The 57,671-nt window shown below is 39.5% G+C and carries 50 protein-coding genes (1 of these 50 running past the window's edge); 43 read left to right on the top strand and 7 right to left on the bottom strand.

Translation table 11 applies throughout. The features are described from left to right. Window positions 1-652 precede the first annotated feature (652 nt). Complete coding sequence (locus tag ACLIBG_RS04480) at window positions 653-2,446, bottom strand: DNA ligase D (RefSeq protein WP_439311634.1); 1,794 nt, start codon at window positions 2,444-2,446, stop codon at window positions 653-655. A gap of 113 nt (window positions 2,447-2,559) precedes the next feature. On the opposite strand from ACLIBG_RS04480, the gene ACLIBG_RS04485 reads away from it, so the two are divergent. From ACLIBG_RS04485 to ACLIBG_RS04495, 3 genes are all read left to right on the top strand, one after another. Further along, window positions 2,560-3,393 carry a non-homologous end joining protein Ku gene (locus tag ACLIBG_RS04485; RefSeq protein WP_439311527.1) on the top strand — a complete coding sequence of 278 codons (834 nt, stop codon included), beginning with the start codon at window positions 2,560-2,562 and terminating at the stop codon, window positions 3,391-3,393. Window positions 3,394-3,697: 304 nt separating this feature from the next. Next, window positions 3,698-4,699: an acyltransferase family protein gene (locus tag ACLIBG_RS04490; RefSeq protein WP_439311528.1), complete on the top strand. Its 1,002-nt coding sequence runs from the start codon at window positions 3,698-3,700 to the stop codon at window positions 4,697-4,699. Between the two features lie 39 nt (window positions 4,700-4,738). Continuing rightward, entirely contained in the window at window positions 4,739-5,545 is an 807-nt protein-coding gene (locus ACLIBG_RS04495) for a sugar nucleotide-binding protein (protein WP_439311529.1), read from the top strand. 350 nt (window positions 5,546-5,895) lie between these two features. Here the strand turns inward: ACLIBG_RS04495 and ACLIBG_RS04500 are convergent, their stop codons facing one another. Beyond that, the gene (locus ACLIBG_RS04500; protein ID WP_439311530.1) at window positions 5,896-7,251 is read right to left on the bottom strand and encodes a YjiH family protein; all 1,356 of its coding nucleotides are present in this window, start codon (window positions 7,249-7,251) and stop codon (window positions 5,896-5,898) included. Between the two features lie 743 nt (window positions 7,252-7,994). Between ACLIBG_RS04500 and aspA the strand changes: the two genes are divergently transcribed. From aspA to ACLIBG_RS04550, 10 genes are all read left to right on the top strand, one after another. Then, window positions 7,995-9,413: an aspartate ammonia-lyase gene (gene aspA / locus ACLIBG_RS04505; RefSeq protein WP_439311531.1), complete on the top strand. Its 1,419-nt coding sequence runs from the start codon at window positions 7,995-7,997 to the stop codon at window positions 9,411-9,413. 186 nt (window positions 9,414-9,599) lie between these two features. Then, window positions 9,600-10,610 carry a hydroxyectoine utilization dehydratase EutB gene (gene eutB, locus ACLIBG_RS04510; protein WP_439311532.1) on the top strand — a complete coding sequence of 337 codons (1,011 nt, stop codon included), beginning with the start codon at window positions 9,600-9,602 and terminating at the stop codon, window positions 10,608-10,610. A gap of 38 nt (window positions 10,611-10,648) precedes the next feature. Beyond that, window positions 10,649-12,304 (top strand): PucR family transcriptional regulator, encoded by a 1,656-nt coding sequence (locus ACLIBG_RS04515; RefSeq protein ID WP_439311533.1) that lies wholly within the window; start codon window positions 10,649-10,651, stop codon window positions 12,302-12,304. 250 nt (window positions 12,305-12,554) lie between these two features. Continuing rightward, window positions 12,555-13,751 (top strand): M24 family metallopeptidase, encoded by a 1,197-nt coding sequence (locus tag ACLIBG_RS04520; protein WP_439311534.1) that lies wholly within the window; start codon window positions 12,555-12,557, stop codon window positions 13,749-13,751. A gap of 18 nt (window positions 13,752-13,769) precedes the next feature. Further along, window positions 13,770-14,738: a cyclodeaminase gene (locus ACLIBG_RS04525; RefSeq protein WP_439311535.1), complete on the top strand. Its 969-nt coding sequence runs from the start codon at window positions 13,770-13,772 to the stop codon at window positions 14,736-14,738. 214 nt (window positions 14,739-14,952) lie between these two features. Continuing rightward, complete coding sequence (locus tag ACLIBG_RS04530) at window positions 14,953-16,386, top strand: aldehyde dehydrogenase family protein (RefSeq protein ID WP_439311536.1); 1,434 nt, start codon at window positions 14,953-14,955, stop codon at window positions 16,384-16,386. 456 nt (window positions 16,387-16,842) lie between these two features. Continuing rightward, entirely contained in the window at window positions 16,843-18,147 is a 1,305-nt protein-coding gene (locus ACLIBG_RS04535; RefSeq protein ID WP_439311537.1) for an aminotransferase family protein, read from the top strand. Between the two features lie 162 nt (window positions 18,148-18,309). Continuing rightward, the gene (locus tag ACLIBG_RS04540) at window positions 18,310-18,450 is read left to right on the top strand and encodes a hypothetical protein (RefSeq protein WP_439311538.1); all 141 of its coding nucleotides are present in this window, start codon (window positions 18,310-18,312) and stop codon (window positions 18,448-18,450) included. Between the two features lie 312 nt (window positions 18,451-18,762). Next, window positions 18,763-19,044 (top strand): DUF5327 family protein, encoded by a 282-nt coding sequence (locus ACLIBG_RS04545; RefSeq protein ID WP_439311539.1) that lies wholly within the window; start codon window positions 18,763-18,765, stop codon window positions 19,042-19,044. A 106-nt stretch (window positions 19,045-19,150) separates the two neighbouring features. Beyond that, window positions 19,151-19,519 carry a DUF423 domain-containing protein gene (locus ACLIBG_RS04550; protein ID WP_439311540.1) on the top strand — a complete coding sequence of 123 codons (369 nt, stop codon included), beginning with the start codon at window positions 19,151-19,153 and terminating at the stop codon, window positions 19,517-19,519. 11 nt (window positions 19,520-19,530) lie between these two features. Here the strand turns inward: ACLIBG_RS04550 and ACLIBG_RS04555 are convergent, their stop codons facing one another. The 3 genes from ACLIBG_RS04555 to hemQ form a co-directional block, all read right to left on the bottom strand. Then, entirely contained in the window at window positions 19,531-19,782 is a 252-nt protein-coding gene (locus tag ACLIBG_RS04555; RefSeq protein ID WP_439311541.1) for a hypothetical protein, read from the bottom strand. A 110-nt stretch (window positions 19,783-19,892) separates the two neighbouring features. Continuing rightward, on the bottom strand, window positions 19,893-20,330 hold the full coding sequence (gerQ, locus tag ACLIBG_RS04560; protein ID WP_439311542.1) for a spore coat protein GerQ: 438 nt from the start codon (window positions 20,328-20,330) through the stop codon (window positions 19,893-19,895). A gap of 531 nt (window positions 20,331-20,861) precedes the next feature. After that, window positions 20,862-21,611 (bottom strand): hydrogen peroxide-dependent heme synthase, encoded by a 750-nt coding sequence (gene hemQ, locus ACLIBG_RS04565; RefSeq protein WP_439311543.1) that lies wholly within the window; start codon window positions 21,609-21,611, stop codon window positions 20,862-20,864. A gap of 251 nt (window positions 21,612-21,862) precedes the next feature. Between hemQ and pta the strand changes: the two genes are divergently transcribed. Beyond that, entirely contained in the window at window positions 21,863-22,834 is a 972-nt protein-coding gene (gene pta, locus ACLIBG_RS04570; protein WP_439311544.1) for a phosphate acetyltransferase, read from the top strand. Between the two features lie 49 nt (window positions 22,835-22,883). Further along, complete coding sequence (locus tag ACLIBG_RS04575; RefSeq protein WP_439311636.1) at window positions 22,884-23,567, top strand: endonuclease III domain-containing protein; 684 nt, start codon at window positions 22,884-22,886, stop codon at window positions 23,565-23,567. A gap of 90 nt (window positions 23,568-23,657) precedes the next feature. Here ACLIBG_RS04575 and ACLIBG_RS04580 read toward each other — a convergent pair whose 3' ends face one another. Next, window positions 23,658-24,509, bottom strand: a complete 852-nt coding sequence (locus ACLIBG_RS04580) for a lipoate--protein ligase family protein (RefSeq protein ID WP_439311545.1) — start codon at window positions 24,507-24,509, stop codon at window positions 23,658-23,660. Between the two features lie 92 nt (window positions 24,510-24,601). Here ACLIBG_RS04580 and ACLIBG_RS04585 point away from each other — a divergent pair, with 92 nt between their 5' ends. Then, on the top strand, window positions 24,602-25,891 hold the full coding sequence (locus ACLIBG_RS04585) for an HD domain-containing protein (RefSeq protein ID WP_439311546.1): 1,290 nt from the start codon (window positions 24,602-24,604) through the stop codon (window positions 25,889-25,891). A gap of 108 nt (window positions 25,892-25,999) precedes the next feature. After that, window positions 26,000-26,521 (top strand): YwhD family protein, encoded by a 522-nt coding sequence (locus ACLIBG_RS04590; protein ID WP_439311547.1) that lies wholly within the window; start codon window positions 26,000-26,002, stop codon window positions 26,519-26,521. 479 nt (window positions 26,522-27,000) lie between these two features. Here ACLIBG_RS04590 and ACLIBG_RS04595 read toward each other — a convergent pair whose 3' ends face one another. Continuing rightward, the gene (locus tag ACLIBG_RS04595) at window positions 27,001-29,064 is read right to left on the bottom strand and encodes a transglycosylase domain-containing protein (protein WP_439311548.1); all 2,064 of its coding nucleotides are present in this window, start codon (window positions 29,062-29,064) and stop codon (window positions 27,001-27,003) included. Between the two features lie 329 nt (window positions 29,065-29,393). Here ACLIBG_RS04595 and ACLIBG_RS04600 point away from each other — a divergent pair, with 329 nt between their 5' ends. From ACLIBG_RS04600 to ACLIBG_RS04725, 26 genes are all read left to right on the top strand, one after another. Continuing rightward, on the top strand, window positions 29,394-29,834 hold the full coding sequence (locus tag ACLIBG_RS04600; RefSeq protein ID WP_439311549.1) for a DUF1934 domain-containing protein: 441 nt from the start codon (window positions 29,394-29,396) through the stop codon (window positions 29,832-29,834). Beyond that, window positions 29,831-31,501 carry an arginine--tRNA ligase gene (argS, locus tag ACLIBG_RS04605; protein WP_439311550.1) on the top strand — a complete coding sequence of 557 codons (1,671 nt, stop codon included), beginning with the start codon at window positions 29,831-29,833 and terminating at the stop codon, window positions 31,499-31,501. The genes ACLIBG_RS04600 and argS overlap by 4 nt, the downstream gene beginning before the upstream one ends. Before the next feature lie 346 nt (window positions 31,502-31,847). Then, window positions 31,848-33,956, top strand: coding sequence for a (Fe-S)-binding protein (locus ACLIBG_RS04610; protein ID WP_439311551.1), 2,109 nt, complete (start codon window positions 31,848-31,850; stop codon window positions 33,954-33,956). Window positions 33,957-34,387: 431 nt separating this feature from the next. After that, a complete protein-coding gene (locus ACLIBG_RS04615; RefSeq protein ID WP_439311552.1) occupies window positions 34,388-35,572 on the top strand; it encodes an acetyl-CoA C-acetyltransferase in 1,185 nt (394 codons plus the stop codon). Window positions 35,573-36,071: 499 nt separating this feature from the next. Continuing rightward, entirely contained in the window at window positions 36,072-36,926 is an 855-nt protein-coding gene (locus tag ACLIBG_RS04620; protein WP_439311553.1) for a 3-hydroxybutyryl-CoA dehydrogenase, read from the top strand. A 158-nt stretch (window positions 36,927-37,084) separates the two neighbouring features. After that, on the top strand, window positions 37,085-38,218 hold the full coding sequence (locus tag ACLIBG_RS04625) for an acyl-CoA dehydrogenase (protein ID WP_439311554.1): 1,134 nt from the start codon (window positions 37,085-37,087) through the stop codon (window positions 38,216-38,218). 78 nt (window positions 38,219-38,296) lie between these two features. Further along, window positions 38,297-39,436 (top strand): acyl-CoA dehydrogenase, encoded by a 1,140-nt coding sequence (locus tag ACLIBG_RS04630; protein ID WP_439311555.1) that lies wholly within the window; start codon window positions 38,297-38,299, stop codon window positions 39,434-39,436. Window positions 39,437-39,636: 200 nt separating this feature from the next. Beyond that, the gene (locus ACLIBG_RS04635) at window positions 39,637-40,287 is read left to right on the top strand and encodes a TetR/AcrR family transcriptional regulator (protein ID WP_439311556.1); all 651 of its coding nucleotides are present in this window, start codon (window positions 39,637-39,639) and stop codon (window positions 40,285-40,287) included. Window positions 40,288-40,469: 182 nt separating this feature from the next. Then, window positions 40,470-40,934 carry a DNA-directed RNA polymerase subunit delta gene (gene rpoE, locus ACLIBG_RS04640; protein ID WP_439311557.1) on the top strand — a complete coding sequence of 155 codons (465 nt, stop codon included), beginning with the start codon at window positions 40,470-40,472 and terminating at the stop codon, window positions 40,932-40,934. Window positions 40,935-41,353: 419 nt separating this feature from the next. Next, entirely contained in the window at window positions 41,354-42,943 is a 1,590-nt protein-coding gene (locus tag ACLIBG_RS04645) for a CTP synthase (protein ID WP_439311558.1), read from the top strand. Between the two features lie 302 nt (window positions 42,944-43,245). After that, window positions 43,246-43,623: a response regulator gene (locus ACLIBG_RS04650; RefSeq protein ID WP_439311638.1), complete on the top strand. Its 378-nt coding sequence runs from the start codon at window positions 43,246-43,248 to the stop codon at window positions 43,621-43,623. Between the two features lie 367 nt (window positions 43,624-43,990). Continuing rightward, window positions 43,991-44,632: a fructose-6-phosphate aldolase gene (fsa, locus tag ACLIBG_RS04655; RefSeq protein ID WP_439311559.1), complete on the top strand. Its 642-nt coding sequence runs from the start codon at window positions 43,991-43,993 to the stop codon at window positions 44,630-44,632. Between the two features lie 152 nt (window positions 44,633-44,784). Then, a complete protein-coding gene (locus ACLIBG_RS04660) occupies window positions 44,785-46,089 on the top strand; it encodes a UDP-N-acetylglucosamine 1-carboxyvinyltransferase (protein ID WP_439311560.1) in 1,305 nt (434 codons plus the stop codon). A 114-nt stretch (window positions 46,090-46,203) separates the two neighbouring features. Next, window positions 46,204-47,181: a class II fructose-bisphosphatase gene (gene glpX / locus ACLIBG_RS04665; RefSeq protein ID WP_439311561.1), complete on the top strand. Its 978-nt coding sequence runs from the start codon at window positions 46,204-46,206 to the stop codon at window positions 47,179-47,181. Window positions 47,182-47,734: 553 nt separating this feature from the next. Then, entirely contained in the window at window positions 47,735-49,015 is a 1,281-nt protein-coding gene (gene rho, locus ACLIBG_RS04670; RefSeq protein ID WP_439311562.1) for a transcription termination factor Rho, read from the top strand. Between the two features lie 204 nt (window positions 49,016-49,219). Then, window positions 49,220-49,465: a type B 50S ribosomal protein L31 gene (locus ACLIBG_RS04675; RefSeq protein WP_439311563.1), complete on the top strand. Its 246-nt coding sequence runs from the start codon at window positions 49,220-49,222 to the stop codon at window positions 49,463-49,465. A gap of 427 nt (window positions 49,466-49,892) precedes the next feature. Continuing rightward, window positions 49,893-50,510, top strand: a complete 618-nt coding sequence (locus ACLIBG_RS04680; protein ID WP_439311564.1) for a thymidine kinase — start codon at window positions 49,893-49,895, stop codon at window positions 50,508-50,510. A gap of 230 nt (window positions 50,511-50,740) precedes the next feature. Then, on the top strand, window positions 50,741-51,811 hold the full coding sequence (gene prfA / locus ACLIBG_RS04685) for a peptide chain release factor 1 (protein ID WP_439311565.1): 1,071 nt from the start codon (window positions 50,741-50,743) through the stop codon (window positions 51,809-51,811). Between the two features lies 1 nt (window position 51,812). Beyond that, complete coding sequence (prmC, locus tag ACLIBG_RS04690; RefSeq protein ID WP_439311566.1) at window positions 51,813-52,676, top strand: peptide chain release factor N(5)-glutamine methyltransferase; 864 nt, start codon at window positions 51,813-51,815, stop codon at window positions 52,674-52,676. Window positions 52,677-53,080: 404 nt separating this feature from the next. Next, window positions 53,081-53,764, top strand: coding sequence for a stage II sporulation protein R (spoIIR, locus tag ACLIBG_RS04695; protein ID WP_439311567.1), 684 nt, complete (start codon window positions 53,081-53,083; stop codon window positions 53,762-53,764). Window positions 53,765-53,836: 72 nt separating this feature from the next. Beyond that, entirely contained in the window at window positions 53,837-54,238 is a 402-nt protein-coding gene (locus ACLIBG_RS04700; protein WP_439311568.1) for a hypothetical protein, read from the top strand. A gap of 240 nt (window positions 54,239-54,478) precedes the next feature. Then, entirely contained in the window at window positions 54,479-55,504 is a 1,026-nt protein-coding gene (locus ACLIBG_RS04705; protein WP_439311569.1) for an L-threonylcarbamoyladenylate synthase, read from the top strand. Window positions 55,505-55,623: 119 nt separating this feature from the next. Then, window positions 55,624-55,791 carry a hypothetical protein gene (locus ACLIBG_RS04710; protein WP_439311570.1) on the top strand — a complete coding sequence of 56 codons (168 nt, stop codon included), beginning with the start codon at window positions 55,624-55,626 and terminating at the stop codon, window positions 55,789-55,791. Between the two features lie 65 nt (window positions 55,792-55,856). Further along, on the top strand, window positions 55,857-56,411 hold the full coding sequence (locus ACLIBG_RS04715; protein WP_439311571.1) for a manganese efflux pump MntP: 555 nt from the start codon (window positions 55,857-55,859) through the stop codon (window positions 56,409-56,411). 223 nt (window positions 56,412-56,634) lie between these two features. Further along, window positions 56,635-57,237 (top strand): low molecular weight protein arginine phosphatase, encoded by a 603-nt coding sequence (locus ACLIBG_RS04720; protein ID WP_439311572.1) that lies wholly within the window; start codon window positions 56,635-56,637, stop codon window positions 57,235-57,237. A gap of 14 nt (window positions 57,238-57,251) precedes the next feature. Then, window positions 57,252-57,671: the 5' portion of a methyl-accepting chemotaxis protein gene (locus tag ACLIBG_RS04725; RefSeq protein WP_439311573.1), read on the top strand. Its footprint extends 870 nt past the window's final position; the window shows 420 of its 1,290 coding nt (coding positions 1-420); its start codon is at window positions 57,252-57,254; the stop codon falls past the right edge of the window.

Here is a 57,671-nt window from a genome sequence, read left to right on the forward strand (position 1 = left end):
TTTGTCGCCATGAGTATTGTGGGAATGAAAGGTGCGATTATAACAACTAATATCCATTTTTTTCAAAAAGAGAAGGATGGCTTATTAAGTGCACCCTTCTACATTAAATTTCGTTCCTATACCATTTGAAATGTTATTGATAAATCATAAATAAAATGAAACTCTAAGAAAAACAAAGAAAACAGGCGAACAAGTTAGTATATAGAGGGAGTATAAATTTTTACGCATAGCTGTCTAGCTTAAGCGCCCAGAAACTAGCCGACTTCCTGCTGCGCCTTGCGATAAAGAAGACTTGCCGATGGCTTTAGACAGAGGCATAGTCGCCCTTATGCCCTTGGGTGAAAGTCATCATCGATTCGCACAGGTAAATGAGGGCCAACTAAATACGCCCTCCCGCGCCAACGTTGGCATACCCCTTTTGCAGGGGCATGATTCCTTTATCTTAGGGTATATGGGAATGTTCGATTAAAACCGCCACTTTGCGTGGCGACATCGAACCACCAGCTCCCGTCTGGCGTAGTCGCTACGTTTCTAGGTAGGGCGCTTGCGCTTTTCTTTATATTGTCTCTTACAATTAAAGAGAGTACGGGCTGATAGCAGCACTATAGAATAAAAAAGGATGCACAATAAAATTGCTGCAGGAATTTTGGAATTAGTGTTTAACGAGTTGAACGATATGCTTCATTTGTTGCTTTTCCCCGCAAGTGAAGAAGCCGTCAAATGGACAGCCTAGTTGGCGTATACGTTGTACGACATTTGTAATTGTAAACATATCCGGAGACAAATCATCATGCACTTCGTTCCAAAATAACGGCGTGGCGACTGTCGCTTCGGTCGTCATTCGTGGTGAATAAGGAGCGATAATTGTTTTGTCCTTTCCGTGCTGAACATAATCAATATATATTCGGTTTTTTCGATTTTTCTTTAAACGCTCTGTTGTAAACATGGATGGCTCCTCTTGTTCAACTGTCTTTGCTATAGCTTCGGTTAGTATTGCTGTTTCGTTATACGACAAACTTTCTTTTGGAATCGGGATATGGATTTGCAGCCCTTTATTTCCGGAAGTTTTTATAAAGGCTACAAGTTCTAGATCGTCAAGCAAACGTTTGATCAATAACGCTGCTCGAATAGCAAGTCCAAATTGCTTTCGGCTTGGCGGATCAAGATCAAAGACAATTTCCGTTGGATATGGGTCGTGAATCAATTGAAATGGGATATGATATTCGATGGAGCCATGATTGGCAAACCAAATAAGCGCATCCAGAGAGTCACATACGATCAGCCTTTTTTCCTTAACTGGCACGCTTCGTATAAAATTCGGTGCATAGTCAGGTAAGCTTTTTTGAAAAAAGGATTGTTCTTCCACCCCATCCGGAGAACGGATCACTGTTAAAGCTCGTTCTTGCAAAAATGGCAGGATATAGGGGCTCACTTCACGCATGTAAACGAGCAAATCTCCTTTTGTTGCACCTGTTTTTGGCCAGAAAACTTTTTCCTTATTGGTAACTTCCACTGCTTCTGGAAGCATCGCCAAATCCAACGTGAGCCTTTCCTTCGTGCAATTTTTAGGTAATTCGCTTGGTAATAACGCACAGAATTGTGGCTCACGTAATTCGCTTTTATGTAAGTCAAGGGTGTGGATTGATGCACATATCGCTGGTGGAAGTGTGTATACATTTCCTGTTTTCGTTCCCTCATTTAAAAATAGCTGTTTCAAAATGTGGAAGTCATCTTTTTCAAGCCCGTTTTTACATTTCCCGATTGTTTGTATTTTGCCTTCGTTATAAATAGCAGCAATGAAATAATCATTTTTCGGATCATATGCAGTGAGAAAACAACGAATGGTGCGCCAGTTCTTTTGCTTATACCAATCATGATGAGATTTTCCGTTTGTGTACTTGCTTTTAGTTCGTTTTGCAACGATACCTTCCGCCTTGTAGGAAAATACTGTTTTTTGGAGGGAATCAACATGCGGATGAGATGCAACAAATTGGATTCGTTTATGGGGGAAGAAGTCAGCATGAAGAATCTCGGCTAGCTTTTGCTTTCTTTTAATAAATGCCCATTTTCTAATGTTATTTCCTTGAAATTGTAATAGATCAAAAGCCATGAAGGTTGCTGGTCTTTCTTCTGCTGTTTTCCGAATAGTAGTTTTGTTTTTTAATCTGCCCCGTTTTTGCAGCAGGGTGAAATTTGACTGATAGTGATTGTTTAAAATGACAATTTCTCCGTCCAGTTGTAGTGGCAGTATTTCTGCTGCCATTGCTTGTATACTTTTTCCCACCTTGATTATTTCCGGGAATGAAAGACTTAAGTCTTTATTGTTTCTGCTCGTTAATTGAACGTTTGCTTGAGTAATGAAAAGCAGTGCGCGATAGCCGTCGTATTTCACTTCATAGTTAAATTCATCGCTGTTAGGAACTTCTATACTTCCAATTGGTTGCATTGTCTTCAAATCTTATCCACCTCCCTATTAACGTGCCTCAAAACTGGTTAAAATACACGATATTGGATAAAAAATATTGGAACCGGAAAACTAGAAAAAAAGGAGTGTTATTTATGCACACGACGTGGAAAGGAACAATTAGCTTCGGTCTCGTAAATATTCCGGTAAAGATGCATGCGGCAACTGAAAACAAAGATGTGCGCTTGAGACAGCTGCACAAGGAGTGCCAATCACCAATAAAATATGAAAAGGTCTGCCCGGTTTGTGACCGTGATATAGAGGAAGAAGAAATTGTAAAAGCATATGAATATGCGAAAAATAAGTTTGTAGTACTGGATGAGGAAGAATTAAAAGCATTAAAAAAAGAACAAGAAGATAAAGCGGTGGAAATTGTTGATTTTGTAAAGCTGGAAGAGATTGATCCAATTTATTTTGAAAAAAGTTATTACTTATCTCCAGATGAAAGCGGAAGTAAAGCATATAGCTTACTTCGAGCGGCATTGGAGGAAACGGGCAAAATCGGGATTGCAAAAATGATGATTCGTTCCAAGGAACAGCTCGCTGTAATACGCATTTATAGTAATACCATTGTCGTCGAAACGATTCACTATCCCGATGAAGTACGAGCCGTCCAGGATGTGCCGAATGTACCCGAACAAAAGGAAGTTGCAAAAAAAGAATTGGATACCGCTAAAATGTTAATAGATCAATTAACAACTTCGTTTGAACCGGAAAAATATACTGATGAATATCGGACGTCTTTGCTTCAACTTATTGAAGAAAAGAAAAACAACGAACAGACGGTTGCTGGAAAAGAGAAAGCAAAACCAGACAATGTTACGAATCTAATGGACGCATTGCAAGCTTCGTTGGATAAAGCGAAGCAGGATAAGCCGAAAACAAAACGAAAAAAAACAACAGCAGCTCAGAAAAAGGTTGCCAAATAACGAATGAGCTATTTTGCACGCAGCGCCAGCTGTGTGCAAAATCAAGTATTCCGCGTCACCCTTCAAGCATCGTGGTTCATCCATCAAAATCACCTATCCCTAAAATATTCCATTGCAGTTATATCTCATTTTTTCGTGCTAATTACAGTTCAATAACATTGCGATTAAATCGTTTTGAATGGGGCTATTACATGTTTAATTTAGGGTATAGCACTCATATAATGGAGTGTGATAAGCAAGTAATTACAGTAACTGCATGCTTATTTGTCTTATTTATGAAAATTCGGGAAAAGGTGGGCATGTCATGGAAAGGGAAGCGTACTTTGATAATGCGAAAGTTATATTGATATTTTTAGTTGTGTTTGGTCACGTTATTCAACCATTTACTGACGGTTCACACGCAATTAATACGTTATATACTTGGATTTATACATTTCATATGCCGGCTTTTATTTTTATTGCGGGTTTTTTTGCGAAAGGAATCGGGAACAAGAACTATGTATGGATGTTGGCAAAAAAGCTGCTTTTCCCTTATATTATTTTTCAGCTTGTTTATACGGCTTTTTATTTTTATATTGGAAAAGAAACGTGGTCGGCAAGTATTTTTCATCCTCATTGGTCGCTATGGTTTTTGATCAGTCTGTTCTGCTGGCATGCATTGTTGATAATGTTTAAGAAAATGCCAGCTACGACCGGGATTGGCCTGGCGGTATTGATTGGATTAACGATTGGCTACATTGGGGAAATTGGCCACTCATTCAGCTTATCGCGAACATTCGTATTTTTCCCATATTTCTTACTAGGTTATTGGCTGAAGAAAGAACATGTAATGATGTTAAAAAATAAATCTTTTAAGATAGTCTCTCTCGTGATTCTTGTAGGAGTTGCTCTCGTAATCTATTTCGCACCGGAAATTAACTCAGGATGGTTGCTCGCCTCAAAGTCATATATTGATTTAGGGCTTCCTACACTCGGAGCACCAGCTCGAATGCTCGTATATGCAACATCGTCGGTCATGGCGCTCTGTGTACTTGCTTGGGTACCGAAAAGAAGATTTATTATGACGGACCTTGGTACACGAACATTATATATTTATTTGTTGCACGGTTTCTTTATTCAATATTTCCGGCAAAACAATTTTTTTGAAGTGAATAATGTAATCGATTTTGCAGGCCTTCTCATTATTACCACTGCAATAATGATTTTTCTTTCAAGCAAATTAATGATCGGAATTTGGCAGCCGATTATTGAAGGGAAAACTACCATCTTAAAAAACACGTGGAATCAAAAAAGGAAAACAGCTTAATAAGAGAAATATTATCTATACGAAAGGAGTCGAGAGAACATGAAAGTATGTATTTTTGGAGCCAGTGGCTACGTCGGAGAATCTGTATATGAACGATTAAGTGAAAATAGATCAATTCAAACAGTTGGTACGTATTTAGAAAATGAAGGACAAAATAAACATGATCGACTGATTAAGCTTGATATCAATGATCCGGAATCATTTTCTAATTTCTATAAAAGGGAAAACCCGGATGTAGTTGTATGGTCTGTAATGGCAGGTGTCGGTGAGCATCAGCTGACAGATCAAGGATTGATGCATGTTATTACACATCTGACACCGGAAACAAAATTCATTTATATTTCTTCGGATCTCGTTTTTGCAGAAGGAAACGGTCCGTATCAAGTGAATGATCCAATCTCGACTTTTCCGGATGACCACTTTCTTAGTGAATATGCGAACGCAAAAGTAAAGGCGGAACGATTAATAGATAATGAAATATCCAATTATGCTATTCTGCGTACAGGGCCGATATACGGAAAAAATCGAGTTGGAATGTGGGATAGCCCTACAAATGATATGGTGATGCGCCTGAAAGACAATAAGGTAGTATCGTATCGGGACGATTTAATTCGTACATTCACACCGGTTAATGATTTAACGGAAAAAATCGTAGAACTTGTCCAAAATGACCAAACAGGTATATTTCATATTGGCGAAAAAAAAGGAAAAAGCTTTTATGAATTTAAGCGGGAGTTGGCAACGAAACTTGGCTACGATACAGACTTTATAAAAAAAGCTTCTGAAGATGAAGAGCCAGACCATAAACATCCACAAAATATCTCATTGAAAATAACCGAAGAGTAAAGTATTAAATCCCCGTTGTCGGAGAGTAAATCCGGCAAAGGGGATTCTTAAAAGAGGTCAGAAAGTATAAAGTTTTGCGCATATCTGTCTAGCTTCAGCGCCCAGAAACTAGGCGACTACCCACAGCGCCTTACGATAAAGAAGACTTGCCGATGGCTTTAGCCAGAGGCTTAGTCGCCCTTATGCCCTTGGGTGAAAGTCATCATCGATTCGCGGTGCTCATCGTGATTTCTTTATCTCAGTTGCTTTGGTCCACTCGCTACGTTTCTAGGCAGGGCGCTTGCGCTTTTCTTAAAGACAATGGATGCAAGCTTTGATACATTAAATAGAAAAACGCTGCTAGCCACTATTTAAAAAATAATGTGGGCAATCATAACAATGATCGGAAGGGTAATGATCGTTCGCAAAAGAAAGATAATCAATAAATCCTTAAAAGTTACAGGCACTCTGGAACCTAGCAAAACACCACCTACTTCGGACATATAAATCAACTGGGTAACTGATAAAACTGCTATAATAAATCGCGTAATCTCCGCTTCAATGGATGATCCGATAATGGCGGGTAAAAACATATCGGCAAAACCGATCAGTATGGTTTCAGATGCTTCATTAGCATTAGGGACTTGCATCAACTCAAGTAGTGGAACAAATGGCAAACCAAGAAATTGAAATAAAGGGGTATATTCGGCTAAAACAAGCGCAATCAGACCGAATCCCATGACAACAGGAGCAACGCCCATCCACATATCGAGCACATTTTGTGCTCCGGATTTAATAATACCAAATGCATTTGTGTCTTTTTTTGCCCGTTCCAATGACTTTTTATATCCGAAAGTCAACGCATTATAGCCCGAAGGAATCGTTTCTACCTCTTTGCCTGTACCGTGTTTATACGTATCCGCCATCCGAGAGAGTGGAGGAATGCGTGGCATAATAAGTGCAGCAACCACGCCAGCGATCATCACCGTTAAATAAAACGGAACAAACAAATGTCCCAAATTCACTTCAGAAATAACAACCAATGTAAATGTAATTGAAACGACAGAAAAGGTCGTTCCAATAACAACAGCTTCCCGTTTTGTATAGTATCCATCTTCATATTGCTTACTAGTCAAGAGGACCCCGATTGTACCATCGCCAACCCACGATGCAAGGGCATCAATGGATGAACGCCCAGGTAGTCGAAATAATGGACGCATTATTTTAGTCATTAACGTTCCGAATAATTCGAGCAGACCAAAGTCCATTAATAATGGCAGAAACAAGCCGGCAAATAAAAACACTGCAAACAACGTGTGCAACAATCCATCTAAAAGCATTTGTCCGGTATTTTCACCATGAATTGCTTCCGGTCCAAGTTGGAAATAGACCATTACTGCAAAAATGGCGGCAAGTACTCTCGTTATCGTCCAAAATAAACTGACATGAAACAATTGCTGGAAGAAAGGAGTGCGAGAAAAGCGCTCCCGTCCGATTAATCGGAATAAAACAGTAACGATAGCAGTAACAACAATAATGATCATCATGATCAAAGAAAGTTGATTAGCTAGTTTGACCTGAACCCAATCTGCTAAAATAGCGATCGGAATTGTAAAACCTTTATCAGCAGGGACAGGCATCATGAAGAAAAATATCCCGATTAATGATGGGATAATGAATGTTAAGTGATCTTTCAAATTATAATGATTGAAGTCATTTTTTAGCATGTGTAAGTACCTCCATGATGTCTAAAATCTTTACAGGTTAAATATTTAAAAGTTTTATCATAACCTCTAATCGATTATAAACTCATTTGTGGAAAAAAACACGTATTTTCAAGTATATTATATGGGAATTTTTTGTAAATACATGGGCTGTTTTCAATGAATGAAACAGAATAAATGTTCTGTTCCCGTGTAAGAAATCCAGCATAAAGATGATAAAGTTATTGTTCTTGGTTCTGTGCGTTGTTGAACAGCTTTCATCCAAGACTATACTTGACAAAAGTGATTGCAATCCGTCGGGGCGGCTGATATGCTTAAGTTGAAAGCGACTACTCATCGGTGGTTCTTTTTTAACTTGTTGTATTTTGTATTTAGTTCACAAACTAAGGCGTATTCAACGTAGAGAGATTTCGCAGTCGTTACAGTAAGACAGGTTTCTTATAACCGTCGATGAGTCTTAGAAAAACACGCTAAATTAATACGCGTTAACTTACCTTTCCAGAAAGGCATTTATTTTAAAATGACTTTTCTAAAAAAATAAATAATTAAATTCATACGTATAAAGTTTTAACAAATTATTTAGAGCGGATGAAGTTCTCATTATTTAAACACATTGCAGGAAACTTCACTGCTTTTTACAAATTATGAAATAGAATAACACAATTCAATCCACATGCTTGATTAAACGAGTCCTAATTGAAGGGCTCTCTAAGTTATGCGGTAAAAAAACTGGGGGAAGTAATCACATGACTAATCACAACAGCAGAGTAGAAACGGATTTACTCGGAGTTAAAAATGTGCCTCAAGATGCATATTATGGAATACAGACATGCCGTGCAAAAGAAAATTTCACCATAACGGGCAATGCGATTGACGAGGAATTGATCGTTGGCTTAGCGCTTGTTAAAAAGGCAGCAGCACTAGCCAACATGGAAGTAGGGCAGCTTGATCGCACTTTAGGAAACGCGATTGTTTCTGCTGCAACTGAAGTTGTTGAAGGCAAGCTCCATGACCAGTTTATCGTTGATCCGATCCAAGGTGGCGCAGGAACTTCGATTAATATGAATGCAAATGAAGTAATAGCGAACCGCGCATTGGAAATACTTGATAAAAATAAAGGTGATTATCATATATTGAGTCCGAACAACCACGTAAATATGGCCCAGTCGACGAATGATGCATTTCCTACAGCGATCCATCTAGCTGCAATTTCCTTGACGGAAAAGCTGGAAATGACACTGGAAAAGTTGGAAGAAGCCTTTCACAAAAAAGCGAAAGAATTTGATGCAATCATCAAAATGGGACGAACACATTTGCAAGATGCTGTACCGATCCGGCTAGGACAAGAATTTGAAGCATATGCACGTGCACTTGCACGTGATCGAAAAAGAATTAGCAATGTCCACGAAAATTTGTATGATATTAACTTAGGTGCAACCGCCGTTGGAACAGGGTTAAATGCTGATCCGGCATACATGGAAATTGTTGTCCGGGAATTGCGTCAACTTAGTGGTATGCCATTGCGCAATGCAAGTCATCTTGTAGATGCTACACAAAATACAGATGCTTATACGGAAGTATCGGCTGCGCTAAAGATTTGCATGCTTAATATGTCGAAAGTTGCCAACGATTTGCGTCTAATGGCTTCAGGCCCAAGAGCAGGATTTGCCGAAATAAGTTTGCCAGCACGTCAGCCAGGATCCTCTATTATGCCCGGGAAAGTAAATCCTGTTATGTGTGAAGTGGTAAATCAAGTCGCTTTTCAAGTAGTGGGTAATGACCAGACAATCGCCATGGCATCTGAAGCAGGTCAATTTGAATTGAACGTGATGGAACCAGTATTAATCTATAACTTACTTCAATCACTAAGAATGATGGACCGAGTCTTAACGTCATTCCGGGAATTTTGCATTGAGGGGATCACAGCGAATGCTGAAATGTGCAAAAGTAATGTAGAAGGAAGTATTGGCATCATTACTGCGCTGAATCCGCATATCGGCTATGAAGCAGCTACACAAATTGCAAAAGAAGCGTTGGAAACCGGAAAATCGGTACGGGAAATTTGCTTAAATAAAAACATCTTATCAGAGACAGCCTTGCAGCAAATTTTGGATCCATTTGAAATGACACATCCGGGCATTGCAGGTGAACTCGTAATAAAATAAACATTGCTATGTAACGATCCCCACCCCGTATTGCTGTAAAATATGCTCATTTTCATACAACTACACGAATGACAACAATAATGATCAATCTTTCTTTCGCCAAGTGGTAATCACTGGTAAAATGGAAATAAAAAAATCGTTTAATTCATGTAATAACTTTAAAAAATCGGAAAAGGAGTGTTGTCCATGTGTTCAAGGAGTGCCAAGAATGGTGTAACGATGCAAGAAATATGGGAAGCTAAAAGCCGGATTAAGCCGATCGTAAAAGAAACACCACTCATCCAATCATCCATATTGAAAGAGAAAATGGATGCATCGGTTTATTTAAAACTGGAAAACTTACATGAAATTGGTGCTTTTAAAGTAAGAGGAGCAGCAAATAAAATGAGTAGCTTAACCGATGAAGAAAAGGCGCATGGCGTAACAACTTTTTCAACCGGTAACCATGGACTTGCAGTAGCATATGTAGCAAAGCAGTTAGGAATACGTGCTGTTATTTGCATATCAAATCGCGTTCCCGATGCGAAAGTTCACGCTATAGAGCAGCTGGAAGCAGAGGTAGTTAAGGTCGGAGAAAGTCAGGATGAGGCAGAAAAATATTGTCAAAAGCTTGAAAAAACAGAAAAACTTACAATTATTAAACCTTTTGATGATCCATTCGTAATCGCTGGTCAAGGAACAATAGGTATTGAACTGATTGAAAAGGTGCCAGCTATCGATGCGGCGATTATCCCCTTATCAGGAGGTGGCCTTTTCGCCGGAATTGGTCTCGCCCTAAAAGCGTATAATCCGGATGTTAAACTAATCGGTGTTTCCATGGAAAAGTCAGCCGTCATGGCAGAGAGCTTGAAGGCAGGAAAGCCAGTTATTTTACCAGAATCAGATACGTTGGCAGATAGTCTGCTTGGGGGTATTGGGTTAAATAATGAATACACCTTCTCACTAGTAAGAGACCTGATTGATGAGATGATTCATGTTTCCGAAGCAGAAATTGCTGCTGGAATGGCATTTATACTTGATCAGCATCGAATGGTTGTTGAAGGGGCTGCAGCTGCAGGCGTTGCTGCCATGCTAAGTAATAAATGCAATATTAATGCACAACATATAGCTACAATCGTTACAGGCAATAATGTCAATACATCCGTTGTTTCTGACGTACTTTATAACCAGTTGAATAATCCCGTTATCCGCTGGTAATTGCTCCTGAGAAAAAAATAAATAAGGGAGGGATAGTAATGGCTATAGTGGTCCGGGAAATTATGGAACTACCCATTTTCGATACCGCACAAATAAAGACAGGAAAAGACTTGTTGGATCAATTTTCCGTCGAGTGGGTTTCATCGATTGAAGGTCCGGTTGAAAATTTTGTCCGGGAAAATGAATTCATTCTGACTACAGGTATGGAATGCGCACAAAATCCTGATCTGCTTCTGGATTTTGTGCAGGATGTATATGAATCAGGAGCATCTGCCTTAGGAATTGCTACTGGAAGATACATATTTGATATCCCTGAAGACGTAATCAACTTTGCAGAAGAGAAGGGCTTTATTTTACTAGAACTTCCCTGGGAACTCCGGTTTGCTGACATTCAACGAGAAGCGATGAATAAAATTAATGAGTGGCAGGAAGATGTTTCCGAACGGTCAAGAAACATCCAAAAGCAATTGATTGACTTTGTCATTCAGGGCGAAGATTTAGCCGACATCATTAAATATGTAGAAAACAAGCTCGGTTGGAGAATTGTATTTACAGATAGTAAAGGGAGAGTGAAATCTGGGCAAGCTAATCCGGAAGAAATGGTCCAACTATGGGAGGAACTGGATCAAAATAAAGCAATACAAATGGATGAATCATTAGCACGCCACATTCGGAAGGTGAACTATAATGGAAGGTGTTTACTGAAAAAGGAAATTTCCGCAGGCCAAGGTAAGATGGCTCAAGGAAGCTTTCTCGTTCTGTTTCCAAAAGACGCCCGCATAACGAAAAGTGTTCTTCATACCCTCGAAAATTTGTCAGCAGCAGTGGCGCTGTGGATATCACGCGAAGATGCTATAGTTAAAACGGAAATTCGATTGCGTAATGAATTTATTTGGAGTCTTGCCAAAAACGGTAAAATGGAAATTGATGAAGGGATTTATGCCCGAGCTAAATTGTTTGGCTATGATCTGAATCTTCCTTATGTTTGTATTATTGGATTTTCCGAAAATGTTGATTCCTTATCGGAAGACCGGTATGAGAACAGCGATTTTGGATTAAAAAGTATCGTTTATTATATTGAAGAAGAAATCCGCTATGCCGCTCGGGTTGTACAAAAACAAGCTGCATTTACATTTGATGAAGACCAATTAATTATTTTTCTGGAATCAAAAGACGAGGATCAAGTAACTGCAAACCACTTTTTGGATCTTGTCGAGAAGCGATTGAATGCGCTTATGCCCGGTGCGAGCTTTTCCTGGGGGATTGGTAAACATGGCGATGGCGTGTTGCAGTTTCATGAAAGCTATAAAAAGGCAAAATCGGCACTGGATATGGGACGCCAGCAAAAAGGACCCGGTCAGCGTGTTAATTTTGAAGATACGCAGTTGAGCCGCCTATTGTTGAATCTTGCCGCAGATCCAGAAATTCGAGATATCACGTTAGCGACGATTGCTCCGCTGATCGAATATGATAAAAAACGGGAAATGGATTTAATCGAAACATTTATTGCCTATGATAATCAAAATGGGAATGTAAGCCAAGCTGCACGAGTACTAAATTTGCATCGACAATCTTTATTATACCGTCTAAGGAAGATTGAAAGCCTGACAAACTTATCATTAATGAACCCCGATGATGTTTTTTTATTAAATATAAGTGTAAAAGTATGGTTAACTGGGGTATTAAAAGAATAAGAGGAAAATAAAACCAGAATGGATGAATCCGTACTGGTTTTTTATGTTTTACAAATAAAAAGAATCTGTATCATACAATTTGTATAAAAACGTTAACGGAAAGTTCATACAAAGTTGCGATTGCTGTAACAAGTCTGGAAGCGGTATAATAGATTGACAGCATATTTATACTTTGGATAACTATGCAGGAAGGGTTAATCCCTTAAAAGATAAAGAGGGCCCCGCCCTAGGAAGAAGAGGAGGAATGGCCGTGTTATTTAGCCATAATGAGTATAAAGAAAGACTTGCAAAGACAAAAAAACGCATGGAGCAAGCTGGTATTGACGTACTGCTCATAACGAATCCGGCGAACATGAACTATTTATCAGGATATGATGGCTGGTCATTTTATGTTGATCAAATGCTCGTAGTAATTATTGATGAAGAGCAACCTCTTTGGATTGGACGATTTCAGGATGCAAATGGTGCCAAGGCAACTACTTGGTTGGACCATATGAATATTATTCCGTATCCGGATGATTATGTCCAATCGGAAATAAAGCATCCAATGGAATTTGTAGGGGATATTTTAACCCAGATCGGACAAACAAAAAGAAATATAGGTATTGAAATGGAATCGTATTATTTCACAGCATTGGCCTATGAAAAATTAAGATCTAGCATGCCAAATGCGAAATTTATAGATGCAAGTTTACTCGTAAACTATGTTCGCATTATCAAATCGGACAGCGAAATAGAATTTATTAAAAAAGCAGCAAGAATTGTAGAAAAAGGTATGGCTACAGCGACAAATGCGATTCAATCAGGAACGAGACAATGTGACGCTGCAGCTATTATCTACCATGACTTAATTGCAGGAACAAAAGAATTTGGTGGTGATTATCCGTCGATTGTCCCGTTGTTGCCAACAGGTGAAAATACGTCAACTCCCCACTTAACCTGGACAGATAAACCGTTTAAAAACGGGGAAATGACGATTATTGAAATTGCCGGATGTTATAACCGCTATCACGCTCCGATGGCACGTACAGTGTCACTCGGAAAGCCTAGTGAACAAGCGTACGATGTAGGGAATATTGTCGTGGAAGGCTTGAATGCTGCACTTGATGTCGTAAAACCGGGTGCATTATGTGAAGACATTGAAGAAGCATGGCGCAACGTCATTGCCAAACATGGGATTGTCAAAGAATCACGACTCGGATATTCAATGGGGCTCAACTACCCACCGGATTGGGGCGAGCATACGGCAAGTATCCGTAGCGGAGATAAAACAGTCTTGAAGCCAAATATGACATTCCACCTCATCCCAGGTTTATGGTTTGATGATTATGGCATTGAAATAAGTGAATCATTCCGAGTTACGGAAACAGGTGTTGAATTGCTAACAAATTTCCCAAGAGAGTTAATCGTAAAGGAAGATCAAGATATCGCTCAGGAAATACGGTAAAAGAGGTGGTTGGGACACATGTTAATTTTTAATGAAGAAGAAATTAGAAAATATGTAGACATCAATCAAGAAGCAATTAAAGTGGTCGAAGGAGCATTCACGGATTTAGAAACGAAAGAAGTGGAGATGCCACCAATCATCCACGTGAATATTCCGGAGAATAATGGAGAAGTAGACGTCAAAACAGCTTATATTCCGGGACATGACATGTTTGCTTTGAAGGTTGCTTCGGGATTTTTCAACAACTACGAACTAGGCCTTCCAAGCGCAAGTGGTTTAATGCTGTTAATTAGCGCAAAAACGGGACAACCGAAAGCATTACTTCAAGACAATGGTTATTTAACCGATGTTCGAACGGCAGCAGCTGGAGCTGTAGCGGCTAAATATATGGCTAAAGAAACGATTCGAACAGCGGGAGTAATTGGGGCGGGAGCACAAGCGAGATACCAGCTGAAAGCTTTACGTCAAGTAAGAGATTTCAATCATGTGATCGTATATGGACCAACGGAAAAAAGAGTACTTGAATTTAAAGAAGAACTGGAAGAAGCACTTGATATAACTGTTGAAATTGCCAACAGTCCGGAACAGGTTGTTCGTAACAGCGAAATCGTTATTACAACAACGCCAGCAAAAGAACCAGTAATAAAAGCCGAATGGCTCCACCCAGGCCTGCACATTACAGCGATGGGCTCTGATGCTAAGCAGAAGCAAGAACTAGAAGCAGAGATCCTAACGAAAGCAGACTTGTTTGTTTGCGATGTGAAGGCACAATGCATCGCGCTCGGTGAATTGCGCTCAGCTGTGGAAGAAGGTTTGATTGCACCCGAGGAAAACATTATCGAACTTGGTCAATTAACAGCAGGCAAAACATCTGGAAGAATGGATGATGATGCAATAACGATTGCCGATTTGACGGGAACAGGGGCACAAGATACAGCCATTGCATTATATGCATTTGAAAAGTTGACCGCTCATCAGGCAAAATAAGAATTGAGTTAGGACACTTGCGATCAAGCTGAGCGCGCTAGATAGTGCACTCAGTTATGATATTTGTCATCGATGTTCATTAAGGCATGTTGATATGGGATAATCGACATACGTTAAGTTGTCCGTGATGGTCAACAGCCTATTTAGACAAATTACAACGTAGATGATCAACACCATGAAAACCAAGCATTTTAAAGAAAGGTGTGTGATGTTAATGATGACAAAGGTAACTGGTAAGAAGATGTTAATAGGCGGTAAATGGGTTGACCGCGAAAAGACAATGGAAGTTCATGACCCCCAAGATGGAACGCTTATTACAACAGTGCCTCGTGCCAATGTAGACGATGCCCTCTATGCCATTGAACAGGCGAAGGAAGGGGCAGCTGTAGCTGCAAAAATGCCGGTTCATGAGCGGATTGCTATCTTGAATAGAGTGGCTGATTACATCGAGGAAAATAAAGAAAAGTTCGCACAAATGATTGCTAGTGAAGGAAGTAAAACGATTAATGAAGCACGGGGCGAGGCGGCTAGAGCAACACAAACAATAAGAATCTCTGCTGAGGAAGCAAGAAGAATTAACGGTGAGACGATACCTTTCGATCAAATGCAAGGTAGTGAAAATCGTGTCGGTTACTACTATCGTTTTCCGATCGGCATTGTAGCTGCTATTACACCGTTTAATGATCCATTGAATTTGGTTGCTCATAAAGTTGGTCCAGCCATCGCATCCGGGAATGCCATTATAGTTAAACCCGCAACAATGACACCACTTAGTGCACTATTGCTTGCAGAAGCTTTTGAAGAAGCCGGATTACCGGATAAGGTGCTCTCTGTCATTACAGGCAGTGGAGGTGAAATTGGCGATACACTTGTTACACACCCTGCGATTCGTATGGTTTCATTTACCGGTGGCTTGGAAACAGGAGAAGAGATTGCTCGTAAAGCAGGCGTGAAAAAAGTAGGTATGGAGCTTGGATCCAACTCTCCTGTTATCGTGCTAAAAGATGCTGACTTGGCAGATGCAGTGGAGTCTTCTGTTTCTGGATCGTTTGGCGCAGTCGGACAGAATTGTATCGGTGTTCAAAGAGTTTATATACAGGAATCAGTATATGAACAATTCAAAGATGAATTCGTCGCCAAAACAAAACAAATTAAAGTTGGTAACAAAAAAGATGCCTCTACAGATATGGGGCCGTTAATCAGTGAAAAAGAAGCCATTCGAATCGAAGAATGGGTGCAAGAAGCTGTAGACAAAGGTGCAACGCTATTAACTGGCGGAAAGCGCGAGGGAGCTTTTTATCATCCAACCGTTCTAACAAATGTTCCATCCAACTGCCAAATAGCACATGAAGAAATTTTTGGCCCAGTTGTTTTGTTGTACACTGTAGAAGATTTGGATGAAGCTATTGAACGTTCCAATAATGTTAACTATGGATTGCAGGCAGGTATTTTCACCAAAAATATTGATCATGCATTTGCAGCAATTCAGCAGCTAGACGTTGGAGGAATTATGGTTAATGACAGCAGTGACTACCGGATTGATGGAATGCCGTTTGGCGGTGTAAAAGGTTCCGGTCTTGGACGTGAAGGTATTAAATTTGCCATTCAGGAAATGACAGAACCAAAAGTAGTTCAGTTTAAGCTTTAATTAAAAGAGCTCATGACAAGCGTCAGTGTTGACGGAAACGAATGAAATATGTCAATAAGCTCAAAAACAGTACGGCAAATAAAAAAAGAAAGTTTCCATTTATATAGGGGTCAATATGTGGACGGAAGCATAAATAAAGATAAATATAAAATATAAGCTTATCCTGCTGAAAATCGCTAATCGCCAGTAAATATTCAATCACTTGTAAAGTATTTAGTGGAAATAGTGAAAAGGAATTGAATTTACTAATTACAAGCGTTACAATTGTAATAGAATAGTATTTCAATCAATTTTGCTTAGCCTTCCAATCTTAGTAAATAAGTGATAAATTCAATTAATGAAAACAACCACTTAGGGAAGGCTAATTGCAGATTTGAAAATAACGGCAATATTTAGCCGACAATCGACAATGAGATTGCGCATAAAAATTGTGCAATACTTAAGGAGGAGAAAAACATGTCAACAGTAACAAACAAAAGTTTAAAAGAAGAATTGGTGGAGCTGGATAAGAAGCACTTTATTCACCCAAGTACAAATATGAAGCAATTGGAAGAAGAAGGCCCAGCTTTCGTTTTTACAGAAGGTGAAGGCATTTATTTAAAAACTGTAGAAGGTAAGAAGTTAATGGACACTTTATCTTCTCTATGGAACGTAAACATTGGTCATGGCAGAGAAGATATTGGTGAAGTTGCAAAAGAACAAATTACTAAGCTTGCTTTTACTTCTACTTTCAGTGGATGGAGCCATGAGCCAGTAATCCGTCTTGGTAAAGAAATTGCTAAGTGGGCACCAGAGGGTATGAATGCAACATTCTTTACTTCAGGTGGTTCAGAATCAAATGACACAGCATTTAAAACAGTACGTCACTACTGGAAAGTTAAAGGACAGCCGCAGAAAAACAAAATAGTCTCAAGAAGTCTTTCATACCACGGGGTAGCAATGGGTGCAACAAGTGCAACAGGAATTAAACCATTCCGTGACTTTACAACATCACTTGCACCGGATTTCTTGCATGTAGAAAGCTCTGTAGAAGCTTTAAAAGAACTTATTGAAAAAGAAGGTGCAGACACAATTGCTGCATTTATTTCCGAGCCTATCCAAGGTTCAGGTGGAGTTAACATGCCGCCAGAAGGATACTTCCAGGAAGTTCGCAAAATTTGTGATGAAAACGACATCCTATTCATTGCAGATGAAGTTATTTGTGGATTCGGTCGTACTGGTAAAAACTTCGGTATGGAACATTTTGGAGTAACTCCTGACATTATTACAATGGCAAAAGGTGTTACAAGTGGTTATGCAGCTCTTGGTGGCATGATCCTTTCAGATAAAATTCATAACGAACTAAAAGAGAAAACAAACGGTAACTTCTATCACGGCTACACGTACAGTGGTCATCCAGTTGCAGCAGTAGTTGCTATGAAAAACCTCGAAATTATCAAAAATGAAAACTTAATTGATAATGTAAATAAAATGGGTGAAAAAATGCTTGAAGGATTCAACTGGATTAAAGAACAAAACGATGATGTTGTAACAGAAGTTCGTGGTATAGGTCTACTAGGTGCAATCAAAATTGAAGCAAAAGACGGAGAATCTATTGGAGCAAAAGTTGTTGCGGAAGCATTGGATAGAGGAGCAATTTGTCGTTCAATAGTATATGAAGGGCAAGATACACTTGCATTCGCTCCACCGTTTATTATTAATGAAGAACAAATGGATGACATGATCAACATTATTAACGAATCCATTAAAGCAGTAAAATAAATAGTTAATCATTCGACAAGGTGTGAAATAAACGCCTTGTCGAATTTTCTTCCAATAATTATCAGTAAATTCAATAAATATACTTGCATTTCCATACAACTATCGATATAATATACTTAATTATCAGATAAGTTATCATCCTATCTTAAGGAGAAATGGTGTATGGACATGTTTACTGATTTTAAAATATTTGAATTACAATTAAACAGACATTTGGATGAAAGAGAAGAACAATTTTTACAATGGATTAATGGGCGTTATTTAGAAGAAATAAATGATCCGTGCGATCAGAAAGTTGTTTGATTTATAACTAACGTATGAAATAATCTTTATAAAGCTTGAATGACTTATAAAAATCCGGTAACAAAAATGTGGTATTAATATGAAACTAGAAGTGAAAAAATTGATATGTATGGAAAAGTGTATGAAGGAAGAATCGTAAGAGCCAGTCTTGGATGTCCAAGGCTTTTTTAATTGGAATGAGATTTGACTGGATAGCCTGACCTTCATGTTCACTCATTGGTCACTATCATAGAAGAAATTACCCTCATATTGCTTTTGTATGGTTTTTTAATTCGATATAATGTTATACAGGACAAATGATGTAAAGGGGTGATGACGATCGCTGTCTCTGAAGATGCTATTTTGAAAAAAATACAAAAAGAACTTACACAAGCGAATGAAAAGTTACAGCAGCCGACAGACTTACGCAGGCATATCTCCAATATACATGTGTTGTGTGAATTGTTTTTGGACAATAACACGTCTAAAGATAGTGCTCCATCTATAGGGCAAACAATGCGTACAAAATCACATTCCTCCTTTTCAGATAAAGAGAAAAACATGCTGGAAAGTAAAGACCTCCCCCCGAGTGGAGACTCCATTTTCGATTTTTGAACAAATGAACTTTTAAAAAACAGAAGTGCACACTCAACACTAGATATGGTGTGAAGAAAATATATGATCTGTAACCGTCTTCGAGAAAAAAGAAGGAGTTTTTGAAATGAAGCTTTTTTTATTAGCAGGAGTTATTAATGGATTTATCGCAGTCGCCCTTGGAGCCTTCGGAGCGCACGGTCTTGAAGGTAAGATTACGGAAAAGGCGATAAGCACGTGGGAAAAAGCGGTTTTATATCAAATGTTTCATACAGTGGCGCTGCTCATAACCGGGCTCATTATTTCCAAAATACAAGGGAGCGGCATATATTGGGCCGGTTGGATGTTCCTATTTGGAATCATTTTATTTTCTGGAAGCTTGTACATTTATTCCACAACAGGTGTGAAATGGCTTGCAATGATTACCCCATTCGGCGGTGTTCTATTTTTAATTGGATGGATTTTATTTGGTTATGCTATCGTTAAATATTTGTAAATCTGCGTTTATTAAAGGTTTAGAAAAAGATAAGTTATAAAAAGAAACAGCATAATAGCACGTAAAAATTGTAAACTTGCTTCCGCTCTGCGAAAGGTCGTATACAAAATAATTGCTTCAAACAGTAGACTTACCATTAATAAATACAAGCCCAAAAAGATAAGCAGGAGATATCCTTTAATTATCGCAACTACACCGAAAATTAAGGAAAAGAATATGGAGATTAAGACAATACGAATAAGTTTTTCATAGGGGTGGTTCATTTGATTGCCTCCTTAAACAGAGAAAGGATGATACGAAACAAAGGTCGCCCCGCATTCCGGGTTCTTTGTAAGCATCATCCTTATCTTAATCGCCGCTTCACCGTTTTCTGTTACCTTGGTGATTGATTTGCAAGATCCGGAGAACTTCCGTATGGATACGAGTAATTTATTTCCTCATCAAAAGTGACATAATCGAGATAAACCATTAGCAACAAATAGCGCTTGTTTGTTTCCGGATCACTTAATATGATATGATCCCTGCCAGCGGCCTCAATAATCCCTTTAAAAATTCGGCTGTTCCATTCACTGCTTTCATCAAAGCTCATGTATACGGTTACGTGTTTTCCTTTATTCAATCGTAAAATATTTTCAATGTATGATTGCTGTGGCGGGAGCATACCTTGGACATTAAAGCCGGTTTGCGTTGGTGAAACTGGTTGTTGCCGCGTATACATTGGGTAGTAGGCCGGTGATGCCTGTGGTTGGTAATAATATGGATGCGCTTGTTGATAAGGGCCGCTAAAAGACTGATTTTGATTCTCACTCATTTGTAAACCTCCTAGATAATGGTATATACAGTCCAGCTAGTAAAAAACAGGACATTCGGACAGAGACGCTGAACAGAAACAATATGCTTTAAAACTTCCAGTGTGTTCCATTGCCCAACCAATTTGGCTAGACATCCTCCTTTGGAAATAAAAAACCAAAGCAAGTTTGTTGCGGGATGAAAATGTTCACCCCAATGACTCAGCGCGCAAGCCGGCTACCCTCTTTTCTTGCTCCATAACCACTGGGATATAGAAAAGCGATAGAATAGGTCAACTACTCAAATATATGCAATGATTGATGGAATGATGACAGAGGAATGGAAAAAAACAGGCAAGTATTTAATGAAGGATGGTTTTACATTTATCGGATTTTAAGTACAGTTAGAAATATACTATCCGTTAGTAGTCTGATTAAAATAAGTTAAGTAGGTGAGGGGTATACGTTTTCTATCCTCGGGAAAAGTGGATGGTAATGAAAACATACAAAAAACACTTTCGTCGTGAAAGTGTTTTTAATAGAAGTATTCTTTTTTATACGTGCAAATAAGCGGCAAATTCTTCTTTTTCTATTTTGTTACCAATAAAAAAGTAACCGAACTCACCATAACGGGAGCTTACTTCATCGAATCGCATTTCATACACAATTTTTTTCAATTCTAACACATCATGGGCAAACAACGTTACGCCCCATTCCCAGTCATCAAACCCAATGGACCCGGTTATGATCTGTTTTATTTTACCTGCATATTGTCGTCCTGTTTTACTATGCTCGTACAATAATTTTCCACGAACATTCTTTTCCAATGTATACCAGTTTTCATCCGCTTGTCGGCGACGATTCATCGGATAAAATGAAATGTAATCCCACTTCGGCAAGATTGGATAAAGACGTTCTTGAATTCTTGGAAGATTTTCATAGTCAACGCCTTCTTTTTCCGGTTGATATCTGGATATTTCAACGACGGATAAATAAGAATGTGCTGGGATTAGAAAGTCAGCGAGCAATGTTTTGTTAAATTCGGTTTCTAAATCCGATAGTTCGTCTACCGTAGGACGGAGAAAGATAAACATTAAATCTGCCTTTTGTCCTATTATTTTATAATGAGCGTGGCTGCCTTTGTTTGCTGCTTCAACCTGTTCCCATTTCTCAAGCATCTGCTGAAATTCCATTCTAGCTGCATGCCGTTCGGATTCTGATGCTAGTTTCCAAGCCGTCCAATCCATCGTACGCATATCGTGTAAACAATACCAACCATCAAATGTTTTTACTGCTTCAACCATTAAGACCTCTCCTTTATCAAAAATGACCTCTTTTTTTAATATAACACAATTAAGCAACCTGTAACCTTTTATACAAGAAGTTGTCATAAAGTAAAGGTATATAATGATAGAGTAGATACCGATTAAATTTCCTGATCCGGGTGTCTTTTTGAATAACTTAACAAGGAAACATGTGATTGCTATAATAATATTAATAGTTAAATGCAAGGAGAAGGTTGAAACATCTCTTGCACATCAATGGAGGTAAATTCATGGCGGAGTTTTTTGCACAAATAAAATCTAGATTACAGCATACAAAGAAAAGGATTGTGTTTCCGGAGGCGTTGGATGACCGGATATTATGTGCGGCAAGCAAATTAAGCGAAGAAAACATTTTAACACCTGTTTTGCTAGGTAATAAGAAAAAAATTAACGAAAAGGCTCGTGAACTCGATGTAGATATTGCTTCATGCGACGTGATCGATCCAGCCAACTATGATTTATTCGATACAATGGTCGATGCGTTTGTAGAACGACGCAAAGGTAAAGTGACAAAAGATCAGGCACTAAGTATGTTGATGGATGGGAACTACTTCGGCACGATGCTCGTCTATTTACATAAAGCAGATGGTTTAGTGAGCGGGGCAGTGCACTCAACGACCGAAACAGTACGACCCGCATTGCAAATTATTAAAACAAAGTCGGGAATTAATAAAACTTCCGGTCTATTTATGATGATACGAGGGGAGGAAACATATGTTTTTGCAGACTGTGCCATTAATATTGCCCCATCAAGTGAGGATTTAGCGGAAATTGCCGGCGCGAGCGCAGAGACTGCTCGGATTTTTGGGATCGATCCGCGTGTGGCCATGCTCAGTTTCTCAACTAAAGGATCGGCCAAATCGGAAGAAACAAAAAAAGTAACAAACGCTTTACAATTAGCCAAAGAAGCGAATCCGGATATATTGATTGATGGAGAATTTCAATTTGATGCGGCATTTGTACCAAGTGTTGCAGCTAAAAAAGCGCCTGCTTCACCGATTAAAGGGGATGCGAACGTATTTATTTTTCCGAATTTGGATGCAGGAAATATCGGTTATAAAATCGCTCAGCGTTTGGGGGGATTTGAAGCTGTTGGTCCGATTTTACAAGGTTTGAATCGACCGGTGAACGACTTGTCCAGAGGTTGCAATAAAGAGGATGTATATAAGTTGGCGATCATTACCGCAGCACAGGCAGAATAGCTGATGTATAGCGATGAAATCATTCTTTGGATGCGGGAAATTGCTGGAAATGAAATACCGTTTGTTTGATGGAGATGAGCATACGCATATGAATAAAAATGCTTATGATATTTATACATATCTATTTAATGCTTACGGGCCTCAAGGGTGGTGGCCGGCATCATCCGATTTTGAAATAATGATGGGAGCCATTCTTGTCCAAAACACAAAATGGCTTCAAGTGGAAAGGGCAATGACTCGTTTACGCCCTTATTTGACGCCTGTACAAATTGACAGGCTTCCTATGGAGGAACTTGCCCGGTTGATTCGTCCTTCCGGGTTTTATAATATGAAAGCAAAACGAATCAAAAATTTTATGGTCTGGTATAAAAGGTATCATTTTAGTGTAGCAGAAGTGAAAAAAAGAGACCGTCAGCTGCTAAGAGAAGAACTGCTTGCGATAAATGGTATTGGGAAAGAGACAGCGGACGTCTTATTATTATACGTATTTGGTATTCCTGTATTTATCGTAGACGCCTATGCACGAAGGATATTTGAACGGCTTGGCTTTGATATGCCCAAACAGTATGACACTTTTCGAATGGACGTTGAGCGACAACTTCCTAAGGATGCCACCGTACACAATGAATTTCATGCTTTATTGGTTGAACATGCAAAAGATGTTTGCACTTCCGTTCCGCGCTGCCACAAATGCCCGTTATTGTCCATTTGTGAGCAGCGAATCCGGACTTGAATGATTTACACTGCCTCCGGTTGTCTCAAGCGGTTGCCTCAGGATGTGATATATCACTTTACGAGCTACTTTGTTCACGTAGACCTTATTTTAAATGATGCTTGCAATCTTTTCATTCCGCTTCACCATCTGTTCGTAGCGTTTGTGAAATTGTTCTTGTTCAGAAGCAGTAAGTGACGTATGAACAAGTGATTTATCTAAAATTTTCATCGTGGAATAGAAACAAGATTGCACATTTTTCACTGTAAGTTTTTTACCTAGTAATGTAGATAAAGAGCCCATTTTGAGCGGGTTGACTGTTGGATATGTAAATGTTGTTTGTTCTCCTTTACGGCCAATCGTATAGAATGATTTAATATTCCGCGCGCGTTCATGGCTATTTCCTTCGATATCTAAGTAGACCTGAATCGCGACGCCGTTTTTTACTCGTCGCTGAGAGATCCCGGCAAACTTAACTCCGTCAATGCTTAAATCATAATCGCCAGGACAGTACGAGCCGACTATTTCGTATGCCTTTATTTCATCCGTTAAATCACGGAATAGCGATTGAATAAACTGATACATTGCATCATACCCATTATGAATGGAGATGGCTTTAACATCAGGCAATATAAGTGACACATTCAAGACCCCTTCATCGAGTGCGACCGCTAATCCCCCTGAATTACGGATGACTACCTGAAAACCATTCGAGCGTAAATAACGGATTCCCTCATCTATATAAGGCAGGCGAGCGTCTGGTATGCCAAGAACGACCGTTTTCGGATGAGCCCATAACCGAATGATAGGTGGTGATTGACGAGAACCGACGGATAGCGCTAGCGCATCATCAATCGCAAAAGAAGTTAAAGCACTATAAGGTTTACGGTAAAATGTATTTAACTTTGTATGATCAAAATAGCGAATTGTTGATTGATTCATTATCATTTTCAATTTTTCCACGGTTATCTCCTTTGAAAACGCATTCCTTTGTTACTAAGCATATCTATTATATAATAAATCCAAAAGGGATAAAAAGAAACGGGCTGAATACGATGAACTATAAAAATGAACAAATGGAAGAAGAAAAAGTATTTAAAGATACGGTTCACCGTTATGTACGTGTGAAAGATCGGGTTATTTGGGATTTGATTGCTACTCCCGAGTTTCAACGGCTCCGTAGAATTAAACAGCTTGGAACAACTTATCTAACGTTTCATGGTGCGGAACATAGTCGTTTTAATCATTCGCTCGGCGTTTATGAAATTGTACGTCGTATGATCCAAAAAATTGAAAACAATCCGAAATGGAACAAAGAGGAACGTCTGTTGGCTTTAAGTGCTGCATTGTTGCATGATTTAGGTCATGGTCCTTTTTCTCATTCCTTTGAAAAGGTATTTCAGTTGGATCACGAAGTATATACGAGGGAGATTATACTCGGAGACACGAGTGTTAATCAAATTTTAAGTCGAGTGGAGGAAGGCTTCCCGGAAAAGGTAGCTGCCGTTATTGAAAAAACATATAAAGATAAACTGGTGGTTAGTCTTATATCAAGTCAAATAGATGCGGATCGGATGGATTACCTTCAGCGTGATGCATATTATACAGGGGTAAGTTATGGGCATTTTGATATGGAAAGAATTCTTCGAGTGATGCGTCCGGTTGAGGATCAAGTTGTCATCAAATCAACGGGTATGCACGCAGTGGAAGATTATATTATGTCACGGTATCAAATGTACTGGCAAGTATATTTTCATCCTGTAACACGAAGTGCGGAAGTGATTTTAACAAAAATATTTCATCGAGCAAAACATTTATACGCAAATGGGTATCACTTTAAACAAACACCTGTGCATTTATTATCTTTTTTTACCGGAAATGTTTGTTTGAAGGATTACTTAAAATTGGATGAAGCTTTCGTCTATTCTTATTTTCATGAGTGGCAGGAAGAAGAAGATTTTATTTTAAGCGATTTATGCGAACGATTTATGAATCGGCGTTTATTTAAATACATTGAATTCCCTCCAGGTCAGCAGAAAAGATGGGAAAGATTAAAACACTTATTTAAAGAAGCGGATATTGATCCGAATTATTATTTAGTCAATGATTCTTCATCGGATTTACCGTATGATGTGTACCGGGCTGGAGAGGAAGCGCGTGTACCTATTTTTCTACAAATGCCAAATGGGGAATTAAAGGAGCTTTCCGAGCATTCGACGATTGTTGATGCTATTACCGGAAAAACCCGTACAGATCATAAGTTATATTATCCGAAAGATTTTATTGAGCATATAGAGGACATTTCTTTGAAACAAGAAATTAAGTCCCTTTTAAATGGAAATTAGTGCTCCTTATAGTTGGATAATGAGGAGACTTGTGCATCTTTGAAATGAAAATAAGTGAGAACGGTGCTACAATACAAGGAGAACCTAACTAGCGAAGGAGGATCTATTTTGGATAAAGGTCAATCTTCAAATAAAAAACAAAAAAGCTTTACGATCATAAAAGATGACTCTACCGATGGTCACGGCGGGTATGGAATCGGGTCAATCAGTCTGGAAAATATGTCTTCGGTCATTGTTGATCCGAATGAAAATAAGGCATATGTCGATATGGATGCCATGCATGCACGCAGCTCAATCGAACGACGGGTCAAGTATCTTTCGAATCGCGAAGAAGTACCCAATGGGTTATTATATTGGATTGTGTGGGTGACTGTTGAAAAAGGAGAAATCGGTCCATTCTATGCGGGTGTTGCAGCCAGTGAACTGCGTGTGGATCGTCCGAACAAACGAGCTTATAAATCGATGCCTCAGCATGTAACCCATATGGAAAAATCGTTAAAAGGAAAAATCGCAGTTGAGCATATGGATAACCATTCGAAACGGTTGCTGCGCGAATTTTTAGTCGGGTTTAATGAAGACATGTGGAACAATTCAAGCAACGAGCTTAGAGAAGCATTGTCGGAGAATTAATCCTATTCGTAGCGGTGAAGATTGATAAAGATGCTACATACTTCCGAAGCGTTGGTGGGAGCAACACTTCGATAAAAGAATTTCATACCCATTAAAGTCGTGAACACTTTGTGACAAATCAGGAATAAACCACGAAAGTCTTGTGATTTGCTTTAGGAGTTTGTAAGATAGATATACATGGGCTATACACATGTTTGCTAGGACAAAAAAGAAGCCGACCTAAACAGCACCTACAATTGCTGTACGGGTCGGCTTCTTTATTAATAGGAAAAGCGCAAGCGCCCTGCTTAGAAACGTAGCGAATGGACCGAAGCAACTGAGATAAAGGAATCACGATGAGCTGTGCGAATCGATGATGACTTATCGTAAGGCGCTGCGGGAAGTCGCCTAGTTTCTGGGCGCTTAAGCTAGACAGCTATGCACAAAGTTTTATACTTTATGACCTTACGAAAAATCGTAAGCAGTCGGCACGCTCCGCATTAGCTAAATATTTCAAAAAGACGGCGAATAATCCCACCATCGTTATCTTCACTGTTACTTTCATCTTCAAGGTCATTTTCTTCTTCGTCCTCATAAAAATGAAGTGTGCAGTGAGAGGTAGGTTTGGAGCCTTTCTCAAAGTAAACAGATTGAATTGTCGGGCAATAAGGAGTGGCAAGCCGACCGGATGCGGGATCGATCGCAGCCCGGACGACTCCTGCAGGTACACGGAATGAACGGTTGGGTAACCCTTTATGCGCAGCTTCCATGAACGAAGCCCATATATTTTTGGCATAGGCCGATTCAGAAGCATATTTCATTGGTCGGTTATCATCATATCCTGTCCATACGCCGGTTACGAGTGATGGACTGTAACCGATCATCCAGCTGTCCGCATTTGTTGTTCCTGATTTTCCGGCATAGGTTCTGCTCAGGCGGTTGGCAATTGTAGACCCAGTTACTGGCATATAGCCATTCCAGCCGTCGTCAAACATCCCAGTCATTAAGTCCGTTAAAATAAACGTCTTGTTTGGATCAAGGATTTGTTTGCCGGTAGTTTCTTCACGCGAATATACGGTTTTTCCATGTCGATCAACAATCTTTTTAATCGAATAGCTTTTTATATCCCGTCCTCCGTTTGCTAATATGCCATAAGCAGTAACCATTTCATCGACAGATATGGAAACGGTTCCAAGAGCTAGTGAAGGAACTTCAGGAAGTGCACTTGTGATCCCAAGCTTTTTCGCAGTATTGACTAATTTATCCGGTCCGAGAAATAGGTTCGTCTTCACAGCATATATATTATCCGACAATGCCAATGCTTGTGCGAGTGTAATGGGTTCATACGCGTAGTAGTCATTGTAGTTGCTTGGTTGGTAAATTTTTCCATCATCTAATTCGAATGCTGTTGGCTTGCTTGTTAGCATTGTTGTTGCGTTATAGCCATGGTTTAAAGCAGTGTAATACAAAAAAGGCTTGAAACTGGAACCAGTCATTCGCTTTGCAGAGACGGCCCGATTAAAAGGACTTTTACTATAGGAACGCCCTCCAACTAGCGCTCGAATTGCGCCGTTTTTCGGATGAATGGCGAGCGCTCCAACCTCCAGATCACTTGTTGAGTCGACATGCTGTTCTATTTTTTCTTCAAGTTGCTGCTGCATTTTCATATTCAATGTTGTATAAATGCGATAGCCACTTGTTTTAATAGCTTCTTTTGGCAACCTCAGCAATCGACTAGCTTCTTTTAATGCAACATCTTGAAAATAAGGAGCAATATCATCAGTACTTATCTGTTTCAAAGGGGCGTAATTCAGTTCTTCCTGCTTTGCTGTTACATAATCTGCTTCCGTTATTTCTTCTTTGTTTCGCAATAATTGTAAAATGCTTTCCTGTCGTTTCTTCGCCCGCTGTTCATCATTAAAAGGGGAATAATATGTCGGTCCCTTTGGAATACCGACAAGCATCGTAGCCTCCGCCAATGAAAGCTCATCAACCTTTTTGCCAAAAAAAGTCTCGCTCGCTGCTTCAATTCCGTATGCCCCGTGACCGTAGTAAATAACATTCAAGTAGCCTTCCAATAGTTCATCTTTTGAATAAAACATTTCCAGCCGAATGGTGTAGAACGCTTCCTTCAATTTCCGCACCCATGTTTTTTCATGTGTTAAGAATAAGTTGCGTGCGTATTGCTGCGTTAGCGTACTTGCCCCTTCTTTAAGGGAGTTGGTTTGCAGATTTGTAATCAGTGCCCGGGCAATTCGTTTAAAGTCAAACCCGTGGTGTGAGTAAAAATGTTGATCCTCTACCGCGAGCGTTGCATGGATGAGGTGGTCCGGAATATCCTCTAACGAGACTGAATGAAGGTTTCCCGGTCCTTTTTCATTCCCAATTACGTCCCCCTCAGCACTATAATAAATTGTACTTTGATCTTTTGTTAATGAGGGCGGGCCCAGTAAATAACCAGATGCATATATACCTGTGATAAAAAGAACTACAGATGTCGTAACAAGAATGAATAGTTTAATAAGCAGATATCTTTTTTTAACATGTCGTTTCCTTCGCTTCATATCATTGACTCCATTTCCCGAATATATTTTCAGTATGGTAAAATGCGGTAATAATTAAACACAATATGTCTGTAAAAACGGGAATGATGACGAATCATGCGCTTGAAAGCCTCGCATCAGCAAGTGATGAAAAGATCATAAGTAAAAATGCTGAGAAACAATAATCACTGGAAGATTCGCCGTTTCAATTGGAAATCAAACAAATTATCGTTATAATAAAATACTGGATGACTTACATTTTCTTAATGACAGAGTACCAACGATATATACAGTGTGAGACGATGGATATGCTGGCACGCTTTGCCATATCGGAAGCAGGAGTGCAACCAATGAATCGAACAGAAAAAAAGGTAAAAATTAAGCTTCACACCGTTATTGATGATAATGAAGGAAAAGAGCATAATCATATTGCGGCGGAAGGTACTTTTTATCAAAGAGGGTCGACAGGCGTACTTACGTTTGAAGAAAAAAACGACAATAACGAAACGATAAAAAACTTTATAACGATCCACTCGGAAAAAGTAAATGTGAAACGGTCAGGAGCTATCACGATGAACCAACAGTTCCGCCTGCATCGTAAAACCGAAAGCCAATTTCAACATCCTTTCGGGCAAATAGGTATGGAAACAATGACACATACACTTGCGTATGAACCCTTGGACCAAACGAAAAGCGGACAACTGTTTATTTCATATACCGTTAAATTAAACGGAGAAACCGAACGTGCACATCAATTAAAGCTTATCTTTACAGAGGAGGAAACACATTGAACTTGCTGGAAAATATTGAACAAACATTGCAGCAGGAGATCGCAGCGGCAATCATCAAAGCAAATTTAGCAGCCGAAGAAGAGCTGCCCACCATTATGCTGGAAAAACCAAAGGATAAATCTCACGGGGATTTTGCAACGAACATCGCTATGCAACTTGCGCGTATTGCCAAAAAAGCCCCTCGTCAAATTGCCGATGAAGTTGTAGCCAATCTCGATCAGTCAAAAGGCTCCATTGAAAAGGTTGAAATTGCCGGGCCGGGGTTTATTAACTTTTTTATGAAGAGTGATTTCCTTGGGGATATTGTACCGGTTATTTTAAAAGAAGGAGATGCCTACGGTAAAACGTCTGCCGGAAAAGGTGAGCGGATTCAGGTGGAGTTTGTTTCCGTCAATCCAACTGGAGAACTTCATCTAGGTCATGCACGCGGTGCTGCATTTGGTGATGTTTTAAGCAATGTGCTTGCGGCAGCTGGCTATGAAGTTGAACGGGAATATTATATAAACGATGCCGGTAAACAAATTGACAACTTGGCTTTATCCGTTGAAGCTCGGTACATGCAGGCGCTAGGGAAAGACATATCAATGCCTGAAGATGGCTATCATGGAGCAGATATTATTGAAATTGGAAAAACGCTAGCAGCCGAATACAATGATAAATGGTTACACGCAGAAAAGTCAGAACGATTGGATTTTTTCCGGGAATATGGTTTGAATTATGAATTAGGCAAAATAAAAAAAGATTTGGCCGAATTCCGGACACATTTTGATCATTGGTTTTCGGAAACATCGCTTTACAAGAGTGGAAAAATTATTGAAGCATTGCGGACACTGGAAGAGGCAAATTATACGTATGAAAAAGACGGAGCTACATGGCTCAGGTCTACAGCATTTTCGGATGATAAAGATCGTGTGCTAATAAAAAACGATGGAACGTATACGTATTTAACTCCGGATATCGCCTATCACCAGGACAAGCTTGATCGTGGATTTGATACGATCGTAAACGTTTGGGGCGCGGACCATCACGGGTATATCTCCCGGATGAGCGCAGCAATCCAGGGGTTAGGCTACTCGAAAGAGAAATTCGTCGTGAAAATTATTCAAATGGTAAATCTATTTGAAAACGGCAAAAAGGTTAAAATGAGCAAGCGAACTGGAAAAGCAGTGTCGCTCAGTGAGCTGATAGACGAAGTAGGCGTTGATGCTGCCCGGTACTTTTTCGTAACACGCTCGAATGATTCCCAGCTCGACTTTGATATGGATTTGGCACGCTCCAATTCAAATGAAAATCCGGTTTACTATGTACAGTATGCACATGCGCGTGTTTGTACGATGCTTAAACAAGCAGAGGAAAAAGGATTCCCCATCAATGAGTCCTTCGATACAACCTTGCTTATTGCCGAAAAAGAAGTGGATCTGCTGAAGAAGCTCGGCGAATTCCCACAAATAATCGCAGAAGCTGCCAAACAAAAAACACCTTACCGAGTAACACAATACGTTTTTGATTTAGCATCCTTGCTGCATAGCTTCTATAATGCAGAAAAAGTATTAGATGATACGAATAAAGAACTTACAAGCGCTCGGATCGCTTTAATGAAAGCCGTACGGATAACAATTGCCAATGCCTTGGCAATAATTGGAGTAAGTGCACCGGAGAAGATGTGAGGAAAATCCGGCGAACGTTGCGGCATGCAATATGATTAGCATGAGTAACTGAGTTTTTATGTTAAAAAGTCTGTTTATAAGAGGTTTTGGAAGCCACAGATAAATTTGACAATCATACAGATTTTTGGTATAAATTTATTAACTAAATAATTTTAACTGCCGAATCTAATAGACTCTGCTTCGCAAAGCTGAGCTAACCCTAGATGTCAGCCAGTTCTTAAGTGTGGGTGCTTCACGCCCTTCTTAGAGAACTGGCTTTTTCTGTTAACAGCATTATGATCATTATTTCCCCATATGCAATCGCCTTCATTTTCCGTTATACTATTATTAAAGGAGGATCGTTCAGATGGAAACATTTTTACTTATTAATTTTATCGCTTTTATTACAATTACAATATATGGTATTTATTTGTTTTTCAAAGCAGTAGCAACACGCTATGCATACATAAAACTTGGTAAAAAAACAGCTTTTGACTTGGCCTGGAAAGAGCGGCTGCGCAAGGTTTGGGTGATTGTATTCGGTCAATCCAAGTTACTGAAAGATCCGAAGTCAGGAATCATTCACGTCATGATGTTCTACGGCTTTATTCTTGTTCAATTTGGTGCGATTGATATGTTTGTAAAAGGGCTGGCACCTGGGAACCATTTACCGTTTGGCCCATTATATCCCGGCTTTACATTTTTTCAGGAACTTGTCACACTCATGATCCTCGTTGCTGTTGTATGGGCTTTTCACCGCCGATATGTGGAAAAAATTGTCCGGTTGAAACGGGGATTCAAAGCAGGGCTTGTTCTTGTGTTTATCGGGACACTAATGCTGTCGGTATTACTGGGAAATGGAATGGCCCAAATATGGCATGGAACAGGAACGGCATGGACAGAACCGATTGCAAGTTTAGTAGCAGGCGCATTTGGTTGGCTAAGCCCGACCGCAGCGATGGTTTTCTTTTTCATCGCCTGGTGGATTCATACCATTACGATTCTCGCATTTCTAATTTACGTACCTCAGTCCAAACACGCGCACTTGATTGCTGCTCCAATCAATGTGTTTATTAGCAAGCGTGTACCTGGAAAATTAAAGACGATCGATTTTGACATTGATGAAGATGCAGACGAAGAGGAGATATCCTTTGGTGTAGGGAAAGTGGAAGATTTCGACCGCGAGCAAATGCTTGATTTTTATGCGTGCGTCGAATGTGGGCGTTGTACAGATGTCTGTCCTGCATCAGGTACTGGAAAAATGCTGTCGCCAATGGATATTATGATCAAATTGCGTGATCATTTGAATGAAAAAGGTGCAGCTATTACGGGAAAATCGCCTTGGGTTCCGTCCTATGCATTTACGGATAAAACTGCTGACCAACTTGCAAAGGCGGGTAATAAAGAGGCATCCGCTACGATGGAAACGATTAGCATGATTGGCGATGTCATTACGGAAGAAGAGCTTGCCGGTTGCACGACTTGTCGTAATTGTGAAGATGCTTGTCCGGTTATGAACGAGCATGTTGGGCAAATTATTGACATGCGCCGCTATCTCGTTATGACAGAAGGGAAAATGGACCCTGATGCACAACGAGCAGTAACGAATATCGAGCGACAAGGAAACCCGTGGGGATTATCGAAAAAGGACCGAATAAAATGGCGTGAACTTGACGAAACGGCCTATATCCCAACAATTAAGGAATTGAAAAAAGAAGACAAAGAATTTGAATATCTATTCTGGGTCAGTTCTATGGGTTCGTATGACAGTCGCAGTCAAAAAATTGCAATTGCTTTTGCAAAGTTAATGAACAAGGCTGGTGTCAACTTTGCCATTCTTGGGAATAAAGAAGCAAACTCAGGAGATACAGCCCGAAGAATTGGAAACGAATTTTTGTTTCAAGAAATCGCAGAGAAAAACATCAAAACCTTTGAAAAAAATGATGTGAAAAAGATCGTCACGATTGATCCACATGCATATAATATTTTTAAAAATGAGTATCCTGATTTTGGTTATGAAGCAGAAGTGTACCATCATACTCAGTTACTCTATGATTTAGTAATGAAGGGACAGTTAACTCCTCGACGGGCGATAAACGAACGACTCACTTATCATGACTCCTGTTATCTTGGTAGATATAATGGTGTTTATGACCCGCCGCGAGAAATATTGCAGGCAATTCCAGGACTTGAACTTGTGGAGATGGATCGCACACGGGAAAATGGCATGTGCTGCGGTGCTGGAGGCGGCCTGATGTGGACAGAAGAAACGACTGGAAATCGCATAAATGTGGCACGGACAGAACAAGCAATAGCAGTGAAACCAACGATGATATCGAGTGCATGTCCATTCTGTTTAACGATGCTGAGTGATGGAACAAAAGCAAAAGAAGTGGAAGAGGATATAGGAACGATGGATGTGGCAGAAATTTTAGCATTGTCGGTTTTAACAGAAAATGAAACAAAAACAGCTTGATCTTTTATAGAAATAAATTGATTTCCAACAAATAATTAATTTAATAGGACGGGAGAAAGTCAGATTCAAGGTGTGACATACCTTAATCCGGTTTTTCCAAGAGACACAAATAGTTTTACAATTAAAATAGCTAAAGGTAGCCTAAATCGGGTTTAAAATTGTATAATGAATAGAAGAATCATTAAATTCTGTTAACAGTTGTAATGCTATATTGAGGAGGCAATAATTAGCCTCCTTCTTATTCACTTAAATCTGAACGACTGGTCAATCAGAGAAGCGGAAAGTGCACATATAATTATAATGTTATTTTCACTTGCTTTAGGCCCAGTCGCTACGATTTAAGTAGGAGCGTACACTTATATTCTTTAATCGATTTAGCCCAAAAACTAACAATGTATTAATAATGAGCTAATTTATAGGAGGATGTAGTCATGAGGAAAGCTGTAATTGTCTCAGGAGCCAGAACACCATTTGGGAAATTTGGCGGTGCATTAAGAGCATTTACCGCATCTCAACTCGGTGGTATTGCCATCCGGGAAGCTGTCCAACGAGCCGAATTGGACGCAAATGAGATTGATGAGGTCATTATCGGAAATGTATTACAAGGCGGCCAAGGCCAAATCCCGTCACGCCAAGCCGCTCGAGAAGCTGGAATTCCTTGGAGTGTAAAAACAGAAACGATCAACAAAGTTTGTGCTTCCGGTTTGCGCAGTGTTACATTAGCAGATCAGCTTATTCGATTAGGCGAAGAGGATACAATCATTGCAGGTGGAATGGAAAGTATGAGCAATGCACCATATTTTTTACCAGATGCCCGCTGGGGAAATCGTATGGGTGATAAAACGGTCAAAGACATGATGATTCATGATGGACTTACATGTTCGTTTACTGGCGTTCATATGGGATCTTACGGAAATAATACTGCAGAAGAATATGAACTGTCCCGGGAGGAACAGGATGAATGGTCCTGGCGCAGTCACCACCGTGCGGTAGCCGCGATTGAAGCTGGTAAATTTTCAGAGGAGATTGTTTCTGTTGAGATACCTCAACGCAAAGGAGAAACGATTGTTGTAGATACCGATGAAGCGCCTAGAAAAGATACGAGCATGGAAAAACTCGCAAAGCTGCGTCCGGCATTTGATGCAGAGGGTACAATTACAGCTGGGAATGCTCCTGGAGTCAATGATGGTGCCGCAGCATTTGTAATAATGTCGGATGAAAAGGCTGAAGAGCTTGGGAAGTCGCCAATGGCAACAATAATCGGTCATGCAGAAGTAGCGGTGGAAGGAAAAGATTTCCCACAAACCCCTGGTCTTGTTATTAATAAACTATTGGAACAAACAGGAAAAACTAAGGAAGACATAACCTTATTTGAAATAAATGAAGCCTTTGCAGCTGTTTCTCTTGCAAGTGAAAAAATAGCTGGAATCGATAGTGAAAAAGTAAATGTCAACGGTGGAGCGGTTGCCCTTGGTCATCCAATTGGCGCAAGTGGATCACGCATCATTTTGACACTAATACATGAATTGAAGCGCCGGGGCGGCGGAATTGGAATTGCTGCTATTTGTAGCGGTGGAGGGCAAGGTGACGCCATTATGGTGGAGGTCCCTAGATAAGAAAAGCGCAAGCCCTTCGCAGGCTAAAAGCGCAACATCCTAGGACTGCGCTTAAATGCTTATCCCTCCGAAAAGATTTGCATTAGAATGTCCTAGGAATGTAGCTACGCTTTCGTCCCACCGAAAAGAATTGTACGACGCTGCTAGACAGCTATGCGCAAAATTTTATACTTCTTACCTTTTAAATAAAAAAAGCATTTATTCCTGTAAGATTAATTGCAGGAATAAAATGCATAATATTTTTGACTGAACGCTCAGTTATCTGTCGACTTTACCCGAGGAAGCATTGGCGTCAATGGGAAAGGAGCCGGCATTTCAAACCCAACACCGCTAATCCTGAATTTAGAATCACTTTTCATACGTATAAAATTACTACATCGAAACTGAAAAATGAAAATATCTAACAGAAATCTTTATATTAAGTTCCATTTTAAAAAGTAACAAATGGAGAAAAACGCTTATTATTAATATAATCGATAAAACTAAGGGAGGAATTTTCATGAACGACGTACAGCATGTGATGGTCGTCGGCGCCGGGCAAATGGGGTCTGGCATAGCACAAGTATTTGCTCAGTCAGGGTTTAACGTATACTTGCATGACAAAAATAAGGATGCGCTGAATAAAGGAATGGAGACAATTGAAAAGTTCCTAAACCGATCTGTAAAAAAGGAACGCATAACCGAACAGGGGAAGGAAGATACGTTGAACAATTTGACACGTTCAACAGATATACAAGATGCAGCTTCCTGTGATCTAGTAATTGAAGCGGCGGTTGAAAATGTAGATATCAAAAAAACTATTTTTAAGGAGCTTGCCACCTATAAGCAAGAACATACGATATTAGCTACTAACACTTCATCAATTTCGATAACGGAAATAGCTGCGGTGACGAACCGACCAGATCAAGTTATTGGCATGCATTTTATGAATCCGGTTCCGGTAATGAAGCTTGTTGAAATTATTAGGGGACTGCAGACAAGTGATGAAACGTATCAAACGATTGAAGAACTTACGAATAAAATTAACAAAACAGCTGTAGAAGTAAATGATTCTCCCGGATTCGCAGCTAATCGGATATTGATGCCAATGATCAATGAAGCGATTTATGCCGTTTATGAAGGTGTTTCATCACCGGAAGATGTAGATACAGTAATGAAGCTTGGAATGAATCATCCGATGGGGCCATTGACACTGGCTGACTTTATCGGCTTGGATACGTGTCTTTATATTATGGAAGTTCTGCATGAAGGGTTTAGTGATAGTAAATACCGCCCTTGTCCCTTACTAAGACAGTATGTTAAAGCAGGTTGGTTGGGGAAAAAATCCGGGCGCGGCTTTTATGTCTATGAGTAACCGAGTAATGCCTAAAGCCGAATTACAATTCAGCGGTTAGCAAACATTGGGCTGGACAGAGAATACGTAGCTTACAGAAACGTAAATAACAGAGCAGACGCTAAAATTATAGCTCTTATATATACTATCGTTATTAATAACCGAAGAGAGGCATCAACATGAATCTTTGTTTAACAGACGAACAAAAGATGATCCAAAAAATGGTTCGTGACTTTGCCAAAAATACAGTAGCCAAGGAAGTTGAACGTATGGAACAGGATTTCCGATTTCCTCATGAGCTTATCAAACAGATGGGCGAGCTCGGTATCATGGGAATCCCCATACCAGAAAAATATGGTGGGAGCGGAATGGATTACATTTCGTATACAACTGCGATTCGCGAACTTTCTAAAGTAAGTGCAGCAGTAGGTGTCATTTTATCCGTTCATACAGCTGTTGGTACAAATCCAATTCTTTCGTACGGTAACGACGAACAGAAAAAACATTACTTACCTAAACTCGCTTCGGGAAAGTATCTCGGTGCTTTTGCATTGACGGAACCGGGCGCAGGATCTGATGCCGCCAATTTGAAGACACAGGCAAAAAAATCCGAGAATCATTATATTCTAAATGGATCGAAAGCATTTATTACAAATGGTAAAGAGGCAGATACATTTATCGTTTTCGCACGAACGAATGAGGAAGGCGGCAGTAAGGGAATTAGCGCGTTTATCGTGGAGAAAGACACGCCGGGGCTTTCAATCGGCAAAGAGGAAAAGAAGATGGGCCTTCACGGCTCTAGCACCGCAGAAATAATTTTTGACAATTGCCAAGTGCCAAATACACAGTTGCTTGGGAAAGAAGGGGAAGGATTTCAAGTAGCGATGGCTAATTTGAATGCTGGTCGCATCGGAATTGCTGCCCAAGCGTTAGGTATTGCGGAAGGCGCTATGGAATATGCCATAACGTATGCTAAAGAACGGGAACAATTCGGAAAGACGATTGCTAACCACCAAGGAATCTCCTTTAAGCTGGCGAATATGGCAACAGAAGTTGAAGCCGCCAAGCTACTTACTTACCGGGCAGCCGCATTAATTGAGCAAAAGGCATCGTGCAGAAAAGAAGTATCAATGGCCAAAATGTATGCGTCGAAGGTTGCTATGAAAACAGCAATTGAAGCTGTTCAGATTTTTGGGGGATATGGTTATACCGAGGATTATCCAATTGAAAGATACTTTCGGGACGCTAAAGTAACGGAAATTTATGAAGGAACAAATGAAATCCAACATATTGTGATCGCAAAACATTTATAAATTTACTGAAGCAACTTTCTTAGCAGAATAGACGTAGCCAAAAGCTTTTCAATAACAAAAGCACAAGGAGGGATGTAAATGGATTTTCGCTTATCTGAAGAACATGATATGTTACGTAAAATGATTCGCGACTTTGCTAAAAAGGAAGTGGAACCGACTGCAAGGGAGCGTGATGAAGAAGAGCGTTTTGATAGAAAAATTTATGATCAAATGGCTGAGCTCGGTTTGACGGGCATTCCTTGGCCGGAGAAATATGAGGGTATTGGATCAGACTATTTGAGCTATATCATTGCCGTTGAAGAATTATCCAGTGTTTGTGCCTCTACTGGTGTCACGTTATCAGCACATCTATCACTTGCGAGCTGGCCGATATATATGTATGGAACAGAGAAACAGAAAAAGAACTTTTTAACACGATTGGCGGGCGGAGAGGCGCTGGGAGCTTTTGCGCTATCGGAAGCGGGTGCAGGCAGTGACGTTGCTTCGATGGAAATGTCCGCTAAAAAAGACGGCGACGCTTATATTTTAAATGGCAATAAAGTGTGGATTACAAATGGTGGAGTTGCTGATATTTATATCGTATTTGCAAAAACCGATCCAGCAGCAAAACATAATGGGATTACTGCTTTTATTGTCGAAGAAGGAATGGAAGGGTTTTCGATTGGTAAGAAAGAAAAAAAACTTGGTATACGGTCATCCCCTACAGCAGAAGTCATGTTCGAAAACTGCCGCATCCCAGAGGAAAATCGGTTAGGAGATGAAGGGGATGGCTTCAAGATTGCAATGACCACTTTGGATGGAGGAAGAAGCGGAATTGCTGCTCAGGCAGTAGGAATTGCACAAGGTGCGCTGGATGCTGCTATCAATTATGCAAAGGAGCGCGAGCAATTCGGGAAACCGATAGCCCATAATCAGGGTATTTCCTTCAAGCTAGCCGATATGGCTACGGAAATTGAAGCTGCAAGGCTGTTAACCTATAAGGCTGCATGGCTTGAATCAAATGGTTATGAATACGGAAAAGCGTCTTCCATGGCAAAGTTATTTGCAGGCGATATGGCAATGCGTACAACAGTTGAAGCCGTCCAAGTTTTTGGTGGTTACGGATATACGAAAGATTATCCGGTAGAACGTTATATGCGTGATGCAAAAATCACCCAAATTTATGAAGGAACAAATGAAATTCAACGACTCGTTATTGGTCGAATGGTGACGGAATAAAAAGGTTCGTAATCAAAAAAACGACAATATAACATCTTTTTCATCATTTAGTAAACCAAAGCAATAAACATGTGATTAGAAATCAGATTCTGTGCATTTGTACTTTCGTTAATATTTAACAAATAAAAATTTACAATAACCGAGCAAATAAGAGAACCATGCAGGCTTACGAGCTTAAATAAAAAGGAGGCCGATAAACAATGGACCAAAATAAAATTTTCTCCAACATAAAAAACACCGAGTTGGTAGAAAAACGACGGAAACAAATGATTAAAGGTGCAATTACATTATTTAAACAAAAAGGGTTTCATCGTACGACTACAAGAGAAATCGCGAATGAAGCAGGGTTTAGCATTGGCACTTTATATGAATATATTCGTACAAAAGAGGATATTTTATTTTTAGTTTGTGATTCTATTTATGATCAAGTAACGGAACGAATGGAAAAGACGATCGACTTTCAAAATCCATCATTAGAAAGTCTTGCTACCGTTATTGAACTTTATTTCAGGCTCATGGATGAAATTCAGGATGAAGTAATTATTATGTACCAGGAAGTCAAATCACTAAAGGATAAAGACCTGAGGTATATACTGGATAAAGAGCGTGATATGGTTAGTATGCTGAAATGGGTGATTGTAACTTGTGTTCCCCATGAATTAAAGGCGATAGATGCAGAATTATTGGCAAATAATATGTTTGTGCAAGGGCAGATGTGGGCGTTTAGAAGGTGGACTTTGCAAAAACAGTTTAATTTGGAGACGTATATTGCCAAACAAACAGAGTTCTTCTTGCAAGCAGTAGCAGTACAGGGAAATGTAGATACAAAAGAGGAAACAAACGACAGATAAAAATAAACAAGTATACTAATCTGTTTAACTTTTTAAAAAGTCGGTGTGTTTTAATCGACTTTTTTTAAATTTTTTTATAGCATAATAAGGTGATATTTGCTTATAATGTATGGGATGGTTTATACTACAAAAAATCAAATAAGAAAAAAATTAAATAATACGAGAAAAGGGAGTGCATGACCGTGAGCTTGGAAAAATACAGCCACGCGGATACGAAGGAAATGTCCATGATTGAATTGGCTAATTTAATATTGTTGGATGAAAAGCAAGCAATTAATTTCAATGACTTATTTTCTAAAATATCCGAGTTAAAAGGATTTACTGAATCGGACAAAGGAGAAAATATTGCTCGTTTTTATACAGATTTAAATGTGGATGGTCGTTTTGCAACACTTGGTTCTAATGTGTGGGGGCTTAAACGGTGGTACCCGGTTAATCATGTTGGTGATGTAGTTGCTCCGGAACCGGCGCCGAAGAAAAAGAAGAAGAAAAAAGCTGCAAAAAATACAGAGGCAGATTTCGATTTAGAAGACCCTGAAGACGATCTAGAAGATGAAGATTTTGATTTGGAAGATGAAGCATTTGACGAAGCGTATACAGACGACTATGAGGAAGAAGAGGAAGATGAAGACGAGGATGAAGTGTAAGATCCGGATGTGACCTATTCCAGCTTGACCGGAATAAAGATTTGATTTTTATATCTATTCACCTAAAAATATAACCTTTTAATAATAGACCTTTCGCACCGATGTAGGTGAACGCAATCAATGGATGTTGATCTGCTTGACATAGGCTTGACTTGTACTTGACTTTTATCACCGCGATGCGTATTATACTTATTGGGCTCTATAAAAAATAGTTAGTAAATATAGCGTTCCCCTATGAAAAGGGGAACGCTTTTGTTTTTTTGAGACAGGTTAGCACCTTTTGCCCTTGAAAAATGAGATTGGCAATAAGGGTGATTTTTACCTGTTTCATTAATTTTGTTTTTAATGGAATCTCCTGTATATACTAAAAGAAATAATAAAGATAGGATTTTAGGATAATGGAAAAGAGAGGGATAAAAGTGACAAAGTACATTTTTGTAACAGGTGGAGTTGTGTCGTCACTCGGAAAAGGAATAACAGCGGCGTCTTTAGGGCGTTTATTAAAAAATAGGGGTTTGAAGGTTACGTTACAAAAATTTGACCCTTATATTAATGTGGATCCCGGTTCCATGAGTCCATACCAACATGGCGAAGTTTTTGTAACGGAAGACGGCGCAGAAACGGACTTGGATTTGGGGCATTATGAGCGCTTCATTGATATTGATTTAAACAAATATAGTAACATTACGACAGGAAAAGTATATTCAAGTGTACTGAAAAAGGAAAGACGCGGAGACTATAAAGGAGCAACCGTCCAAGTAATCCCGCATATTACAAATGAAATTAAAGATCAAGTATATCGTGCCGGGGAAGCGACTGATGCCGATGTTGTCATTACTGAAATCGGAGGAACAGTTGGGGATATTGAATCGTTACCATTCTTGGAGGCGATCCGACAAATTAAAAGTGACGTTGGCAGGGACCATGTCATGTATATTCATTGTACCCTTGTTCCTTTTATTCAAGCAGCCGGCGAAATCAAAACAAAACCGACACAGCATAGCGTAAAAGAATTACGTTCACTTGGCATTCAGCCTGATGCGATTGTCTTACGCACCGAACATGCCATCAGCACTGAAATGAAAGAAAAAATATCATTATTCTGTGATATTAATAAAAAAGCGGTTATTGAAATGCGGGATGTAGAAACCCTTTATCATGTACCAATTGCCATGCAAACGCAAAAGTTCGACCAACTCGTATGCGAACATCTCCACTTATCTTGTAATGAAGCGGATATGATTGAATGGAATGCGCTCGTCAATAAAGTATTGCATTTAAAAAAGGAAGCGCGTATTGCACTCGTCGGGAAGTATGTCGAATTACCTGATGCATATTTATCCGTTGTAGAATCGTTGAAGCATGCAGGCTTTACGTACGATACAGACGTCCGTATACATTGGGTAAACTCAGAAACGCTTACTGGTGATACAATACAGAAGGAATTAGCCCATGTTGACGGGATTATTGTTCCTGGTGGGTTTGGAAAGCGTGGCATCGACGGAAAAATAGAAGCCATTCGCTATGCGAGAGAAAATAAAGTTCCATTTTTCGGTATATGCCTTGGCATGCAGCTGGCAGCAGTTGAATTTGCCCGAAACGTAGCAGGATTAGAAAACGCACATACGATTGAAATAGAACCGAATACAGCTCACCCGATTATAACGACCATTGAAGCGTTGAAAGAGTTGCCTGATTTAAGGCTTGGCACTTATCCATGCACGCTAAAGGATGGTACGAAAATACAGGCTGCTTACAATTATGAAGAAACGATTAATGAACGCCACCGCCATAAGTTTGAAATCAATATGGAATATAAACAAGCGTTGGAAGAAAAAGGGCTTATTTTCTCCGGTACTAGTCCGGATGAGGATGCAATTAAAGCAATCGAGTTAAAGGACCATCCGTGGTTTGTCGCTTGCCAATACCATCCAGAATTCAAATCACGTCCAACACGCCCACATCCATTAATTGAAGGCTTTATCGGCGCTATTGTAAAAAAGGCTTAATATATAAAAATAAACCCAAATAAAGGGAATAATTCTCTTTGTTTGGGTTTTTTTGACAACACGATGCGATGTATTGTATTTTTAGATGAATATGTTAAATTCAAACAAAGTGGTTTGGAAAGCAAACTTATTCCCCAATATTCAAAGGGTTAAAGACTGTCGAATTCGTTAGAAACACCTGCAACAAGTCTGAATTATGACCAAAAGTTTCTTTTTTAGTTTACAATAAGTTTAAACAGGGAAGCTAGTAAATTTAAGTACAGGTGGATATTCTTGAAAAACGATGGGGGTTGAAAGTGGATATGAAAAGTAAACTACTTATTGTGGATGATCAACCAGGTATACGATTATTGTTAACGGACATTTTTGAGAGTGAAGGATATTTAGTAGAAGCCGCCAAAACGGGAAAAGAAGCAGTACAGAAAGTAGAAAACAATGTGTTTGATTTAATCATGCTTGATTACAAATTGCCAATTATCGATGGATATCAATTTATTAAACAAATGGAAGCAGATTATATGCAGGTTCCGGTGATTGTGATGAGCGGGTTAGTCGAAAACATTGATATAGAAATAAAGGAATCGTATTTAGTGAAAAAAATTGTAGCAAAACCGTTTAATGTGCAGGACATTTGTGACACGGTTAGTACAATATTGAATTCAGGTACAGATGTTTCGTAAATATCTCGAAATCATATAACCTTATTACATAATTATACTTTATATTGTTGCGCATTGGGATAGAACTTGGTATTCTTGAAGAAAAGCATATTGGTAAAGTTAAACATGAATTCTGAACATGAAGGTTGCACGTTAATGAATGATTCATAATGATGCAGAACGTGGATAAAAAGACATTTCGCTTGGGGCAAGAAAGAACTCGATTAATTTATGAAGACAGCTTTTCAAACAACATAATGCGGATAAAAATTTCCAGTGGCGGTATTTCCTCACTGGAATAAGCTGTTTTTAGCATAAAATCTGTTATAATGATAGAAAAGACTGGCCAAAGTCAAGTTTACTTAAACTTTAGGAAGGGGAATTATTGATGAAGTTTTTTATTGATACAGCAAATATTGAAGAAATTCGCTCAGCAAATGAACTTGGTATTCTAGGAGGCGTGACGACAAACCCTAGTTTGATTGCAAAAGAAGGAGTATCCTTCCATGACCGATTGAAAGAAATTACTTCTGAAGTATCAGAATCCGTTAGTGCTGAAGTAATTGCGGAAGACGCAGCTGGTATGATCGAGGAAGGGAAAGAACTAGCAGCCATTGCTCCAAATATTACGGTGAAAGTTCCGATGACATTAGAAGGATTGAAAGCTGTTAAAGCATTTAGCGATCTGAATATTAAAACGAATGTAACATTGATTTTTAACGCGAATCAAGCGCTTTTGGCTGCACGTGCCGGTGCGACATACGTTTCTCCATTTTTAGGGCGCCTTGATGATATTGGACAGGATGGTATGGATTTAGTCGCTACAATAGCGGATATTTTTAATAAACATGGCATACAATCACAAATTATTGCTGCTTCCATCCGTCACCCACTCCATGTCATTGACGCAGCTTTAAATGGTGCACACATTGCAACCATTCCATATAGCGTGCTTTCCCAATTAGTTAAGCATCCTTTAACGGATCAAGGTATTGAGAAATTCCTAGCTGACTGGAATAAACAACAATAATTGTATGAATTTGGAAAAACAGTATAAACTAAGCATGGCAAAACTTTATTTTCTATTCTTATAACGATTCATGTCAACGATACGACATGCAGGGCTTCAGGATTAAAAAGTTGGCATCATGTTTGATACATGGGCAAAGCGAGGTTTTTTACATGTACAAGATATTGGTGGAAGGCGGCCACCCGCTAAACGGGAAAGTACGCATCAATGGCGCAAAAAATAGTGCTGTTGCACTGATTCCGGCGGCGATTTTGGCTGACTCTTCCGTGACAATCGAAGGGCTGCCTAATATATCCGATGTGGTTACACTCGGTGGGTTGCTAGAAGAAATTGGCGGAGAAATCAGTTGGGAAGAAAGTGAGCCTCCTCTTGGTAATACAATTCATATTGATCCTTCATCCATGGTTTCGATGCCGCTTCCTAACGGAAAGGTGAAGAAACTTCGGGCTTCCTATTACTTTATGGGAGCAATGCTTGGAAAGTTTAATAAAGCCGTAATTGGATTACCCGGCGGCTGTTTTTTAGGGCCTCGTCCAATTGATCAGCACATTAAAGGATTCGAAGCACTCGGTGCCGAAGTAACTAATGAACAGGGAGCCATATACTTGCAGGCAAAAGAACTGCGAGGTGCAAGAATTTATCTTGATGTAGTCAGTGTTGGGGCCACGATAAATATTATGCTTGCGGCTGTAAAAGCAAAAGGGAAAACGATTATTGAAAATGCCGCAAAAGAACCGGAAATTATTGATGTTGCTACGTTGCTTACCAATATGGGGGCAAAAATAAAAGGGGTCGGAACGGACGTAATCCGGATTGAAGGAGTATCCTCTTTGAATGGATGCAAACATACGATCATTCCTGATAGGATTGAGGCAGGTACGTATGCAATAGCGGCAGCTGCGCAAGGCCAAGAGGTCGTTATCGATAATGTAATCCCGCAACATTTGGAATCACTGCTTGCTAAATTGCGGGAGATGGGCGTAACAATTGAAGTAAGTGATGAACAGCTGCTTATTATGTCCAAATCACCAATTAAAAGTGTTGATATTAAAACACTCGTATATCCAGGCTTCCCGACCGATTTACAGCAGCCTTTTACAACATTACTTACAAAAGCACAAGGGACAGGCATAATCACCGATACGATTTATTCCGCCCGCTTGAAGCATATTGATGAATTAAGACGAATGGGTGCCGCAATAAAAGTGCAAGGTGGCTCGGCAATTATTAATGGCCCGGTACAATTGGAAGGTGCCCGTGTGAAGGCATCTGATTTACGCGCGGGTGCTGCGCTCATTATTGCCGGATTAATGGCTGACGGTGTTTCTGAAATTACCGGTGTAGAACATATTGAACGCGGGTACGAAAAAATAACGGATAAATTAATAAGTCTTGGTGCAAACGTATGGCGAGAACGAATGTCGGGCGAAGAAATTGAACAAATCAAAAATGCGTGAAATTATTTCATAGGTCGACCAAAGATGAACTTAATTAGGTGACACCTTATTGAATGTTATTTTTACAGGTATGCACAACATCTTAAACGCATTTTTCTAAAGGAAGTGGACATAGTGGAAAGAAGTTTAACAATGGAATTAGTACGAGTAACAGAAGCAGCAGCATTATCATCTGCGCGCTGGATGGGCAGAGGTAAGAAAGAAGAAGCCGATGATGCCGCTACATCAGCAATGCGAACGGTATTTGATACGATACCGATGCAAGGGACAGTAGTTATCGGAGAAGGCGAAATGGATGAAGCACCTATGCTGTACATTGGCGAGAGCTTAGGAACTGGCTCCGGTCCAATGGTCGATGTCGCTGTAGATCCCTTAGAAGGAACGGATATTGTAGCACAAGGAACATGGAATGCTTTAGCGGTAATCGCAATCGCAGACGGTAAAAATTTACTTCATGCACCGGATATGTACATGAAAAAGGTAGCAGTAGGGCCAAAAGCAGTTGGAAAAGTAGATGTTAACGCATCAACTTATGACAACCTAAAAGCTGTAGCTGAGGCGAAAAACAAAGAAATTGCCGATGTCGTGGCTGTTGTATTGGATCGACCGCGTCATAAAGAATTAATTGAAGAAATACGTGCGGCTGGGGCTAGAATTAAATTAATTCCAGATGGCGATGTTGCTGGTGCAATGAATACCGCATTTGAAGAGACGGGCGTAGACATTTTACTCGGAATTGGCGGAGCTCCCGAGGGCGTTCTCGCTGCTGTAGCATTAAAGTGTCTTGGCGGGGAAATTCAAGGAAAACTAGTCCCTTCGAACAATGAAGAAGTAGAACGTTGCAAAACAATGGGAATAACCGATATGGAAAAAGTTTTTTATATGGATGATTTTTGTGCCGGTGACGACGCTATTTTCGCTGCGACCGGTGTCACGGATGGGGAGTTATTAAAAGGGGTTCAATTTAGAGGTTCGAGTGCAACGACACAAACAGTCGTCATGCGAGCTCGTAGTGGAACCATTCGTTTTATTGATGGGGAACACAGCTTGAGGAAAAAACCGAATCTCGTAATGGATCCGCATAAAAGCTAGCTGACTAAGGAGAGAAGAAGAGCCATTCCTTTTACATGGCTCTCTTTTTCCAAGTTACGCAAACACTAGTATAGACTGATCATGATATTGTATAACTTTACATGTTCCGAACATCGAATATCTAAACTATAAATTACTATTTCACACGTATGCCTTTGGAATGGTCAAGATTCCCCCTGCAAAGAGTCTTCTCAAACAAGAATCCATGTTTATAACAGGTAATTATCAGACATTATAAGATGTATACGAATGGCAAGTTTTTATCGGGAACAGTTGAAAATCATTTAGTATACAAGTAAAATGATAGATGTTTACGGGGAACAGTTGTTGGTTAAAATAAATAATGAATATAAACTTCAAATTCAGCTTCCGACAAATCTTCAGCACTATATACTTAAACTTCTTTTAGTCAATCGCTTACCTTTATTTCTTTATCATCATCTTATCGTAACTCTCTATAAAAGTAAGCATACGAATCTATTAAATTATAGGAAAATGTAATTTAGAATAAAAATTTTAACGAATCGAAAAAATGAATGGACGTGGTGATTGAGTGGCTTCATTAACAATTTCTCATTTGGGAACATTAACGCTGAAAGAAATATATGCGCTTGCACGCGAATACAAAGTTTCTTACTATGCAAAGCTGACGAAACGTGAATTGATTTTTGCTATTTTAAAAGCACAAGCGGAAAAGGACGGATTCTTATTCATGGATGGCGTGTTAGAAATTATTCCGTCCGAAGGGTTTGGGTTCCTGCGCCCGATTAATTATTCACCTAGTGCTGAGGATATTTATATATCAGCTTCACAGATACGCAGGTTTGATCTGCGAAATGGAGATAAAGTATCCGGAAAAGTCCGGCCGCCTAAAGAGAATGAACGGTATTATGGATTATTACATGTGGATGCAGTAAATGATGAAGACCCGGAAACGGCTAAAGAGCGTGTTCATTTTCCAGCATTGACAGCACTTTATCCAGATCGATTCATGAGTTTGGAGCAAGAACAAAAAAATATATCCACACGAATTATTGATTTGATGACCCCGGTCGGATATGGCCAGCGCGGTCTCATTGTCGCCCCTCCAAAGGCCGGTAAAACAATGTTGATCAAGGAAGTTGCCAATAGCATTTCTGAAAACCATCCAGACGCAAAATTAATTATTTTATTAGTCGATGAACGTCCAGAAGAAGTTACGGATATCGAGCGTTCCGTCCATTCAAATGTTGATGTTGTCAGCTCGACATTCGATGAAGTGCCGGAAAGTCATATTAAAGTATCCGAACTAGTATTGGAAAGAGCGATGAGACTTGTGGAACATAAGCATGATGTCATCGTATTGATGGATAGTATTACCCGTTTAGCCCGGGCATATAACTTAGTCATTCCGCCAAGTGGACGAACACTGTCTGGTGGGATTGATCCGGCTGCATTCCATCGACCGAAACGTTTTTTTGGAGCGGCACGAAATATTGAAGAAGGCGGCAGTTTCACTATTTTAGCAACAGCTTTAGTTGATACCGGTTCTCGGATGGATGATGTCATCTATGAAGAGTTTAAAGGTACAGGAAATATGGAATTACATCTTGACCGCAATTTGGCGGAACGAAGAATTTTTCCGGCAATTGACATATTACGATCTGGTACGCGAAAAGAAGAACTGCTCGTTCCGAAATATCACCTAGATAAAATGTGGGCAATTCGTAAAGCAATGAAGGATTCCCAAGACTTTACCGAGCGATTCTTAAAACGTCTACGCTCTACTAAAAATAATGAAGAATTTTTTCATATGATGGAAGATGAGATGAAACGGCGTGGGACGACCCGGTAAAACAGGCTGCAATGATGCTATGGGCTATGGGATTTCAATACAGAATGTTGTACCAGACAAATAAAAAATTTAATTTGTAATGCCCATCTCTATTGCATTCGAATACACACGCTGTTATAATCTTTTATGTGAGTTTAGATTGATTGCATTTATGGTTTATAACTCTGTTTCCAAGGGATTCAGGGCAAAAAGGAGTGGAAAGACATGAAAACAGAAATTCATCCGGAATATAGAAAAGTAATTTTTCTTGATACGACTTCGGATTACAAATTTTTAAGTGGTTCAACGAAAAGCTCCGACGAAACGATGGAGTGGGAAGACGGAAATACGTATCCCGTCATCCGTATCGAGATTAGTTCAGACACACACCCATTCTATACAGGTAAGCAAAAAGCAGATAGAGTTGGCGGACGTGTAGACCGCTTTAAGAAAAAATATAACATGAAGTAATTTTTTCTCGAATAAACTGTGCCGCGATGGACAGTAGTTAAAACAGGCAATTAATTTGCCTGTTTTTTGTATTTACGATTAATTAAGAAAAGCGCAAGCGCCCTCGCTGGCTAAAAGCACAACAACCTGGGACTGGATGTAAATGTAAGTCCTGCCGAACAAAATTGTGCGCATCAGAGCTAGACAGCTATGCGCAAATTTTTATTATAACGGGGCTGTCATACCTCCACCTTTACGCGTGAAACATCAAACGTGAATTTGTTTCTTAATCAGTGGGAAAGGAAAAGAAATTCCTACTGAATGAAGATCCACTTTATGCTTTATTATTTTTAAAAAAATATTAGTAAATAAGCTGAATTACATCTTATTAATGGTAAACTAATAGAAGTAGATAATAACGACTTAGCGTAGTGAAGGAAGTGTGTGTATGTTTGAACAACAAAATTTCGGTTCAGTAGAGGTGATTTGCGGAAGCATGTTTTCTGGCAAATCGGAAGAGCTGATCCGTAGAGTGAGACGGGCAGCATATGGAAATTTAACGGTGCGCGTTTTTAAACCAATCATCGATGATCGCTATGACGAGGAATCTGTTGTATCTCATAACGGATCTACTATTATTGCTCACCCTGTTAAAGACGCTTCGGAAATCATCGATCATGTTGATGAGTCGATTGATGTTGTTGGCATCGATGAAGCACAGTTTTTTAATGACGACATCGTTACGGTTGCAGACAAATTGGCACATGCGAATAAACGGGTGATTGTGGCAGGATTGGATACGGATTTTCGTGGAGAGCCATTTGGCCCGATGCCACAACTAATTGTGTCCAGTGAATCGGTAAGCAAGCTTACGGCCATTTGCCCTATATGTGGATTTGCTGCGAACAGAACCCAGCGGCTTATTAATGGAAAACCGGCGTCTTACGATGACCCGATTATTTTAGTTGGTGCCTCGGAATCGTATGAGCCCCGTTGCCGCCACCATCATGAAGTACCGAATAAGGTGAAGTCTTCGAAAAATAGACATCACATGTCAAAAGTATAGATGAATTCTTGTTCCATATTTTCACCATAATTTCGAATTAAACAACGTATGTCCATAAAGAGATTTTTGACCGCATGTATATCGGTATATTATAATTGCACAGCGTAGTTAAACCGTTAAGAAAGATTACCAAAAGCCAATTTGGAAGTAATTTGTAATTGGAATAGCAATGGCTCGACTAGTAAGCACAATGCTAAAAGAGCCTTAATCAAAAAGAGGTGAAGTCTTGCATGTTGGATCGATTACAATCGTTGGAAGATCGTTATAATAAGCTAAATAAACTTCTAAGCGATCCCGACGTTATTAGTGACATAAATAAGCTCAGAGAATATTCCAAAGAACAATCGGGGTTGGAGGCAGTTGTCACAACTTATCGAGAATATACAACCGTGACAAATGAATTAAATGATGCCAAATTGATGCTGGAAGAAAATTTGGATGATGAAATGACCGATATGGTAAAAATGGAAATTAGCGAGCTTTCTGAGAAAAAAGAAGTGCTTGAGGAAGAAATAAAATTACTTCTGTTACCTAAAGATCCGAATGATGATAAAAACGTGATTATGGAAATACGTGGTGCTGCCGGCGGGGATGAAGCAGCATTGTTCGCCGGCGACCTGTACCGAATGTATTCCCGGTATGCGGAAAATAATCGCTGGAAAATTGAAGTGATTGAATCCCATACGACCGGAGTTGGCGGTTATAAGGAAATTATTTTCATGATTAATGGAAATGGTGCGTATTCCAAGCTTAAATATGAAAATGGCGCGCATCGCGTACAACGTGTACCCGAAACGGAATCAGGCGGTAGAGTTCACACATCCACGGCTACGGTCGCTGTATTGCCAGAAGCAGAAGAAGTGGAAATTGAATTGAATGACAACGATATTCGCGTAGATACTTTTGCTTCCAGTGGACCTGGCGGGCAAAGTGTCAACACAACCATGTCCGCTGTAAGGCTAACACATGAACCAACAGGAATTATCGTCTCGTGTCAGGATGAAAAATCACAAATTAAAAATAAAGAAAAAGCGATGAAAGTATTACGCGCACGGATTTATGATAAATTTCAACAGGAAGCCCAAGCAGAATACGATGAGAATCGAAAATCCGCTGTAGGTACTGGGGATCGTTCCGAGCGAATTCGCACGTACAATTTCCCGCAAAATCGAGTTACCGATCACCGGATTTCATTAACGATTCAAAAACTTGATCAAATATTGGAAGGAAAGCTGGATGAGTTTATTGATGCGATGCTAATGGAAGAACAAACGAAAAAATTGGAACAAATTGGTGAATGAAATGAAGCAAAACAAACAGTATGAAGTCCTAGCGTGGGCTTCTCTTTTTTTAAAAAACCATGGAAGGGATAGCCATGTGGCCGAAATGCTGCTCCAGCACCATCTAAATGTGCCAAGAGCCGCATTTTTTACAATGATGCGGGATACCATACCAGAAACAGTTTTAAATGCCTTCATGGGAGACATCAAAAACCATGCCAAGACTGGCGTTCCTGTTCAGCATATCATTGGTTCAGACATGTTTTATGGAAGAAATTTTCTCGTGAATGAACACGTTCTCATCCCGCGACCGGAAACCGAGGAACTTGTTCAAAGCGTCCTTTCCAGCGCCGGAAAGATGAATGAAAAAGACGATTTGACAATTGTTGATATCGGAACAGGTAGTGGAGTGGTTGCGACTACTTTGGCATTGGAACTTCCTTATGCAACGGTATATGCAACGGATATTTCGAAAGAGGCTTTGACAACAGCGACAAGAAATGCTGACAGGCTTGATGCTGATGTCCATTTTATGGAAGGGGACTTTTTGGAGCCGCTCATTAAAAATAATATACAACCGCATATAATCGTATCAAATCCTCCGTATATTGACTGGAACGAAAAAGAGCAACTGGCTGATACGGTGAAAAATTTTGATCCTGAGCTTGCACTATTCGCGAACGAACGAGGACTAGCATCGTATAAAGAAATTATTTCCCAATCTCACAATGTGAGCACTAATTTAAAACTCATTGCGTTTGAAATTGGACATGACCAAGGGGAATCGGTATCTACGCTGTTGGAAAACGCATATCCTAACATAAAAACAAGTACGATAATCGATATAAATAACAGAGAACGAATTGTGCTTGGACACTTGACTTAATGCGTAATTATAAGGTCCTTACTGCACCGATTGTAGCGTAAGCGCATTTTCTGTTTAGTATGGTAAGAACTTATAAAAGGTCAATGCATTCCAATTCAGATCGGCGGATGAGACGACCTTTGTTGTCATTTCTCTTGAACTGGAATAAGCATGTACTCCTTTTTTGATCTCGCCAGTTTAAATATGATCTCTGTTCTTTGAACTGGCGAGAAAACCCGGTTCTGATATATTGCCCATCCATAAACCCCCTAGTATCTCTTTTAATGGTATTTTAAAAATACACCCTTCATTGCTCTCGTCCGACCGAAAATTACATTTTAAAATTAAAAGCTAGATTACTAGTTTAAAAATGAATTGCTCTGACCATACTTTCTAGTAAGTCAATGGAAGGAGCTAATTCGGTCATGAAAAAAACAATTGTATCGGTCATTATATTTATTATTTCGTTAACCATTCCAATTCATGGTCCATCAGAGAACGTCGTACATTCAGATCAGGAATACCAAATCATCCCTGACGAAGCAATTCGTTTACGCATTTTAGCCAATAGTGATGATAAGAAGGATCAGCATATAAAACAATTGATACGTGATGAAGTCAATGCGGAAATTACGACTTGGGTAGAAGAATTAACCGATATTGATGAAGCGCGACGTTTAATTGAGTCCCGTCTTCCACAAATTAAAGCGATCGTTCAAGATGTATTAAAAGATGAAAATAAAACCCAAACAGCACATGTGGAATATGGAAAAAATGTTTCGTTTCCAATGAAACTGTATGGATCTTATGTCTATCCTCCAGGAGAATATGAAGCAGTACTTATTACACTTGGAGAAGGGAAAGGATCTAACTGGTGGTGTGTCCTGTTTCCTCCGCTTTGCTTTTTAGACTTTTCCAACGGAACGAGTGTAGCAGAAGATGAGATGGAGGAAGGTTCGGTTGCGGATGAAGGTATCGATGTAAAAGCCGATGCTGAAAACAGTGCTGAACAAAGTGCTGAACAAAATGAACAGGTAGAGGATAATGAGAAAGAAGCAGATGAAGTGGAAGTGAATTTTTTTCTATTTGAATGGTTCGGATGGACATAGATTGTAATAAAAGTGCATAGACTGTTCATAATAACGTGATGAGCTGTTATTAAAATTATCCGAGGTGATACAATGAATATTATGCCAGCAAACCGTGCATCCGAGAATACACTTGCTCATTTTTTAGACCGAAATAAAGATATTAAGAAAGAATCATTACTTTATTCCGGTTACGTTGTAGAAGTTGAAGGTGCAATTGAAGGATGCTTTAGTCTCGAACAAATGGAAGAAGGAATTTTTTGGCTGAAACAACTGTATATTACACAGACGCACGCAGCTAGACTTCCATATTTACTGGAAGGAATTTTAACACTTGTTAAAAGAAAGCAAGCAAAAGTCATTTACGTCCATAGTCATCAGCCGGTAATTGATTTATTGTTGGAAGCACTGCAATTTAATCCGCAAAAAGAAAGTGTGTTTTCAGAAGAATATCCAATAACACAAGGTAATTGGTGGTCCTACAAAGTTTCTTGAATCGAGGAGACCTTGGAATATAGATACAGAAGTTGAAAACGCTAAAATATTTTTATAAACACCCTTTAAAACGATAATAAAGAAGTCTGTCAGCAATAATGGCAGGCTTTTTCCTTGTTTCATTTAAACAATTTAGTCAATAATCCAACAAAGGCGAGATACGTTCTTGCAATCTTGTTTTTGCTAAAAGACTAATGATCAACTAAAATGTAAATGACAGAAAAGAGGTAAGAAATCACGATGCAAACAACATATTGGGATTTAACAATTAATTCAAATAAACAAACGATCGACGAAGCAATTACGGAAGCAGCTGCTTGTCTAAAAAAAGGTCTTCCCGTAGCCTTCCCGACGGAAACAGTATACGGGTTGGGTGCAGATGCAACAAGTGAAGCGGCTGTTGCTAAAATTTTTAAAGCGAAAGGGAGACCACAAGATAATCCACTTATCGTTCATACAGCGACAAAAGAGCAACTATATAAGCTTGTTACGCACATTCCTCCTTTTGTAGAGAAACTAATACAACATTTTTCACCAGGCCCATTAACGTATATATTGCCAACTAACGGAACGTGTGCCGCGAATGTTACAGGTGGGCTTGATACGATAGCGGTCCGTATTCCCGATCACCCTATTGCAATCCAATTATTGGAAAAGGTTAATCTCCCTATTGCTGCACCAAGTGCAAATGTATCAGGTAAGCCAAGTCCGACTAATGGGACGCACGTATGGAATGATTTGCATGGAAAAATTGCCGGTATTCTGGCTGATGGCCCAACAGGTGTTGGCGTCGAATCTACGGTTATTGACTGTACTGGGAAAATGCCTATTATTTTACGTCCGGGTGGAGTGACAAAGGACGAGCTTGAAGCGGCAGTTGGACCAGTAATCATTGATCCTGCGCTTGCAAATGAGAAGGGAATACCAAAATCACCCGGCATGAAGTATAAACATTACGCTCCCGATGTGCCGTTATGGCTCGTAACAGGTTCTAACCACAAAATACAAGAAGTAATTAATGAAGAACGACAGCTTGGAAAACGGATAGGTGTGCTAGCAAGTACTGACACGGCACAATTATTGGAGGCAGATCAGCTCATTTCACTTGGACGTCAACCGGAAGAAATAGCAGCAGCATTGTATGAGGCACTTCGGACTTTTAAAGAAAGAAACATCGACCTCATCCTATGTGAAACGTTTCCCGAACAAGGAATTGGACAAGCCGTAATGAATCGATTAAAAAAAGCAGCAACTCGAATACTTTAAGAACAGTGTTTTTTTACTAGCTGGCTCCACGGGTCAGTAGAGGGGTGTTGCTGCTATTTTTAAAGCATCTGCTTCACAGAAAAACCAACATCTAGCGCCTGTGTATGGAGGTGAATGTTTTGGTTGTACTTATTATTATTGGTTTCGTCATATTATTCATTGCTGTTATTGGTTCGTGGATGAACACATTAACGATATTAAAAGATCTAAATGAGATAAAAAAAGAAATAGGAATTAAAGAACGAAAACAAAAGCCGTTCATTATTAATGATCTGGATAATGAGTGAAAGTTCATATATCCCTCCTTACGTGCATATATTTCTAAAAGCGTGTCCCAAGGAGGGGTTTTCAAATGGTAATGAACGATATGGGGGGGATTGTATCCTTATTATTTATGGCTTTTGCATTAGGTATGGATGCATTTTCTGTAAGCTTGGGACTTGGAATGAAAAGGCCACGCCTAAAAAGAATTGCTATGATTGGCCTACTTATTGGGATGCTTCATATTATTTTCCCTTTTGTTGGAATACTGCTTGGTAAGGCAATTTCAGGAACGATCGGTCATTATGCAACGCTTGCAGGTGGCCTATTATTAATCGGAATTGGATCACATATGTTTTTTTCTGCTTTCAGCCAAGGGAAGGTCCGGAATGTCATGCCTTCAGGTATACACTTGTTTATCTTGGCCTGTTCCGTTAGCATGGACAGTTTTTCCGTTGGGTTAAGTCTCGGTTTATCCAATGCAAAAACGGCTATCGTTCTTTTTATGTTTGGCGTCATGAGCATGGTGTTAACGTGGACGGGAATGCTTCTGGGCAGAAAAGTGCGCGGCTATTTAGGAGCGTACAGTGAACTTTTAGGTGGCAGTATTTTAAGTGCTTTTGGCATGTATATTTTATTTTCTTAATATAAAAAACCGATGATAACGAGTTATATACTCTTTTGTGATTGTATGAACAAGTATCCTTCTTCTTTAAGTGTTTACCCCATCTTATTATCCCTGTGGTAGTTAAATTTCCCAGCTATACATAAAACCGTCTATCTCCAATAGCTGAGATCCTCTATATTTTCTGTCATGATAGCTGTTCATGTGATATATTTAAAGGACGATGAATGAACGGAGGCTTATCATGAATATCTTGTTTATTTGTACAGGAAATACGTGTCGCAGTCCAATGGCTGAGGCGTTGATGAAAAGTAAAATGCCGGGAGCTGCTGTGCGTTCAGCGGGTATTTTTGCAGGCGAAAATGAGCCGGCCAATCCATTAGCCATGAAAACATTAGAAAAAAAACGGATAACATCCAATCATCTGTCGCAGCCCGTTACACAAAGCTTATTGGAATGGGCTGATGTTGTGCTTGTCATGACAACCCAGCATAAACAGGTGTTAATTGTAAATTTCCCTGACTTTCAAAATAAATATTTTACCCTTAAAGAATACGTTTCAGAAGCCGATAAAGAAGTATGGGATACACTCAAAAAGTCCTATGCGAGTTTAGAAAAAAAACGAGCGTTGTTTATCCAGAATAATCCAAATATCACATCTGAAGCGTTAACAGAAGCAATCAATAAGCACCTGGAAAACGATATAATCAAAATAAATCAATTGGAAAAAGAACTGGGTAGCTATGACATTTCCGATCCATTTGGTGGAGATTTGCTAATCTATGAGAAAACAATGCATGAATTGGAAACGTATATTGATTTATTAATAAAAAAAATTAAAAAGTAGGCAGGGAAACGAAAATGGGGAAAAAATATCGATTTAATTTACGGAGAAAGCTCGTGTTATTTATAACGATTTTAGCAATAATTACTTATTCATTTAGTGCAATTTTCATCTATATAATTAATGATTATGTACAGTCTGTTTATGCAATACCGGAACAGCTGTACATTATTATTATATTCGTGTTGGGGGTCATTTGGTCAGGTATTCTAGCTTTTTTTGCTGCACGGATTATTACGAAACCTTTGCAAGAACTGGAAGCGGCTGCTTCATATGCAGCAAAAGGGGACTTGAGTCAAACGATCAATATTCCAAAATCGGATGATGAAATCCGCTCATTAAGTATTGCCTTTGATACGATGTTGAAAAATATTACGAATATGGTGCATAATATTGAATCGAACTTTGAGCATACGAATGATAATGTTGTTCGAATA

It is taken from the genome of Virgibacillus sp. W0181 (assembly GCF_051846915.1).
GTDB lineage: Bacteria > Bacillota > Bacilli > Bacillales > Amphibacillaceae > JBPYCR01.

What these genes read in the sequence shown, in the direction of transcription:
- ACLIBG_RS04635 (WP_439311556.1), top strand. Translation starts at nt 39,637, where the DNA reads ATGGACCAAAATAAAATTTTCTCCAACATAAAAAACACCGAGTTGGTA.
- eutB (WP_439311532.1), top strand. Translation starts at nt 9,600, where the DNA reads ATGTGTTCAAGGAGTGCCAAGAATGGTGTAACGATGCAAGAAATATGG.
- ACLIBG_RS04595 (WP_439311548.1), bottom strand. Translation starts at nt 29,064, where the DNA reads ATGAAGCGAAGGAAACGACATGTTAAAAAAAGATATCTGCTTATTAAA.
- ACLIBG_RS04715 (WP_439311571.1), top strand. Translation starts at nt 55,857, where the DNA reads ATGGTAATGAACGATATGGGGGGGATTGTATCCTTATTATTTATGGCT.
- ACLIBG_RS04630 (WP_439311555.1), top strand. Translation starts at nt 38,297, where the DNA reads ATGGATTTTCGCTTATCTGAAGAACATGATATGTTACGTAAAATGATT.
- ACLIBG_RS04495 (WP_439311529.1), top strand. Translation starts at nt 4,739, where the DNA reads ATGAAAGTATGTATTTTTGGAGCCAGTGGCTACGTCGGAGAATCTGTA.
- spoIIR (WP_439311567.1), top strand. Translation starts at nt 53,081, where the DNA reads ATGAAAAAAACAATTGTATCGGTCATTATATTTATTATTTCGTTAACC.
- ACLIBG_RS04530 (WP_439311536.1), top strand. Translation starts at nt 14,953, where the DNA reads ATGATGACAAAGGTAACTGGTAAGAAGATGTTAATAGGCGGTAAATGG.
- ACLIBG_RS04490 (WP_439311528.1), top strand. Translation starts at nt 3,698, where the DNA reads ATGGAAAGGGAAGCGTACTTTGATAATGCGAAAGTTATATTGATATTT.
- ACLIBG_RS04700 (WP_439311568.1), top strand. Translation starts at nt 53,837, where the DNA reads ATGAATATTATGCCAGCAAACCGTGCATCCGAGAATACACTTGCTCAT.
- ACLIBG_RS04545 (WP_439311539.1), top strand. Translation starts at nt 18,763, where the DNA reads ATGACGATCGCTGTCTCTGAAGATGCTATTTTGAAAAAAATACAAAAA.
- ACLIBG_RS04675 (WP_439311563.1), top strand. Translation starts at nt 49,220, where the DNA reads ATGAAAACAGAAATTCATCCGGAATATAGAAAAGTAATTTTTCTTGAT.
- fsa (WP_439311559.1), top strand. Translation starts at nt 43,991, where the DNA reads ATGAAGTTTTTTATTGATACAGCAAATATTGAAGAAATTCGCTCAGCA.
- prfA (WP_439311565.1), top strand. Translation starts at nt 50,741, where the DNA reads ATGTTGGATCGATTACAATCGTTGGAAGATCGTTATAATAAGCTAAAT.
- ACLIBG_RS04500 (WP_439311530.1), bottom strand. Translation starts at nt 7,251, where the DNA reads ATGCTAAAAAATGACTTCAATCATTATAATTTGAAAGATCACTTAACA.
- ACLIBG_RS04550 (WP_439311540.1), top strand. Translation starts at nt 19,151, where the DNA reads ATGAAGCTTTTTTTATTAGCAGGAGTTATTAATGGATTTATCGCAGTC.
- ACLIBG_RS04575 (WP_439311636.1), top strand. Translation starts at nt 22,884, where the DNA reads ATGAAATACCGTTTGTTTGATGGAGATGAGCATACGCATATGAATAAA.
- ACLIBG_RS04625 (WP_439311554.1), top strand. Translation starts at nt 37,085, where the DNA reads ATGAATCTTTGTTTAACAGACGAACAAAAGATGATCCAAAAAATGGTT.
- ACLIBG_RS04535 (WP_439311537.1), top strand. Translation starts at nt 16,843, where the DNA reads ATGTCAACAGTAACAAACAAAAGTTTAAAAGAAGAATTGGTGGAGCTG.
- ACLIBG_RS04555 (WP_439311541.1), bottom strand. Translation starts at nt 19,782, where the DNA reads ATGAACCACCCCTATGAAAAACTTATTCGTATTGTCTTAATCTCCATA.
- ACLIBG_RS04615 (WP_439311552.1), top strand. Translation starts at nt 34,388, where the DNA reads ATGAGGAAAGCTGTAATTGTCTCAGGAGCCAGAACACCATTTGGGAAA.
- ACLIBG_RS04650 (WP_439311638.1), top strand. Translation starts at nt 43,246, where the DNA reads ATGAAAAGTAAACTACTTATTGTGGATGATCAACCAGGTATACGATTA.
- ACLIBG_RS04620 (WP_439311553.1), top strand. Translation starts at nt 36,072, where the DNA reads ATGAACGACGTACAGCATGTGATGGTCGTCGGCGCCGGGCAAATGGGG.
- ACLIBG_RS04705 (WP_439311569.1), top strand. Translation starts at nt 54,479, where the DNA reads ATGCAAACAACATATTGGGATTTAACAATTAATTCAAATAAACAAACG.
- ACLIBG_RS04585 (WP_439311546.1), top strand. Translation starts at nt 24,602, where the DNA reads ATGAACTATAAAAATGAACAAATGGAAGAAGAAAAAGTATTTAAAGAT.
- ACLIBG_RS04540 (WP_439311538.1), top strand. Translation starts at nt 18,310, where the DNA reads ATGGACATGTTTACTGATTTTAAAATATTTGAATTACAATTAAACAGA.
- ACLIBG_RS04610 (WP_439311551.1), top strand. Translation starts at nt 31,848, where the DNA reads ATGGAAACATTTTTACTTATTAATTTTATCGCTTTTATTACAATTACA.
- pta (WP_439311544.1), top strand. Translation starts at nt 21,863, where the DNA reads ATGGCGGAGTTTTTTGCACAAATAAAATCTAGATTACAGCATACAAAG.
- ACLIBG_RS04480 (WP_439311634.1), bottom strand. Translation starts at nt 2,446, where the DNA reads ATGCAACCAATTGGAAGTATAGAAGTTCCTAACAGCGATGAATTTAAC.
- ACLIBG_RS04525 (WP_439311535.1), top strand. Translation starts at nt 13,770, where the DNA reads ATGTTAATTTTTAATGAAGAAGAAATTAGAAAATATGTAGACATCAAT.
- ACLIBG_RS04600 (WP_439311549.1), top strand. Translation starts at nt 29,394, where the DNA reads ATGAATCGAACAGAAAAAAAGGTAAAAATTAAGCTTCACACCGTTATT.
- aspA (WP_439311531.1), top strand. Translation starts at nt 7,995, where the DNA reads ATGACTAATCACAACAGCAGAGTAGAAACGGATTTACTCGGAGTTAAA.
- ACLIBG_RS04660 (WP_439311560.1), top strand. Translation starts at nt 44,785, where the DNA reads ATGTACAAGATATTGGTGGAAGGCGGCCACCCGCTAAACGGGAAAGTA.
- ACLIBG_RS04515 (WP_439311533.1), top strand. Translation starts at nt 10,649, where the DNA reads ATGGCTATAGTGGTCCGGGAAATTATGGAACTACCCATTTTCGATACC.
- ACLIBG_RS04485 (WP_439311527.1), top strand. Translation starts at nt 2,560, where the DNA reads ATGCACACGACGTGGAAAGGAACAATTAGCTTCGGTCTCGTAAATATT.
- prmC (WP_439311566.1), top strand. Translation starts at nt 51,813, where the DNA reads ATGAAGCAAAACAAACAGTATGAAGTCCTAGCGTGGGCTTCTCTTTTT.
- ACLIBG_RS04720 (WP_439311572.1), top strand. Translation starts at nt 56,635, where the DNA reads ATGAATATCTTGTTTATTTGTACAGGAAATACGTGTCGCAGTCCAATG.
- hemQ (WP_439311543.1), bottom strand. Translation starts at nt 21,611, where the DNA reads ATGGTTGAAGCAGTAAAAACATTTGATGGTTGGTATTGTTTACACGAT.
- ACLIBG_RS04680 (WP_439311564.1), top strand. Translation starts at nt 49,893, where the DNA reads ATGTTTGAACAACAAAATTTCGGTTCAGTAGAGGTGATTTGCGGAAGC.
- gerQ (WP_439311542.1), bottom strand. Translation starts at nt 20,330, where the DNA reads ATGAGTGAGAATCAAAATCAGTCTTTTAGCGGCCCTTATCAACAAGCG.